At 72.1% G+C, this 56,941-nt stretch carries 54 protein-coding genes (2 of these 54 only partly in view); 24 read left to right on the top strand and 30 right to left on the bottom strand.

What is annotated here, in order from left to right:
* Window positions 1-418, bottom strand: partial view of a DUF1266 domain-containing protein gene (locus ACYQ77_RS04160; RefSeq protein ID WP_459707536.1) — the 5' portion only. It extends 326 nt beyond the left edge of the window; only the first 418 of its 744 coding nucleotides appear in the window; the start codon lies at window positions 416-418; its stop codon lies beyond the left edge, outside the window.
* A 56-nt stretch (window positions 419-474) separates the two neighbouring features.
* Between ACYQ77_RS04160 and ACYQ77_RS04155 the strand changes: the two genes are divergently transcribed.
* Complete coding sequence (locus ACYQ77_RS04155; protein WP_459707533.1) at window positions 475-1,248, top strand: META domain-containing protein; 774 nt, start codon at window positions 475-477, stop codon at window positions 1,246-1,248.
* On the top strand, window positions 1,238-1,807 hold the full coding sequence (locus ACYQ77_RS04150; protein ID WP_459707531.1) for a YdeI/OmpD-associated family protein: 570 nt from the start codon (window positions 1,238-1,240) through the stop codon (window positions 1,805-1,807). The genes ACYQ77_RS04155 and ACYQ77_RS04150 overlap by 11 nt, the downstream gene beginning before the upstream one ends.
* Window positions 1,808-2,234: 427 nt before the next feature.
* On the opposite strand, the gene ahcY is transcribed toward ACYQ77_RS04150, so the two are convergent.
* On the bottom strand, window positions 2,235-3,728 hold the full coding sequence (ahcY, locus tag ACYQ77_RS04145) for an adenosylhomocysteinase (RefSeq protein WP_459707529.1): 1,494 nt from the start codon (window positions 3,726-3,728) through the stop codon (window positions 2,235-2,237).
* A gap of 95 nt (window positions 3,729-3,823) precedes the next feature.
* Here ahcY and ACYQ77_RS04140 point away from each other — a divergent pair, with 95 nt between their 5' ends.
* Entirely contained in the window at window positions 3,824-6,130 is a 2,307-nt protein-coding gene (locus ACYQ77_RS04140; protein WP_459707528.1) for a hypothetical protein, read from the top strand.
* A 471-nt stretch (window positions 6,131-6,601) separates the two neighbouring features.
* Here the strand turns inward: ACYQ77_RS04140 and ACYQ77_RS04135 are convergent, their stop codons facing one another.
* The 8 genes from ACYQ77_RS04135 to ACYQ77_RS04100 form a co-directional block, all read right to left on the bottom strand.
* Window positions 6,602-7,855 carry a glutamate mutase L gene (locus ACYQ77_RS04135; RefSeq protein WP_459707526.1) on the bottom strand — a complete coding sequence of 418 codons (1,254 nt, stop codon included), beginning with the start codon at window positions 7,853-7,855 and terminating at the stop codon, window positions 6,602-6,604.
* Window positions 7,852-9,336 (bottom strand): amino acid permease, encoded by a 1,485-nt coding sequence (locus ACYQ77_RS04130; RefSeq protein WP_459707524.1) that lies wholly within the window; start codon window positions 9,334-9,336, stop codon window positions 7,852-7,854. Before ACYQ77_RS04130 ends, ACYQ77_RS04135 begins: the two co-directional genes overlap by 4 nt.
* A gap of 58 nt (window positions 9,337-9,394) precedes the next feature.
* Window positions 9,395-10,315 (bottom strand): cation diffusion facilitator family transporter, encoded by a 921-nt coding sequence (locus ACYQ77_RS04125; RefSeq protein ID WP_459707523.1) that lies wholly within the window; start codon window positions 10,313-10,315, stop codon window positions 9,395-9,397.
* Between the two features lie 382 nt (window positions 10,316-10,697).
* Window positions 10,698-11,900: a mannose-6-phosphate isomerase, class I gene (gene manA / locus ACYQ77_RS04120; RefSeq protein WP_459707521.1), complete on the bottom strand. Its 1,203-nt coding sequence runs from the start codon at window positions 11,898-11,900 to the stop codon at window positions 10,698-10,700.
* 2 nt (window positions 11,901-11,902) lie between these two features.
* Window positions 11,903-13,003: a hypothetical protein gene (locus tag ACYQ77_RS04115; protein WP_459707520.1), complete on the bottom strand. Its 1,101-nt coding sequence runs from the start codon at window positions 13,001-13,003 to the stop codon at window positions 11,903-11,905.
* Window positions 13,000-13,224 (bottom strand): Trm112 family protein, encoded by a 225-nt coding sequence (locus ACYQ77_RS04110; RefSeq protein ID WP_459707518.1) that lies wholly within the window; start codon window positions 13,222-13,224, stop codon window positions 13,000-13,002. Before ACYQ77_RS04110 ends, ACYQ77_RS04115 begins: the two co-directional genes overlap by 4 nt.
* A 19-nt stretch (window positions 13,225-13,243) precedes the next feature.
* Window positions 13,244-14,599: a phosphomannomutase/phosphoglucomutase gene (locus tag ACYQ77_RS04105; RefSeq protein ID WP_459707516.1), complete on the bottom strand. Its 1,356-nt coding sequence runs from the start codon at window positions 14,597-14,599 to the stop codon at window positions 13,244-13,246.
* A gap of 105 nt (window positions 14,600-14,704) precedes the next feature.
* The gene (locus tag ACYQ77_RS04100) at window positions 14,705-15,073 is read right to left on the bottom strand and encodes a DUF3499 domain-containing protein (protein WP_459707515.1); all 369 of its coding nucleotides are present in this window, start codon (window positions 15,071-15,073) and stop codon (window positions 14,705-14,707) included.
* Window positions 15,074-15,154: 81 nt separating this feature from the next.
* On the opposite strand from ACYQ77_RS04100, the gene ACYQ77_RS04095 reads away from it, so the two are divergent.
* Window positions 15,155-15,628 (top strand): metallopeptidase family protein, encoded by a 474-nt coding sequence (locus tag ACYQ77_RS04095; RefSeq protein WP_459707513.1) that lies wholly within the window; start codon window positions 15,155-15,157, stop codon window positions 15,626-15,628.
* A 105-nt stretch (window positions 15,629-15,733) separates the two neighbouring features.
* On the opposite strand, the gene ACYQ77_RS04090 is transcribed toward ACYQ77_RS04095, so the two are convergent.
* Window positions 15,734-19,066 carry a glycosyltransferase gene (locus tag ACYQ77_RS04090; RefSeq protein ID WP_459707511.1) on the bottom strand — a complete coding sequence of 1,111 codons (3,333 nt, stop codon included), beginning with the start codon at window positions 19,064-19,066 and terminating at the stop codon, window positions 15,734-15,736.
* 36 nt (window positions 19,067-19,102) lie between these two features.
* Window positions 19,103-19,435, bottom strand: coding sequence for a WhiB family transcriptional regulator (locus tag ACYQ77_RS04085; protein WP_459707510.1), 333 nt, complete (start codon window positions 19,433-19,435; stop codon window positions 19,103-19,105).
* A 240-nt stretch (window positions 19,436-19,675) separates the two neighbouring features.
* Here ACYQ77_RS04085 and ACYQ77_RS04080 point away from each other — a divergent pair, with 240 nt between their 5' ends.
* Genes ACYQ77_RS04080 through ACYQ77_RS04065 form a run of 4 tightly spaced genes read left to right on the top strand, consistent with a single transcriptional unit; the run spans window position 19,676 to window position 23,105 of the window.
* Complete coding sequence (locus ACYQ77_RS04080) at window positions 19,676-20,446, top strand: site-2 protease family protein (RefSeq protein WP_459707508.1); 771 nt, start codon at window positions 19,676-19,678, stop codon at window positions 20,444-20,446.
* Between the two features lie 15 nt (window positions 20,447-20,461).
* Entirely contained in the window at window positions 20,462-21,424 is a 963-nt protein-coding gene (gene cofD, locus ACYQ77_RS04075) for a 2-phospho-L-lactate transferase (protein ID WP_459707506.1), read from the top strand.
* Window positions 21,421-22,575 (top strand): coenzyme F420-0:L-glutamate ligase, encoded by a 1,155-nt coding sequence (locus ACYQ77_RS04070; protein ID WP_459707504.1) that lies wholly within the window; start codon window positions 21,421-21,423, stop codon window positions 22,573-22,575. Before cofD ends, ACYQ77_RS04070 begins: the two co-directional genes overlap by 4 nt.
* Window positions 22,572-23,105, top strand: a complete 534-nt coding sequence (locus tag ACYQ77_RS04065; protein WP_459707502.1) for an NUDIX hydrolase — start codon at window positions 22,572-22,574, stop codon at window positions 23,103-23,105. The genes ACYQ77_RS04070 and ACYQ77_RS04065 overlap by 4 nt, the downstream gene beginning before the upstream one ends.
* Here ACYQ77_RS04065 and ACYQ77_RS04060 read toward each other — a convergent pair.
* Window positions 23,049-23,522, bottom strand: coding sequence for a MarR family winged helix-turn-helix transcriptional regulator (locus tag ACYQ77_RS04060; protein ID WP_459707501.1), 474 nt, complete (start codon window positions 23,520-23,522; stop codon window positions 23,049-23,051). The genes ACYQ77_RS04065 and ACYQ77_RS04060 overlap by 57 nt on opposite strands.
* Window positions 23,519-23,899, bottom strand: a complete 381-nt coding sequence (locus ACYQ77_RS04055; RefSeq protein ID WP_459707499.1) for a hypothetical protein — start codon at window positions 23,897-23,899, stop codon at window positions 23,519-23,521. Before ACYQ77_RS04055 ends, ACYQ77_RS04060 begins: the two co-directional genes overlap by 4 nt.
* Before the next feature lie 100 nt (window positions 23,900-23,999).
* Here ACYQ77_RS04055 and ACYQ77_RS04050 point away from each other — a divergent pair, with 100 nt between their 5' ends.
* A complete protein-coding gene (locus ACYQ77_RS04050; RefSeq protein ID WP_459707497.1) occupies window positions 24,000-24,773 on the top strand; it encodes a DUF899 family protein in 774 nt (257 codons plus the stop codon).
* A gap of 3 nt (window positions 24,774-24,776) precedes the next feature.
* Here ACYQ77_RS04050 and ACYQ77_RS04045 read toward each other — a convergent pair whose 3' ends face one another.
* The gene (locus tag ACYQ77_RS04045; RefSeq protein ID WP_459708147.1) at window positions 24,777-25,640 is read right to left on the bottom strand and encodes a DNA-3-methyladenine glycosylase family protein; all 864 of its coding nucleotides are present in this window, start codon (window positions 25,638-25,640) and stop codon (window positions 24,777-24,779) included.
* Window positions 25,641-25,720: 80 nt separating this feature from the next.
* Between ACYQ77_RS04045 and ACYQ77_RS04040 the strand changes: the two genes are divergently transcribed.
* Together ACYQ77_RS04040 and ACYQ77_RS04035 are read left to right on the top strand one after the other, a co-directional pair.
* Window positions 25,721-26,824, top strand: coding sequence for a mannose-1-phosphate guanylyltransferase (locus ACYQ77_RS04040; RefSeq protein WP_459707496.1), 1,104 nt, complete (start codon window positions 25,721-25,723; stop codon window positions 26,822-26,824).
* Between the two features lie 97 nt (window positions 26,825-26,921).
* Entirely contained in the window at window positions 26,922-27,320 is a 399-nt protein-coding gene (locus ACYQ77_RS04035) for a hypothetical protein (protein WP_459707494.1), read from the top strand.
* Between the two features lie 87 nt (window positions 27,321-27,407).
* Here ACYQ77_RS04035 and ACYQ77_RS04030 read toward each other — a convergent pair whose 3' ends face one another.
* From ACYQ77_RS04030 to ACYQ77_RS04020, 3 genes are all read right to left on the bottom strand, one after another.
* Window positions 27,408-28,268 carry a glycosyltransferase family 2 protein gene (locus ACYQ77_RS04030; protein ID WP_459707492.1) on the bottom strand — a complete coding sequence of 287 codons (861 nt, stop codon included), beginning with the start codon at window positions 28,266-28,268 and terminating at the stop codon, window positions 27,408-27,410.
* A gap of 18 nt (window positions 28,269-28,286) precedes the next feature.
* Entirely contained in the window at window positions 28,287-29,420 is a 1,134-nt protein-coding gene (locus ACYQ77_RS04025) for a glycosyltransferase family 4 protein (protein ID WP_459708145.1), read from the bottom strand.
* An 84-nt stretch (window positions 29,421-29,504) separates the two neighbouring features.
* On the bottom strand, window positions 29,505-30,635 hold the full coding sequence (locus tag ACYQ77_RS04020) for a glycosyltransferase family 4 protein (RefSeq protein WP_459707490.1): 1,131 nt from the start codon (window positions 30,633-30,635) through the stop codon (window positions 29,505-29,507).
* 33 nt (window positions 30,636-30,668) lie between these two features.
* On the opposite strand from ACYQ77_RS04020, the gene ACYQ77_RS04015 reads away from it, so the two are divergent.
* The 4 genes from ACYQ77_RS04015 (at window position 30,669) to pdxR (ending at window position 36,766) form a co-directional block, all read left to right on the top strand.
* A complete protein-coding gene (locus tag ACYQ77_RS04015; RefSeq protein WP_459708143.1) occupies window positions 30,669-31,664 on the top strand; it encodes a glycosyltransferase family 2 protein in 996 nt (331 codons plus the stop codon).
* A 62-nt stretch (window positions 31,665-31,726) separates the two neighbouring features.
* Window positions 31,727-34,231, top strand: coding sequence for a glycosyltransferase (locus ACYQ77_RS04010; RefSeq protein WP_459707488.1), 2,505 nt, complete (start codon window positions 31,727-31,729; stop codon window positions 34,229-34,231).
* On the top strand, window positions 34,224-35,303 hold the full coding sequence (locus ACYQ77_RS04005; protein ID WP_459707486.1) for a glycosyltransferase family 4 protein: 1,080 nt from the start codon (window positions 34,224-34,226) through the stop codon (window positions 35,301-35,303). The genes ACYQ77_RS04010 and ACYQ77_RS04005 overlap by 8 nt, the downstream gene beginning before the upstream one ends.
* A 5-nt stretch (window positions 35,304-35,308) precedes the next feature.
* Window positions 35,309-36,766: a MocR-like pyridoxine biosynthesis transcription factor PdxR gene (gene pdxR / locus ACYQ77_RS04000; protein WP_459707484.1), complete on the top strand. Its 1,458-nt coding sequence runs from the start codon at window positions 35,309-35,311 to the stop codon at window positions 36,764-36,766.
* On the opposite strand, the gene ACYQ77_RS03995 is transcribed toward pdxR, so the two are convergent.
* The 3 genes from ACYQ77_RS03995 to ACYQ77_RS03985 all read right to left on the bottom strand — a co-directional run bounded on the left by ACYQ77_RS03995 (window position 36,709) and on the right by ACYQ77_RS03985 (window position 38,553).
* Window positions 36,709-37,530 carry an EamA family transporter gene (locus ACYQ77_RS03995; RefSeq protein ID WP_459707482.1) on the bottom strand — a complete coding sequence of 274 codons (822 nt, stop codon included), beginning with the start codon at window positions 37,528-37,530 and terminating at the stop codon, window positions 36,709-36,711. The two genes, pdxR and ACYQ77_RS03995, sit on opposite strands and share 58 nt — an antisense overlap.
* A 67-nt stretch (window positions 37,531-37,597) precedes the next feature.
* Window positions 37,598-37,912 (bottom strand): DMT family transporter, encoded by a 315-nt coding sequence (locus ACYQ77_RS03990; RefSeq protein WP_459707480.1) that lies wholly within the window; start codon window positions 37,910-37,912, stop codon window positions 37,598-37,600.
* Window positions 37,909-38,553: an FMN-dependent NADH-azoreductase gene (locus tag ACYQ77_RS03985; RefSeq protein ID WP_459707478.1), complete on the bottom strand. Its 645-nt coding sequence runs from the start codon at window positions 38,551-38,553 to the stop codon at window positions 37,909-37,911. The genes ACYQ77_RS03990 and ACYQ77_RS03985 overlap by 4 nt, the downstream gene beginning before the upstream one ends.
* Before the next feature lie 49 nt (window positions 38,554-38,602).
* On the opposite strand from ACYQ77_RS03985, the gene ACYQ77_RS03980 reads away from it, so the two are divergent.
* Together ACYQ77_RS03980 and ACYQ77_RS03975 are read left to right on the top strand one after the other, a co-directional pair.
* Window positions 38,603-39,160 (top strand): TetR/AcrR family transcriptional regulator, encoded by a 558-nt coding sequence (locus ACYQ77_RS03980; protein WP_459707476.1) that lies wholly within the window; start codon window positions 38,603-38,605, stop codon window positions 39,158-39,160.
* Complete coding sequence (locus ACYQ77_RS03975; RefSeq protein ID WP_459707474.1) at window positions 39,144-40,082, top strand: hypothetical protein; 939 nt, start codon at window positions 39,144-39,146, stop codon at window positions 40,080-40,082. The genes ACYQ77_RS03980 and ACYQ77_RS03975 overlap by 17 nt, the downstream gene beginning before the upstream one ends.
* 335 nt (window positions 40,083-40,417) lie before the next feature.
* Here the strand turns inward: ACYQ77_RS03975 and rfbD are convergent, their stop codons facing one another.
* Complete coding sequence (rfbD, locus tag ACYQ77_RS03970) at window positions 40,418-41,317, bottom strand: dTDP-4-dehydrorhamnose reductase (protein ID WP_459707472.1); 900 nt, start codon at window positions 41,315-41,317, stop codon at window positions 40,418-40,420.
* Window positions 41,317-42,309, bottom strand: coding sequence for a dTDP-glucose 4,6-dehydratase (gene rfbB / locus ACYQ77_RS03965; protein WP_459707470.1), 993 nt, complete (start codon window positions 42,307-42,309; stop codon window positions 41,317-41,319). Before rfbB ends, rfbD begins: the two co-directional genes overlap by 1 nt.
* A gap of 137 nt (window positions 42,310-42,446) precedes the next feature.
* Here rfbB and ACYQ77_RS03960 point away from each other — a divergent pair, with 137 nt between their 5' ends.
* The 4 genes from ACYQ77_RS03960 to ACYQ77_RS03945 all read left to right on the top strand — a co-directional run bounded on the left by ACYQ77_RS03960 (window position 42,447) and on the right by ACYQ77_RS03945 (window position 46,740).
* A complete protein-coding gene (locus ACYQ77_RS03960) occupies window positions 42,447-44,042 on the top strand; it encodes an LCP family protein (protein WP_459707469.1) in 1,596 nt (531 codons plus the stop codon).
* 96 nt (window positions 44,043-44,138) lie between these two features.
* Window positions 44,139-45,449: an LCP family protein gene (locus ACYQ77_RS03955; protein WP_459707467.1), complete on the top strand. Its 1,311-nt coding sequence runs from the start codon at window positions 44,139-44,141 to the stop codon at window positions 45,447-45,449.
* An 11-nt stretch (window positions 45,450-45,460) separates the two neighbouring features.
* Entirely contained in the window at window positions 45,461-46,144 is a 684-nt protein-coding gene (locus ACYQ77_RS03950) for a TIGR03089 family protein (RefSeq protein WP_459707465.1), read from the top strand.
* Window positions 46,141-46,740 (top strand): hypothetical protein, encoded by a 600-nt coding sequence (locus ACYQ77_RS03945; RefSeq protein ID WP_459707463.1) that lies wholly within the window; start codon window positions 46,141-46,143, stop codon window positions 46,738-46,740. Before ACYQ77_RS03950 ends, ACYQ77_RS03945 begins: the two co-directional genes overlap by 4 nt.
* 451 nt (window positions 46,741-47,191) lie before the next feature.
* Here the strand turns inward: ACYQ77_RS03945 and ACYQ77_RS03940 are convergent, their stop codons facing one another.
* The 5 genes from ACYQ77_RS03940 to ACYQ77_RS03920 all read right to left on the bottom strand — a co-directional run bounded on the left by ACYQ77_RS03940 (window position 47,192) and on the right by ACYQ77_RS03920 (window position 52,234).
* Complete coding sequence (locus ACYQ77_RS03940; protein WP_459707462.1) at window positions 47,192-48,337, bottom strand: acyl-CoA dehydrogenase family protein; 1,146 nt, start codon at window positions 48,335-48,337, stop codon at window positions 47,192-47,194.
* Window positions 48,338-48,375: 38 nt separating this feature from the next.
* The gene (gene purE / locus ACYQ77_RS03935; protein ID WP_459707460.1) at window positions 48,376-48,894 is read right to left on the bottom strand and encodes a 5-(carboxyamino)imidazole ribonucleotide mutase; all 519 of its coding nucleotides are present in this window, start codon (window positions 48,892-48,894) and stop codon (window positions 48,376-48,378) included.
* A 4-nt stretch (window positions 48,895-48,898) separates the two neighbouring features.
* Window positions 48,899-50,089 (bottom strand): 5-(carboxyamino)imidazole ribonucleotide synthase, encoded by a 1,191-nt coding sequence (locus ACYQ77_RS03930; protein WP_459707458.1) that lies wholly within the window; start codon window positions 50,087-50,089, stop codon window positions 48,899-48,901.
* Window positions 50,090-50,099: 10 nt separating this feature from the next.
* Window positions 50,100-51,269 carry a glycosyltransferase 87 family protein gene (locus ACYQ77_RS03925; RefSeq protein ID WP_459707457.1) on the bottom strand — a complete coding sequence of 390 codons (1,170 nt, stop codon included), beginning with the start codon at window positions 51,267-51,269 and terminating at the stop codon, window positions 50,100-50,102.
* Window positions 51,270-51,541: 272 nt separating this feature from the next.
* Window positions 51,542-52,234 carry a GGDEF domain-containing protein gene (locus ACYQ77_RS03920; RefSeq protein WP_459707455.1) on the bottom strand — a complete coding sequence of 231 codons (693 nt, stop codon included), beginning with the start codon at window positions 52,232-52,234 and terminating at the stop codon, window positions 51,542-51,544.
* Between the two features lie 376 nt (window positions 52,235-52,610).
* On the opposite strand from ACYQ77_RS03920, the gene ACYQ77_RS03915 reads away from it, so the two are divergent.
* Genes ACYQ77_RS03915 through ACYQ77_RS03905 form a run of 3 tightly spaced genes read left to right on the top strand, consistent with a single transcriptional unit; the run spans window position 52,611 to window position 56,023 of the window.
* Window positions 52,611-54,851 carry a sigma-70 family RNA polymerase sigma factor gene (locus ACYQ77_RS03915; protein ID WP_459707453.1) on the top strand — a complete coding sequence of 747 codons (2,241 nt, stop codon included), beginning with the start codon at window positions 52,611-52,613 and terminating at the stop codon, window positions 54,849-54,851.
* Window positions 54,852-54,890: 39 nt separating this feature from the next.
* Window positions 54,891-55,451 (top strand): GtrA family protein, encoded by a 561-nt coding sequence (locus ACYQ77_RS03910; protein WP_459707450.1) that lies wholly within the window; start codon window positions 54,891-54,893, stop codon window positions 55,449-55,451.
* Between the two features lie 26 nt (window positions 55,452-55,477).
* Complete coding sequence (locus ACYQ77_RS03905; protein ID WP_459707448.1) at window positions 55,478-56,023, top strand: GtrA family protein; 546 nt, start codon at window positions 55,478-55,480, stop codon at window positions 56,021-56,023.
* Window positions 56,024-56,027: 4 nt separating this feature from the next.
* Here the strand turns inward: ACYQ77_RS03905 and ACYQ77_RS03900 are convergent, their stop codons facing one another.
* Window positions 56,028-56,441, bottom strand: coding sequence for a hypothetical protein (locus tag ACYQ77_RS03900; RefSeq protein WP_459707447.1), 414 nt, complete (start codon window positions 56,439-56,441; stop codon window positions 56,028-56,030).
* Window position 56,442: 1 nt separating this feature from the next.
* A protein-coding gene (locus tag ACYQ77_RS03895; protein WP_459707445.1) for a sensor histidine kinase crosses the window boundary here: on the bottom strand, window positions 56,443-56,941 show its end. Its footprint extends 794 nt past the window's final position; only the last 499 of its 1,293 coding nucleotides appear in the window; its start codon lies off the right edge, out of view; the stop codon is at window positions 56,443-56,445.

The following is a 56,941-nucleotide window of genomic DNA, read 5'->3' as shown; positions in this document are numbered from 1 at the left end:
ACCGCGACTCGTACCGCGTGACCACGCCGGCGAGGCGGACCATCTCGTCGACGTCGCCGCCGTGCCGCCGCGCCCAGTTGGCGACGGCGTTCTCCCAGGTCAGCAGGTCGTAGTGGCCCTGGTGGCGGAGCAGCACGCGCCGCACGTTCAGCACGGCGTCGACCTCAGGGCCGATGTTCATGCCCCCGAGCAGGTACTCGACCTGCCGCGACCAGTCCGCCGCCGTCGTGACGCCCCAGCTGTCGGCGAGCGACTCGCGGTTCTCGGCGTAGTCGCGGACCGGGTCGTCGAGCGCGTTCCACGGGCTCGAGACGTGCACCGGGATGTGCGCGCCGCAGGCGAAGCCGTGGGCGAGCGGCCCCCAGAACGGCCCCTGTGGGGCGCTGACCACCCCCTCGACGTGATCGCAGACCACCACGCCGCCGGAGTGTAGCGACGTGCAACCCACCGGGCGGCCCGCTCCGTCCTTGGGGCATGAGAATCGTCGCGGTGCTGCTGTTGCTGGTCCTCGCCGGGTGCGGGGCACGGACGGAGGCCCAGGAGGCGCCCGCCCCCGACCCGTTGCGCGGCAAGACGTTCACCGCCACGGCGGTGACCGAGGACGGCAAGCCGAAGCAGCTCGCGCCCAAGACGGAGCTGACCGTCGAGTTCACCGACGACGGCAGGCTGATCGCGCGCGCGGGCTGCAACATCATGCAGGGGCAGGTCGACACGACCGGCGGCACGCTGACCGTCGACGGCGGCCTGTCGATGACCGAGATGGGCTGCGACCCTGCCCGCCACGACCAGGACGAGTTCGTGGCCGGTGTGCTGTCGGCGAACCCGGAGTGGGAGCTGACCGACGGCCGCCTCACGATCCGCTCCGGCACGACGGTGTTCGACATGGCCGCGGAGGACGAGATGCCACGTGATCTGCAGGGCACGACGTGGGTGCTGGACACGCTGATCGACGGCGACGTCGCGTCGAGCATGGCGGCGGGCGCCCCCGAGGTGACGCTCGTCTTCGACGGCAAGAAGGTCACCGCCGACACCCACTGCAACGGCTACACGGCCGAGTACGTGATCGACGGCGACACGATCACGTTCACCCCGGGCGCGTCGACGCTGATGGCGTGCGCGCCTGAGATCATGGCGGGTGAGGCGGCGGTGGCGGACGCGCTGCGGGACGAGGTGACGTTCGAGGTCACCGCCGACCGGTTGACGTTCACGCACCCGTCCGGCAAGGGGATCGGACTGCATGCCGAATGAGCTGCCCGAGATGACGTTCGCCGACCAGGCCGAGTTCGCGGCCTGGTTGGCGGACAACGCCGAGACGAAGGGCGTGTGGCTGCGGATCGCCAAGAAGGGCACGGGGATCACGTCGGTCGACCACGACCAGGCGCTGGAGGAGTCGCTGCGACACGGCTGGATCGACGGCACCGCGCGCCGGGTCGACGACCAGTGGTTCGTGCAGAAGTTCACGCCACGCACCAAGCGCTCGCGCTGGTCGAAGATCAACCGCGCGACGGCGGAACGCCTGATCGCCGAGGGCCGGATGTTCCCGCGCGGCCTGCGCGAGGTGGAGGCGGCGAAGGCGGACGGGCGGTGGGAAGCGGCCTACGCGGGCCCGGCGGGTGCGACCGTGCCGGACGACCTGGCGGCGGCGCTGGCCGCGTCCCCGCAGGCGGAGGCGTTCTTCCGGACGCTGACGAGCCAGAACCGGTACGCGATCCTCTACCGGGTGGAGGAGGCGAAGCGCCCGGAGACGCGCGCGCGGCGGATCGAGAAGTTCGTCGGCATGCTGGAACGCGGCGAAACGCTGCACTGAGGGCGGCCTCCGGCCCCCGGTTTCCAGCGTAGCGGCCACCACCGACAAAACCGGGTCGGCGATCCACAGGTGCGCGGACCCCCGGAGGCTGCCGCGACATGCCGGTGCGACACCAACGCCAGCCAACCGCCGGATGCGGGCGACCAGCTCCTGAATAACCCTGGTCCACTCGCACGCTTCCCGGGGGCCCCCGAATTCAACCTTAGCCGGGAGCACCGACAATTCCGGGCGCGAGCGGTCGAGCTGTCCGCCGTCGCCGTTTTCTTGCGGCAGTGGGTGAATCGGCCACAGGGCGGCCTCCGGCCCCCGGAATCCAGCCTAGCGGGCCGCACCGACAGGAAACGTCCGCGCGGCGTGGGCAATGGACCGTTCGTACGCACAAGGCCGGCTCCCCGTCAGGGAAGCCGGCCTTGTCGCTCAGAAAAGATCAGTACCGGTAGTGGTCCGACTTGTACGGGCCCTCGACGTCGACGTCGATGTACTCGGCCTGCTCCTTCGTCAGCTTGGTGAGCTGGCCGCCGAGCGCCTCGAGGTGGATCCGCGCCACCTTCTCGTCGAGCTTCTTCGGCAGCCGGTACACCTCCTTGTCGTACTCCTCGTTCTTGGTGTACAGCTCGATCTGCGCGATCACCTGGTTCGAGAACGAGTTCGACATGACGAAGCTCGGGTGACCGGTCGCGTTGCCGAGGTTCATCAGGCGGCCCTCGGACAGCACGATGATCGAGTGCCCGTCGGGGAAGACCCACTCGTCGACCTGCGGCTTGATGTTGATCCGGCGGATGCCCGGGTAGCGCTGCAGGCCGGCCATGTCGATCTCGTTGTCGAAGTGGCCGACGTTGCCGACGATCGTCTGGTGCTTCATCTTCGCCATGTGCTCGGCCATGACGATGTCCTTGTTGCCGGTCGTCGTGATGACGATGTCGGCCTTGTCGAGCACGTCCTCGAGGCGCTGCACGTCGTACCCGTCCATCGCCGCCTGCAGGCCGCAGATCGGGTCGATCTCGGTGACGATCACGCGCGCGCCCTGGCCGCGCAGCGACTCCGCGGCGCCCTTGCCGACGTCGCCGTAGCCGCAGACGACCGCGACCTTGCCGCCGATCAGCACGTCGGTGCCGCGGTTGATGCCGTCGACCAGCGAGTGGCGGATGCCGTAGCGGTTGTCGAACTTCGACTTGGTGACCGAGTCGTTGACGTTGATCGCCGGGAAGAGCAGCTCACCCGCGGCGGCCAGCTGGTACAGCCGCAGCACGCCGGTGGTGGTCTCCTCGGTCACGCCCATGATCGACTGGCCGGCCTTGGTCCACTTCTGGCCGTCGGCGGCCAGCGAACGGCGCAGCGTGTCGAGGATGATCTTCCATTCCTCGGGGTCGTTCTCGTCCGCCTCCGGCACGACGCCCGCGGCCTCGTACTGGGTGCCCTTGTGCACGAGGAGGGTCGCGTCGCCGCCGTCGTCCAGCAGCATGTTCGGCGCCGCGTTCTCCCCCGGCCAGGTGAGCATCTTCTCGGTGCACCACCAGTACTCCTCGAGCGTCTCGCCCTTCCACGCGAACACCGGGACGCCCTTGGGCTCCTCCGGTGTGCCGTGCGGGCCGACGACGACCGCGGCGGCCGCGTGGTCCTGCGTCGAGAAGATGTTGCAGGACGCCCACCGCACCTCGGCGCCCAGCTCGACCAGGGTCTCGATGAGAACAGCGGTCTGCACGGTCATGTGCAGTGAGCCGGAGATCCGCGCGCCACGAAGCGGGTAGACCTCGGCGTACTCGCGCCGGAAGGCCATCAGACCCGGCATCTCGTGCTCCGCGAGGCGGATCTCCTTGCGCCCGAACTCGGCCAGCGACAGATCTGCCACCGCGAAGTCCAGGTCGCCAACCGTCCGCAGGTATCGGCCAACGGTCTCGTCCTGGGTGTTTACTGCGGTCATCCCGTGCATCCTCCAAACTCAATTGCCCCCAGAACACTACCGTTACCGACAGTTGATCGACTGGAGTGGTCATCGAGCGCGAAAGGAGGGGCCGGTTGTTCCCGCCTGGGCCGGACACCCGCGTCGTCGAACTGCGCGTCCACGGCGTGATGGGCACCAGGCCGGAGTCACTGGTCTCGGCGGTCGCCGCCGTCGACGTGGCGGGCGACGGCCTCGGCCGGATCGTGCGGCCCGCCGACCGCCTCCTGCGTCCCGCGCCGGGCCCGATGCTGCGTGCCGAGGGGCAGTCGATACCGAGAGTGGTCGAGGGTTACTCGTGGGGCGGCATGACCTCGGGCGGCTGGGCGAAGGCGGCGTGGGCGGTGCTGTTCCCGTTCGCCCTCGCCAACGTCGCGCACTGGATGCTGCCGCCCATCCCCAGCGGGCACCGCACGGCACGTGCTCTGGGCGTCGCGTGCCGGACGCTGCTGCGGCTCGCCGCCGTGCTGCTCACCGTCCTGCTCGTCACGCAGGCCGCGGTCGTGAGCCTCGACCTGGTCGCCGCGCAGTGCCTCGCGCCCGGTTCCCCGTGCCTGGCGGGCACCGTGCCGGACTGGCTGCGGGAGACGTACCTGGTGCGGCACGCGATCGGGCTGCTCCCGGTGCTGCTGACGATCTACGTGCTGCACCGCATCTCCTGCGTCGCGTGGGAGGTGGACGCGGGCGCCAACCCCGGCAACCCGCCGCCGACACCGCCGAACGCGCGGGTCCAGCTGCCCGGCACGAACCTCGTCGCCGACCCCGACACGCCGACCTTGCGGGCGCTCCACCTGGTCGCGGCACTGGCGACGGTCGCGCTGCTCCCCCTCGGCGGGGTGTTCACGGTGCCCCGCGAACCGCTGCCCGCGGCGCTGTGGACGCTCGCGCTGATCTTGTTGGTGATGGCGTTCGCGGGCGTGCTGCTGCTGGACGACCCGCGTGGCGCGGTGCCAGGCCGGGCGGGCACGTGGCTCCGCAGAGCGCTCGGCAGGCGCAGCCGCCGCGTGCTGTACGTGGTCGGCGCGCTGCTCGTGGCGGCGGCCGCGGTGAGCCGGGACCCGCTGCGGTTGCCCGCCACCGAGCAGACCGTGGAGTCGATCGCCGCCGCGCTGATCGTCGTGGTCGTGGTGTTCGCGGTGCTGCTGGTGCCCGCGGCCCGCATCGCGCGGCGCGAGTGGCGGGCGCGGCCGAGGGAGCTGCGGCCGTGGGCAGGCGGGTGGATGGCGGCGCCGGTGCTGGCGGTGGCGGCGCTGCTGGGCGGCGGTTTCGGCGCGGGCCTGGGCATCGCGGTGCGGCGGCTGCTCGGCACCGAGGGCATGGAGGTGCCCGCCGGGTACGGCCCGGTGACGATGCTGTGGGGCGCCGGCGCGGTGCTCGGCGTGGTCGTCGCGGTCGTGACGGTGCCGTTCGCGCTGCTCAAGCTGCGGTCGATCGACTCGGCCGAGGCGCGGCTGCTCGGCTCGCCGGTGCGGGAGTGGCGAACGGCGGGCTGGTTCCGGCAGCACCTGCACCACGTGGTGCTCGCGTGCTCCGGCGCACTGTCGGCGGGCGCCGCCGTGGCGATCTACCTGCGGTTCGCCACGACGCCGGACTGGCTGCGCCCGCTGTCGGCCGTCGGCGTGCTGGCACTGGGCGCGCTCGCGGGCGGCCTGCTGCGGGCGGTGTACAACGCGGCGCGGGCGGCGGAGTCGGGCCGGCAGCTGGGCGTGCTGGCGGACCTGGCGTGTTTCTGGCCGAGGGAGGCGCACCCGATCGTGCCGCCGTGCTACGCGGTGAAGGTGGCGCCGGAGGTGGCCGCGCGGGCCGTGGCGCACCTGGCGGAGCCGGGGACGCGGGTCGTGCTGATCGGGGAGAGCCACGGGAGCCTGCTGGTCGCGGTGGCGGCGGCGCGGTTGCTGAACTCGTTGAACGAGCCGGAGCGCAGGCGGATCGGGGTCGTGACGGTCGGGTCGCAGCTGCAGTGGGCGTACACGCGGGCGTTCCCGGCGGTGCTGCCGCTGTCGGCGCTGGGGACGCTGGCCGCCGAGCTGGGAACGCGGTGGCGGTCGTTGTGCCGGGGCACGGATCCGCTGGGCGGCGCGGTGACGACGTGGCGGCGGCAGGTTTACGAGGATTCGTTGCTGGGGCTGGGTTTTCGCGCGGACGGGACGCCGGGCCCGCTGGCCGCGGCGGAGCGCGGGCCGCACGGGGCGTTGGTGCTGGGGCTTGATCATTGGCTGCCGGATCCGCGGACGGCGCCGGTCTCGGGGCGGCGGTGGACGCCCGGGTTGCAGCGGCACGGGAACTACGCCGCGGATCCGGAGTGGGATCGGGCGGTGGCCATGGCGGCTGGGCTTGATCCCTCGGAGCCGCCGACGTTGTTCTCTCTCGGTGGGGATCGGTAGTTGTCCACAGGGGCTTCGGTTATCCACAGGCTGCGGCTTTCGGCCGTCTTTGTCGGTGGGTGCCGGTAGACTGGACAGCGGGGTGCCCCCGGGAGTGGTGGGGGCTGCCGTATGTACTGGGGGGACGGGTTTTCGCTGGTCAGTGCCGTTGTGGCGGTTTGTGTGGTCCGGGCTTGGTGGTGTGCCTTGCCTGGGTTTTCCCTCCCGGGGGTCCTCGCCGGACGGGCTGGTCTCCGGGATGGCAGCGGGTCGGCACGGGGCTGGGTTGGCAAGGACTGCTGTCGGGTGGTCTGCCTGCCATCCCGTCGACCTCCCACGGGCTATCACACCGCGTCAAGGGGGCCCGGCAGCTTTGGGCAGGTGGGCGCGTCGTGCTTCGGGCCCCCTTGACCCGGTGTGATCGGGCTTCGCCAGGTCGACGGGATGGCAGGCAGCGGTCCCTTGGTGGTGGGCTGCGCCGCTTTGCTGGGGTCAGAGGGTCAGCAGTCTTGTTGCTGTTTCGTGGTGGCCTGCTTGTGCCAGTAGGCCTGCCGGGCCCAGGCGGCCCTCTCGGTCGACCACCACTCGGGCGTCTTTGAGGATCGGGCCCAGGTTTTGCCTCAACGCCTCTTCCGTGGGGGCGAGGGAGTGTGCGTGGCGGAAGACGCCGCCCGACAGGACGAGTGTCGCCGCGCCCTTGGGGCCCAGGCGGCCGTCGATCATGCGCAGGTGGCGGCGGATCGCGATCGTGGCCGCCAGTTCCGCTATGCGCAGGTCTGTGGTTCGTTCCTCGTCCGTTGACGGGACGAAGTCGACGTTTTCGTTGCGGGTGCGGGCTTTTTCCTTCAGGTCGGTGTCCGGTGGGAGCAGGCGTTCCGCTATCGCTTCCGCCACCACCCCCGGTGCGCTCACGCGCATGCCGATGTCGCCCTCGACCGTTCTTCGGTCCGCCGGCAGGGCTACCGTTCTCGTCGGGGCGTCGTCCATTGTGGATACCGCTGAGTAGACGTCCGTTGTCGCGCCGCCCACGTCCACCACGAGGACCGCGCCTTCTTCCTCCTGTGCCGCCAGGACCGCCACGCCGGACAGGACCGCGTCCGGGGTGACCGTGCGCACCAGGTTGCGGAAGCGTGGGCCTCGCGACAGGCCCTTTCCTCCGATCACATGGGACAGGAAGACCTCACGGATCGCCGCGCGTGCTGGTCCTGGGGCCAGTTCCCCGACATCCGGCAGCACGTTGTCCGTCGGGACCACGGTTCTTCCATCCAGTATGGACAGTGCCGCCGGTTGTGCGTTCTTGTTGCCTGCCAGCACGATCGGGACCGTCACGCGGGCACGTGCCAGGCGGGTCGCGTTGTGCAGCAACACCTTCTCGTCGCCGCCGTCCGTTCCGCCTACCAGGAGCAGGACGTCCGGGCGGGCCGCTCGCAGCGCGTGAACGTTCGGCAGTTCACCCGCCGACACGTGCACCACCTTCGCGCCCGCCGACAGGGCTACCCGGTGGCCTGCTTCCGTGCTGACCAGGCGTTCCTGGCCCACCACCGCCAAGCGCAGGCCGCCGCCCGCTGACGAGCACGCCAGTACCGTCGCGTCGCCCGCGGACAGGGCCTCCGTCACCGCCGCCACGCCGTTCATCACCTCGGGTGGGGTGGTCTCGTGCTGTGCGGTGCCCAGCAGGGTGCCATCCTCGGCGACCAGTGCCGCCTTCGTCCAGGTGGACCCGACGTCCAGGCAGAGGTACGTCACTTTTCCTTGCCCACCAACGAGTGCCGCCTGCCGTACGCGAAGTACACGACCACGCCCAGCGCCATCCACACGAAGAACCGGACCCACGTCAGGATCGTCAGGTTCAGCATCAGCCACAGGCACGCCAGGATCGCCAGCACACCGATCACCGGCAGCGCGGGCACCTTGAACGAGCGCGACAGGTCCGGCCGCGTCCTGCGCAGCACCATCACGCCCGCCGACACCAGGATGAACGCGAACAGCGTGCCCACGTTCACCATCTCCTCCAGCTTGCCCGCCGGGAAGAACGTGGCCGCCGCGGCCACCAGGCCGCCGACGATGATCGTCGCGCGGACCGGGGTGCCGCGCTCCCCGGTGCGGGACAGCGCGCGGGGCAGGAGGCCGTCGCGCGACATGGCGAACAGGACGCGGACCTGGCCCAGCATCAGGACCATCACCACCGTCGTCAGGCCCGCGAGCGCACCGACGGAGATCACGTTCGCCGCCCAGTCCACGTCGTTCAGCGCGAACGCCGTCGCCAGCGTCTTGTGCTCACCGTCCTCGCCCGTCGCCAGGTCCGAGTACTTGACCATGCCCGTCACCACCAGCGACACCAGCACGTACAGCACGGTCACGATCGCCAGCGAGCCCAGGATGCCGCGCGGCACCGCGTGCTTCGGGTTCTTCGTCTCCTCCGCGGTCGTCGCCACCACGTCGAACCCGATGAACGCGAAGAACACCAGCGACGCGCCCGCCAGCAGGCCGAACACGCCGAACGCCGAGCTGCTCCCGCCCGCCAGCCACGAGAACACCGTCTGGTCGACGCCCGTCGACGCGCTGCCGCCCGTCTCGGCGGGCGGCACGTACGGGCTGTAGTTCGCGGCCTTGATGAAGAAGAACCCGAAGATGATCACGAACAGCACGATCGCGACCTTGATGCCGGTGATCACCATGCTGACCCGCGACGACAGCTTCGTGCCCGCCGCGAGCAGGACCGTCAGCACGACCACCAGCAGCAGCGCGCCCCAGTTGACCGTGACACCACCGACGTCGAACGACGTCGTCACACCGTCGCCGAACATGTAGGCCAGCACCGTGCGCAGGTACTCCGACCAGCCCGTGGCCACCGCGGCCGAGCCGACCGCGAACTCCAGCACCAGGTCCCAGCCGATGATCCACGCGACGAACTCGCCGAACGTCGCGTACGAGAAGGTGTACGCGCTGCCCGCGACCGGCACCGTCGACGCGAACTCGGCGTAGCACAGCGCCGCGAGCCCGCACGCGACGGCCGCCAGCACGAACGCCAGCGACACCGACGGACCCGTCAGGTCACCCGCCGTGCGCGCGGTCAGCGTGAAGATGCCCGCGCCGATCACGACCGCGACGCCGAAGACCGTGAGGTCCCACGCGCTGAGGTTCTTCCTCAGCCGGGAACCCGGCTCGTCGGTGTCCTTGATGGACTGTTCAACGGATTTCGTCCGCGCCAACCCCGACCCCGGCACGCCACACCCCTCCCGGTCACCGTCAACTCCGACAGCTGACGATAACGCCGGAACGGGCTCAGGTGTTGGCGGGCGTGCGGTCCAGGTCAGGCTCGAGGTAGATCAGGCGTGCCGAGGGCACGGTCTCGCGGATGCGCTTCTCCGCCGCGTCGATCTCACTCGCCACGTCCGCGAGCGGCAGGCCCGGCTCGAGCGCGATCTTGGCCGCGACCAGCAGCTCGTCGGGGCCGAGGTACTGCGTGCGGATGTGGATCAGGCGCTGCACGCGGCCGCCGACGATGGCGTCCTCGATCTTGTCCAGCTCGGGGTTCGTGGCGCCCTCGCCGATCAGGAGGCTCTTCATCTCGATGATCAGGATGATGGCGATCACACCGAGCAGGGCGCCGATCATGAGCGTGCCGATGCCGTCCCACATCGGGTCGTCGGTGATGACCGACAGGCCGACGCCGAACAGCGCGAACACGAGGCCGAACAGCGCCCCCGCGTCCTCCAGCAGCACGACCGGCAGCTCGGGCGTGCGGGACTGGCGGATGAAGCCCCACCAGCCGACGTCACCCTTGATCTTGCGGGACTCGACGATCGCGGTGCGGAAGCTGAAGCCCTCCAGCCCGATCGCGACGACCAGGATGACCACGGCGACGATCGGCGACGTCAGCGGCTCGGGGTGCTGCAGCTTGTGGATGCCCTCGTAGATCGCGAACGCGGAACCGAGGGTGAACAGCATCAGCGCGACGATGAACGAGTAGAAGTACCGGTCGCGGCCGAAACCGAACGGGTGCTCCCTGGTGGCCTTGCGCCGGGACGTCTTCTGGCCGAGCAGCAGCAGGCCCTGGTTGGAGGTGTCCGCGACCGAGTGCACGGCCTCGGCGAGCATCGACGACGCGCCGGTGATCGCGAACCCGACGAACTTGGCCGCCGCGATGCCGGCGTTCGCCCCCAACGCCGCGAGAATCGCCTTGGTACCGCCCCCTGCGCTCACCGTTCGCTCCTCATTGCCATGTCTGTATTGCCGGAAACCGACAGCAGCCTAGAGACCTGCCGGCCGAGTTGTCTCACCACCCGCCCCATTTACCCGCGAGTCACGCCCTCGAACACCGCGAGTCGCGCTCTCGGACATACCGAGTTGGCGTTTTCGTGCAGACCCACATTCCGGAAAAACGGACATAATGCAATTCAGTGGACAATTCGCCAGAGGTCCGAGGAGCATCACGAGCCCCGGGAGTCGCCCGTCCACGACCCGCGAGTCGCGCTCTCCCGCACACCGAGTTGCCGGTTTCGTGCACATCAGGGACTGCACGAAACGTACAACTCGATGTGCGTGAGGGCGGGACTCGCGGTGTTTGAGGGCGGGACTCGCCGGGTCAGGGGTGGCCTGGGGTGGCTGCGAAGGCTCGGGTGTGGGTGGCGGTGGGGGTCAGGGTTACTTCCGGGTCCGCGGCGGGGATCCACAGGGCCTGGCCCCTTGGCAGGGGGACCTTCTGGGTGGGGGTTTCCGCGGTCAGTTCGCCGTCGATGGTCGCCACGATGCGGGGGGTGCCTGCCGGGAGGGTGACCGGAGCGGTGTCGCCCTCCTGCCACTCCAGGCGCGACAGCTCGAACTCCGCCGCCGCCGTCCGGTAGACGTGGCGGGCGCCGGACCGCTCGCCCGTCGTCACGGTCATGTCGCCGTAGCCGAAGTCCAGCACGCGCAGCAGTTCCGGCACGTCCACGTGCTTGGGCGTGAGCCCGCCGCGCAGCACGTTGTCCGAGTTCGCGAGGATCTCCAGCGCGGTGCCACGCAGGTACGCGTGCAGGTTCCCCGCGGGCAGGAAGATCGCCTCGCCCGGGCCGAGCACCAGCCGGTTCAGCAGCAGCGCCGCCAGCACGCCCGCGTCCCCCGGGTAGCTCTCGCCCAGCTCCAGCACCGTCCGGCACTCCAGCTCGAACTGCCCGTGCTCCTTGACGTGCCGCACGCACTCGTCGAGCAGCTCCGGCATCAGCGCGTCGATCGCGGGCTGCGGCAGCGTGATCCACGTCGTGAACAACGCGCGCAGGCCCTCGCGGTTCGGGTCCGCCGCCAGCAGCTCCACGTACGGCGACAGGCCGGGCGTCTCGACCGCGCGCAGCAGCTCGACCGTGCGGTGCGGGTCGCGGAACCCGGCCAGCGCGTGGAACTCGGTCAGCGCGCACACCAGCTCGGGCTTCGGCGTCGGGTCCGGGTAGTTGCGGGTCGCCGCGTCGCGCGGGATGCCCTGCTTCTCCTCCCGCGCGTAGCCCTCGGCGGCCTGCGCCGCCGACGGGTGCGCCTGCAGGCTCAGCGGCTCCTCCGCGGCCAGCACCTTCATCAGGAACGGCAGCCGCCCGTCCCAGCGGGCCGCCACCTCGGCGCCCAGCTGCCCGGCCGGGTCCTTCGCCAGCACGTCGACCAGCGTCTCGTCGCCGATCCGCGACGGGTCGCCCGGGTGCGCGCCCATCCACAGCTCGGCCTCCGGGTGCGGCGCGGGCACCGGCCTGCCGAGCAGGTCGGCGATGGTGGTCCGCGAGCCCCACGCGTAGGGCCGGACGGGGTTCTCCAGCAGCTCCACGCTCACTCCCTCGGCCGTGCGGGCGCGTAGCGGGTGTTGCCCCCGGTGGTGCCCGCCGCGAACCCCAGGTACAGGGCGGCCAGCTGGAACCGCAGCGCGAGCACCGCGGCGCACGCGGTCATGTCGGCCGTGATCTCCTCGGCGGGCGCGATCACGTCCGCGTCCGGCAGCATGTCGGTCGCCAGCCTGCGCATCGGGTCGGCCGGCAGCGCGCTGACGGCCAGCAGGAACGTCCGCAGCGGCGACGCCGCGGAGGGGGCGAGGTCGTCCGGGTCGGCGAAGATGTCCGTGCCCGACGCGGCCTGCGCGGCGGCCCGGTGCAACGCCGTGCGGCTCGCCGCCTGCTGGTAGGCGGCGACGTCGCACACCAGGTCGGTGTGCGTGGCGAGGACCTGCGCGGCGTACCAGGCGACCCCGGTCGCGACGTCGTCCAGGCCCCACAGCAGCGGTGTCCGCTCGGCCAGCCGCAGCGCGAGCGCCTTCGCCGGGTTCACGAACGACTCGTGCTGCATGTGGTCGCGCTCGGCCTCGCGGTCCAGCTCGTCAGCGACCATGTCGAGGTCGGTGCGCAGCAGCTCGAGCGTGGTCGCGGTCAGCAGCCCGGCGGCCAGGGCACGCGGGAAGCCGAACCCCGGCGGCACCGGCACGCGCGGCGTGATCAGCACGGCCTTGCCCGCGGCCGCGGCGGCGACCGGGCCGTCCTCCGGCGCGGTCAGCACGACACCCGCGCCGTACCGGCCCGCCCGGTCGATCGACTCGGCCAGCTCGGTGTCACCCGCGTCGTCGGTGTGCGCGACCACCACGTCCAGCGGCCCCAGCCACGGCGGCGCCGTGTCGGTCAGCACCACCGGCACCGGGCACGCGCGGCCGAGCAGCATCATCAGCAGCTTCGCCGCGTGCGGGCCCAGGCCAGGCCGGGTGAGCAGCACGAGCGCGCGCGGCCGGTGCCCGGCCAGCCGCTCGATGCCCGCCTCCCTGCCCGACTCCAGCGTCGCGCGGACCAGCGCACCCGCCCGCGCCGCGGCGGGCAGCAGCCCGTCGACGTCGACGTCGGACAGCCTGCGGGTGTCGTCGAGCAGCGTGTCGTCGACCGCGGCGCTCACCCCGCAGCGCCCTCTTCCTCGTCGGGCTTCGGGCCCGGCTCGATGGCCTCGTCGAGCAGCAGCACGGGGATGCCGTCCTCGACCCGGTACTGCCTGCCGCACTCGGTGCAGGTCAGCATGTCGGCGTCGGGGTTCTTCGGTGTGCCGGGCCGCAGCGGCGCGTGGTCGTCGGACGGGCACGCGAGGATCTCGAGGAGCCTCGGGTCAAGCTGCACAGCCAAGGTCGTGTCCCTCCCTGTCTCAGGCGCGGACGATCGCGAGGACCTCGTCGCGGATGGCCGCGACGGCCGCCTCGTCCGCGGCCTCGATGTTGAGGCGCAGCAGCGGCTCGGTGTTGGACGGCCGCAGGTTGAACCAGCCACCGCTCGGCAGTTCGACGGTGAGGCCGTCCAGCTCGTCCACGGTCACGCCGGAGCGCTGCGAGAACGTCTCCTTCACCGCGTTCATGCGGCCCGCCTGGTCCTCGACCGTCGAGTTGATCTCGCCGGACGCGGCGTAGCGGCTGTACTCGGCGGTCAGCTCCGACAGCGGCCGCTCCTGCTCGCCGAGCGCGGCGAGCACGTGCAGCGCGGCCAGCATGCCGGTGTCGGCGCGCCAGAAGTCGCGGAAGTAGTAGTGGGCGGAGTGCTCGCCGCCGAAGATCGCGTCCGTCTTCGCCATCTCGGCCTTGATGAACGAGTGGCCGACGCGGGTGCGGACCGGCTTGCCGCCGTGCTCGGCGACGATCTCCGGCACCGCCTTCGACGTGATCAGGTTGTGGATCACCGTGCCGCCCGGGTCCTTCTTCAGCTCGCGCACCGCGACCAGCGCGGTCACCGCGCTCGGCGGCACCGGCTCGCCCCGCTCGTCGACGACGAAGCAGCGGTCGGCGTCGCCGTCGAACGCCAGGCCCGCGTCGGCGCCGACCTCGCGGACCTTCGCCTGCAGGTCGACGATGTTCTTCGGGTCGAGCGGGTTCGCCTCGTGGTTCGGGAAGCTGCCGTCCAGCTCGAAGTACATCGGCACGACGTCGATCGGCAGGCCGTCGAACATGGCGGGCACGGTGTGGCCGCCCATGCCGTTGCCCGCGTCGACGACGACCTTCAGCGGCCGGCTCGACGAGAGGTCGACGAGCTCGCGCAGGTAGGCGACGTACTCGGTCAGCATGTCGCGGGTCTCGAGCCGGCCCGCGGTCCTGCCCTCCGACGGCGGCTGCTCCGCCTCGACCTCGCGCTGGATCTCGGTCAGCCCGGTCTCCTGGCCGACCGGCGCGGCGCCGGCGCGGCACAGCTTGATGCCGTTGTACTTGGCCGGGTTGTGGCTCGCGGTGAACATGGCGCCCGGCAGGTTCAGGTGGCCGGACGCGAAGTAGAGCATGTCGGTGGACGCGAGGCCGATCATCACGACGTTCACGCCCTCCCGCGTCACGCCCTCGGCGAACGCGCTCGCGAGGCCGGGCGACGAGGCACGCATGTCGTGCCCGATCACGATGCCCTCGGCGTCCCCGACCTGGCGGGCGAACGCCGCGCCGATGTCGCGGACCAGGTCCGCGTCGAGCTGTTCGCCGACGACGCCGCGGATGTCGTAGGCCTTGAAGACGCCGGACAGGTCACGCACCAGTGCTCCCCGAGGGTCAGCGGATTTGCCTCAGGCGAGCCTACCGGCGCGGCATCGCGGCGACGTGAGGTGTTACCGGGTGTTCGCCGGGGGTCCCCGGCGCTCTCAGTCCGTGACCGGGTTCGGCAGGACGCGCAGGTGGCCGCGGCGGCCGCCGGTGTTCTGGCGTTCCGGTTCCGGCGACGGCTCGACCGGCCGGTCCGGGCGGCCGGCCTCGCGGACGGCCTCGGCGAGCGCGGTCAGGTCGTCGACCGTCGGCTCGGGGGCGGCGAACTCGCCGTCGTGGCGGACGACCTCCCAGCCGCGGGGCACTGTGAGGCGCAGCGCGTGCTCCTCGCACAGGTCGTAGCTGTGCGGTTCGGAGTAGGTGGCGAGGGGGCCGACGACGGCCGTCGAGTCGGCGTACGCGTAGGTCAGCGTCGCGACCGCCGGGTGGCCGCACCCGGTCCGCGAACACTTCCGCACGCTCCGCACGAACGTGGACGATAGCGCGTCCGGGGCGAAAAGGCCCCTCGCCACACCGTGTCGCGTCGGACGGCCGATACGCTCGACGCCGTGACCCCTACGCGCGGCCGGCAAAAGCGCAGGCGGCGGCCCAACCGGGACCGCCATGGCCGTGGGCTGCGCGGCGCGCTGTACCCGTCGACGCTGCCCGCCGCGTCCACGCGTGCCGAGCGGTTCGACGCGCTGGTGCTCGCCGCGCTGGAGCCGATCGAGGCGCGCTGGCGGACCGAGCTGACGAAGCTCGACATCGCCGTCGACGACGTCCCGGACGTCCGGGGCGACGACCCGGCCATCGCCACCGAGGGCACGCTCACCGACGCCGGCGTGCCGCTGGCGCGGCTGGTCCCGGCGGGCATGGACCGGCGCGGCCTGCCGACGAAGGCCCGCATCGTCCTGTTCCGCCGCCCGCTGGAAGCCCGCGCCCGCGACGGCGCCGACCTGGCGGACCTCGTCCACCACGTGCTGGTCGACCAGGTGGCCAACTACCTGGGCGTGGACCCCACCATCATCGAAGGCGAGCCCTGAAACCCGCGAGTCGCGCTCGCACGCATACCGAGTTGTACGTTTCGTGCACCCGGCACCTGCACGAAACGTACAACTCGATGTGTTCGAGAGCGTGACTCGCGAGGTCTAGGGGCGTGACTCGCGGGGGTGGCGGCTGGGGATGGCGGTCAGCAGGGTGAACAGGACCATGGCGGCCTGGGTGAGCAGGAGGACGCTGCGCAGGGCTGTCGGTTGTGCCGCCTGTACTTCTGCCGAGCGGGTCGGGAGGGAGACCGCCACCAGGTGGTTCCACGCGCGGACGATCGGGACCGGCCGGCCGTCGATCGTCGCCTTCCAGCCCGGTTCCTCCTCCGCCGCGATGACCAGCAGGCGGCCCGCCGGGCCGTCGGACACGCGGACCGCCACGGCCGGCGGGGCCGCCTCCACCGGCACGATGCCCGCCGCGCCCAGGTCCGTCGGCGCCTCGGCGCCCATGACCGCGCGGCGCGCCATCTCCGGGGACAGCAGCGTCACCTGACCGGCCGCGGGCTGCAGCCGCAGCACCGGCCTGCCGTCGGACGTCGGCGGGGCCTCCGCCACCAGGTCGCCCGCGGACTCCCGCAGCGCGGTCGCCTCCTCCTCGGTGGGCACCACCAGGAACAGCACGCCGGACGCGGCCGCCTGCGCGACCCCCACCTTCGGGTCCGCGCGCAGCACCTCCGCGAGGCCGCGCATGCCCGCCGCCTCGTCGACCGGCGCCAGGTCGTCGTCGCCGAACGCGGGCATGCGGCCCGCGGCCATGCTGGGTTCGCCGTCGGACAGCACCAGCACCCAGCGGCCCGTGTCGGCGAGCTCCCGCTGCAACGTGTTCGCCAGGTGCGGCGCGCCCGTCGCCAGCGGCCCGGCCGGCCCGGCCACCACCGCGCCGACCGCGAGCCCCAGCACCCCGAGCACCCCCAGCACCGCCGCGGGCCGCACCCACGAGATCGACGGCCCGCCGGTCCGGCACACGCCGAGCAGCGCGTACAGCAGCCCCCACCCGGCGACCACCAGCCCGGCGCCCGCCCACCCGTACATGGCGGTCCCGCCGGTGATCGGGGTCGCGCCCATGAAGTGCACCAGCGCCACCGCGCAGCCGCCGAGCACCGCGAGCGCCAGCCCCGGGAACGCCGTCCGCCGCGGCCGCACGACGATGCCGACCAGCGCGAACGCGGCCACGACCAGCCCCACCACCGGCCACGCGCCGGGCCCGCCCGGGTTGAGCGACACGAGGTCCAGCAGCGACGTGACCGGCGTCGGCACGACCGCGCCGAGCCCGTGCACCACGACGCCCGGGTGCTGGATCACGACCGCGGGCCACGGCAGCAGCAGCGCGAGCGGCATGAGCACCACCACGAACAACGCGGCCACGCGCCGCCGCCCGGTGCCCCGGTAGCCGGGCACGACCACGAACCCGGCGAGCGCGTACGCGAGCAGCAGCAGGTGCACGAGCGGCGCGAAGGCCCCGATGATCGCCAGCCCGAACGCCGACGACGCGGCCGTCGACAGCCACGCCGACGAGTTGGTCCGCGACCGGCCGAGCAACGCGATGATGCCCGCGGTCACGGGTGGCACGAGCAGGTGCGCCACGACGACGTCGAGCCTGCCCTGCGCGACGGCGGCGGTCGCGGGCGGCAGCATCGCGTAGGCGGCGGCGACCAGGGCACGCACCCAGCGGTGCACCGGCAGCCGCCGCGTCGCCACGTAGGCGAACAGCCCGGACAGCGGCATGCTGCCCAGCAGGACCACGGCGACGGCCGCCTGTGTGCCGCCGAAGGGCGCCAGCACCGCGCCCAGCCCGCCGATGATCGCGAGCGCGGCGGGTGCGGGCGCGGCGGTGCCGCCCGCCACCGGGTGCCACGTCGCGAGGTAGGACGACCAGGTCGTCGCGAGGTCGGGCACGGGCAGCAGCCGCCCGCCCGCGAGGTCGATCCCGAGCCGGTCGCGGTGCACCCACAGCGCGAGCGCCAGCAAGCCGGCGAACAGCAGCACGGGCGGGGACAGCAGCACCTGCCGCGCGAACCGCGCCCGGTCCACCTCCACGAACACGAGGTCGGGCTTCGGCGGCGCGGACCCGTCACGCGGCACCGGCGACGGCCGCCGGTGCGGGCTGGGCCGCATGCCGTACGGCGTCTCCGCGTCCGGCACGGTCAGCGACACGGCGACCGCGGTGGCGGGCTGGCGCAGCCCGGCGGGCCGCCGCGGCCTGCCCGCGGCACCCGCGGGCAACGCGGCGGGACCGACCGGCAACCGGATCGACTCGACCGACGGCGCGGGCGCCTCGGCGGGCACGAGCATCCCCTCGGGCAGCCGCCCGAGCGCGGCGTCCGCCTGCAGCCGCCGCCGCACGAGGTGCGCGACCGACGCCCGCACCCCGTTGCGCAGCCTGGTCAACCGGGAGGTGAACAGTCCGCGAACACCGCGCACCCGCACGGTGGCGCGCCGCAGCGTCCTGCCTTCGAGCAGCCCGGCGCGCCCGCTGAGCACGTATCCGGCCGCGCCCAGTTCCGCGCGCGCCTCGACGAGCCGCCGCTGCATGCCGAACCCGAGCGCGCGCAGCAGCGACAGCAGCACCAGCCGCGGCACGCCGATCAGGAACGACGGCAGCGTGCAGTTCACGAGGAACGTCCGCACGGCCTGTGCCCGCTCGACGGCGGCGGTCGACGCACGGGGCGCGTCGACGCGCCGCAGTCCGTTGGTCACCGCGCGCGCGTGCCGCATGCGTGCCGCGGGCACGCACAGCACGACGCTGTCGGCGCGGTTGGCACGCCAGCCGAAGTCGATGTCCTCGCGCAGCAACGTGATCGCCGCGTCGAAGCCGCCGAGCCGCTCCCACAGGTCGCGCCGCACCAGCATGCCCGCGGACGGCACCGCGAGCACCTCGGTGCTCTGCCGGATCTCGTGCCCGAGCCGCGACCAATCCACTTCGGACGGTCCGAGCCCGGTCTGCCGGTGCCCGGACGCGTCCGTGGACAGACCGGCCTCGACCACGAGCCGGGGGTCGTCCCAGTCGAGCGCGAGCGGGCCGAGCACCCCGGCCGACGGTGCCGCCTCGGCCGCCGCGAGCAGCGTCGCGAGACATCTCGGGTCGGGTGCGCAGTCGTCGTGCAGCACCCAGATCCAGCCGCCGGGGTCGCCCCACCGTTCGATGGCGGCGGACACCGCGTCCTGGACGGCCGCCGCGAAACCGGTTTCCCGGTCCCGCGTGAGCACGCCGTCGAGCACGCGGTCCTCACCGCGCGCGGCCTCGCTCAGCAGACGTGGCGTCTCGTCGAGCGAGCCGGTGTCGACCGCGAGCACGTGCCGCGGCCGGGGCGTCGACGCGCGCAACGCCGCCAACGCCTCCGGCAGCCACTCCTCGCCGTCATGGCAGACCAGTACCGCGAGCACCGGCGCGGTGCGCAGTACCGGGGTGGTCCCCCTGGGGCCGAGACGTGGCATTCGCACAAGATGCCATGAACCCGGCCCGCTTTGCTGCTACACCGCGCGTTTCTTCAGCTTGCGCCGCTCCCGCTCGGACAGCCCGCCCCAGATGCCGAACCGCTCGTCGTGCCCGAGTGCGTACTCGAGGCACTCCGCGCGGACCTCACAGCCCTGGCAGATGCGCTTGGCTTCCCGGGTGGACCCACCCTTCTCCGGGAAGAACGCCTCCGGGTCCGTCTGCGCGCACAGGGCGCGCTCCTGCCACTCCTGTTCCTCGGTGTCGTCGAACAGCTCGGCGAGCACGCCCAACTCCTCGTACGGGCGCTCCCCCCACTCCACGACGCCACCACTCCCACTGGTCGGATCGTTCAGTTCGATTCCCTGCATGCCCGTCCGCCTCCTCGCCTTTCGCGCTCCCCGGGTTGGCGGACACCACCCACCACTACTCCACTCGTGGCGAATGACATCGATGTGATTACACCCGTGTAGTCGCGGCGCGTCAAGCGAAGCACCCGGGCGGGTGATGCCCTATAGGGCAAACGGAAACGACTCGACGAGATGTCGCAATATCAGGAAAACGCAACACCCGCACGGCGAGCGACAGCACAACATTGGCAGACTCGTGGTGTGCAGCGATCAGCGGTCCGGCCCTCGCCCGTGTTCCTGGCCATCCTCGCCATCAGCATCGGCGGCGGCGTGCTCGTCGCGTTCAGCGACGCGATCCCCTACAGCTACCCGGACGTGATGGCGAACGCGGGCACGTTCCTGATGGTGCTCGCGGGCTGGGGTGTCTCCCTGTGCCTGCACGAGTTCGGGCACGCGTTCGTCGCCTACCGCGGTGGTGACCGCGAGGTCTACTTCAAGGGCTATCTCACGCTCGACCCGCGCAAGTACACGGACCCGGTCTTCAGCCTCGTGCTGCCGTTGCTGATCCTGGCGATCGGCGGCATCCCGCTGCCGGGTGGCGCGGTGTTCATCAACCACTACTCGTTGCGCAACAAGCGCGTCGAGTCGATGGTGTCGCTCGCCGGGCCGTTCTTCAACCTGCTGCTCGGCGTCCTGCTGATGATCTCGGTGGCCGTGTTCCAGCCCACGTTCTGGCTGGCGGCGGCGCTGTCCTACCTCGCCATGCTGCAGATCATCGCGTTCGTGCTGAACATCCTGCCGATCCCGGGCCTGGACGGCTGGGGCGCGATCGAGCCGTGGCTGTCGCCGGAGCTGCAGCGGTTCGGCGCGAAGGCGCGGCCGTGGGCGCCGTTGATCCTCTTCGCCTGCCTGATCGGCCTTCCCGCATTCCGGGACGCGTTCTTCACGGTCGCCGACAACGTCTACGAACTCGTGGGTGGCGATTCTCTCCTCGCCCAGTTCGGTGGGCTCGCGTTCCAGTTCTGGCGGTGAGGCACGATTGGCACCGTGAATGTCGTAGTACTGGTCGGCGGTGTCGGTGGGGCGCGGTTCCTGCAGGGGGTGAAGCACGCGCTCGGCCCGGGGCACGAGATCACGGCGATCGTGAACACCGGGGACGACGTGTGGCTGCACGGGCTGCGGATCTGCCCGGACCTGGACACGTGCATGTACACGCTCGGCGGCGGGATCGACACCGAGCGCGGGTGGGGGCGCACCGGCGAGACGTGGACCGTCAAGGACGAGCTGGCGGCCTACGACGCGGGCTCCGAGTGGTTCGGGCTGGGTGACAAGGACATCGCCACGCACCTCGTCCGGACCAGGATGCTGCGCGCAGGCTACCCGTTGTCGCAGGTCACCGAGGCCCTGTGCGCCCGGTGGCAGCCCGGCGTGCGGCTGCTGCCGATGACCGACGACCGGGTCGAGACCCACGTGGTGATCGACGACCCGGACAGCGGCGAGCGGGCGGCCGTGCACTTCCAGGAGTGGTGGATCCGGCACCGGGCCGCGCTGCCCGCGCACTCGATCCTGCCGATCGGCGCGGACGAGGCGACGCCCGCGCCGGGTGTGCTCGACGCCATCGCCGCCGCGGACGTGATCTTGCTCGCGCCGTCGAACCCGGTGGTGAGCGTCGGCACGATCCTCGCCGTGCCGGGCGTGCGGACGGCGCTGGTGAAGGCCGACGCGAAGATCGTCGGGATCTCCCCGATCGTCAACGACAAACCGGTGCGGGGCATGGCGGACGCGTGCCTGACCGCGATCGGCGTCGAGACCACGGCGGAGGCCGTCGGGCGGCACTACGGGGCCCGGTCGAGCGCGGACGGGCTCCTCGACGGCTGGCTCGTGCACACCGGCGACCCGGCGACCGTGCCGGACGTCGAGGTGCGCGCGATCCCGCTGCTGATGTCCGATGTGGACGCCACGGCCGCGATGGTGCGCGCCGCCTTCGACCTCGCGGGAGTCTCCTCGTGAGCGATCACGCCGCGGCCGGGAAGGTCGAGATCCTGCCGGTCGCGGGGCTGCCCGAGTTCCGGCCGGGCGACGACCTCTCCGGTGCGATCGCGAACGCGGCGCGCTGGCTGCGGTCGGGCGACATCGTCGTGGTGACGAGCAAGATCGTGTCCAAAGTGGAGGGACGGCTGGTGCGCGTGCCCGCCGACCCCGACGAGCGGGACCGGATCCGCCGCCGCCTGGTGTTCGAGGAGTCGGTGCGGATCATCGCCCGCAAGGCGCGGACGCTCATCACCGAGAACCACCTCGGCATCGTGCAGGCGGCGTCCGGCATCGACGCCTCCAACGTGGCCGCCGACGAGCTGGCGCTGCTGCCCGCCGACCCGGACGCGTCGGCGTTCGCGCTGCGGCGCGGGCTGCGCGAACGGCTCGGCGTCGAGGTCGCGGTGGTCATCACCGACACGATGGGCCGCGCGTGGCGGGTCGGGCAGACCGACGCCGCGATCGGGTCGTCCGGCCTGCGGGTGCTGCACGGCTACCGCGGCCAGGTCGACCGGCAGGGCAACGAGCTGGCGGTCACCGAGATCGCGGTGGCCGACGAGGTCGCGGCGGCCGCCGACCTGGTGAAGGGCAAGCTCGGCGCGATGCCGGTCGCGGTCGTGCGCGGCCTGGAGATCGGCTCGGAGACCTCGACCGCCCGCGACCTGGTGCGGCCGGTCGACGAGGACCTGTTCCGGCTGGGCACTGAGGAGGCCATCGCGCAGGGCAGGCGCGAGGCGGCCCTGCTGGGCCCGGTCCGGTCGTTCACCGGCGAGCCCGTCGCCGAGGAGGTGCTGCGGGACGCCGTCGCCGCCGCGCTGACCGGGGCCGACGTCCGGCTCGCGCACGTGGCCGAGGGGCGCAAGCGGCTGCTGGACGAGCTGGCGATCGACGCGCCGGAGGTCGTGCTGCTGGCCGGTGACGCGTTCGAGGTGGGTGCCGCCGTGCGGAACCTGGTGGCGGCGCTCGCGGCCGAGGGTCTCGGCGCGCACTGGCTGCCCGTCCCGCCCGCTGTGCGGGTCATGCTGGACCTGCCGTGGACACCGCTGTGCGCGGTCGCACTGGGGCACCCGGCTGCGCCGCTCACCCCGCACACCCCCGCTGACCTCGACGAACGGTTCCTGCAACGATGAGCCTGCACGACGACGCGTACGCCACCCTCGCCGACTGGCGCCCGGCGGACCCCGGCCAGCGGTCGCTGCGGGAGGCGTTCCTCGGGTTCATGGCCGCCCGCCCGGACGCGTGCAAGCGGTCCTGCGCACCCGGGCACATCACGGCGTCCGCGCTGGTCCTCGACGCGACCGGCGCCGAGGTGCTGCTGACGCTGCACCCGCGCGTCGGCGCGTGGCTGCAGCTCGGCGGGCACTGCGAGGAGACCGACGAGACGCTGGTGGGCGCCGCGCTACGGGAGGCGGCCGAGGAGTCGGGCATCGACGGCCTGACGATCGCGCCGACGCCGCTGCACGTGGACGTGCACCCGATCACGTGCTCGCTCGGCGTGCCGACCAGGCACTTCGACGTGCGGTTCCTCGTCACCGCGCCCGCGGGCGCGCAGCCGGTGCGCAGTGACGAGTCACTCGACCTGCGCTGGTGGCCGGTGAACGGGCTACCGCCGGACCCGACGGGCACGACCGGTCTCGACGCCATGCTGGCCGCCGTCTGAGCCCATCGCGTGGGACCGGTCGACCAGATCGGTCATGGCCTGCTGGAACTCGCGGCGCCGTGCCTCGCTCCAGCCCTCGGCCAGCCGGTCGAAGACCTGTTCCTGCCACGCGCGGGCGTGCGCGAGCATGGCCTGCCCGGCCGGGGTGACCGCCGCCTCCCGCCTGCGGCCGTCGGTGTCCGACGTCCGCATGGTCAGGTACCCGGCCTCGGCCGCGCTCGTGACCAGCCGCGACGCCCCGCTCTGGTCGATGCCGATCTCGTGGGCCACGGCGCCGACGGTCGGCGCGGTGCCCCGCTCGGTCAGCGCGTGGACGGCCTCGGTGACCAGCACGAGCCTGCCCTGCTCGGCCTCGCCCGCCGACCGGCGCGACCAGTGCCGGACGAACGCGAACAGCACCTGCCCGGGGCCGGTCATTCGGTGGCCGCCATCTCGCGGCAGATGAAGGCCAGCTCCAGCGCCGAGCGCAGGTCGGGCAGCCGCAGCGCGGCGGTCACCTTGCCGCCCGTCACCCGGAACACCGTCGCCACCCTTGTCGGCGCCGTGCTCGCCGGCCAGGTGGCGTCCTGCTCGACGACCATCAGGCGGTCGCTGACCGGGTGCCACGACCGCGGGACCAGCCGGATCCCCGACCGCTCGACCCACTCCGCGAACCGGGCGGGCGTGATCGGCCCGGCCCCCTTCGGCCCGAGGACGACGACCGGGTCGCCGACCGCCCGTGCCGATCGCGCCAGGTCACCGTCGTTGACGCTCGCGTGCCACTCGCCGATGGCCGCTTCCACTGCCGGCTCCACCACCGAAGTGTATGCGAAACGCATACAAATGCGGTGTCGAAACCGGGTGCCCGGGTTCGTCGCGAAGGTGAGAGGACACACCCACCCGACGGAGGACACCGTGACGAACACGCAGGACAACCCCGCAGCCGGCCGCCCGCCCGTGGCCGACATGGCCACGTGGCAGGCCGCGCGCGACGAGCTGCTGGTCCGCGAGAAGGCCCACACCCGTGAGGGCGACGCCATCGCCGCGGCCCGCAGGCGGCTGCCGATGGTGGAGTTCGACGGGACCGTCGAGGTCGTCGGACCGGACGGTCCGGTCCCGTTCCTGGACCTGTTCCAGGGCCGCGACGAGCTCGTCGTCTACAAGCACATGTGGTACGACGGCGCACCGCACCAGGGTCAGTGCGAGGGCTGCACCACCACCGCCTGGCACCTCCAGGACGCCAGTTATCTCCACGCGCGCGGTGTCTCGTTCGCCGTCCTGACCACCGGCGTGTGGGACGAGGTGGCCCCCTACCTGGACTTCATGGGCTACACGCAGCCCTGGTACTCGGTACGCGGTGTGGACGGGCCCGCCGGCGGTCACATGGGCTACCTCACCAGCTACCTGCGCGACGGCGACCGCGTGTTCCTCACCTACTCGACCACGGGCCGCGGCAACGAGCGGGTCAACGCGGCCATGGGCCTGCTCGACATGACGCCCTACGGCCGCGGCGAGGCGTGGGAGGACAACCCCGGCGGCCGGCCCGAGGGGCGTCACGCCTGCTGGTACTGGCGCACGGACGCGGACGGGAACGCCACGTGGGGCGGCACCGGCAGGCCGGTACCGCAGTGGACCCGCCCCGGCGCGACCCCGGTGACGACCCTCGGCCGGGGCGCCGGCCCGCACTGACGGTCACATCTCGCGGTAGTCCTTCGGGGCGAAGCGCGGGCCGAAGCGGGGTTTGCCGGGGCCGCCCGCCTCGATGTAGCGGACCACGCGGTGGCGGTGCGGCGCGTACGGGCGCAGGACCTCGAGCATCCCCTGGTCGTCGACCTTGCGGCCGAGCAGCGCGTAACCGACCAGCCCGGGGATGTGGAAGTCGCCGACGCTGACCGCGTCCGCGTCGCCCCACGCGCGCTGCGCGATCTCCGCCGCGGTCCAGTACCCGATGCCCGGCACCTTCCGCAGCAGGTCACGGCCCGCGCGGCCGCGCAGCTCGACGGCCTTCTCCAGCTGGTGCGCGACGCGGGCCGCGGCCACGATCGCCTTGCGGCGGGCCAGGTCGACACCCGCCCTGTGCCACGCCCAGTCGGGGATGGCCTCGACCGCCCGCGGGGTCGGCGGCGCGAACATGCCCTCGGGCGCCGGGCCGGGCGCGGGGGTGCCGTAGCGGCGGCACAGGTCGCGCCACGAGCGGCGGGCCTCGTAGCCGGTGACCTTCTGTTCCAGCACGGACGGCACCAGCAGGTCCCACACCCGGCCGGTCGCGCCGAGCCGCAGCGCGGGCATCCGCTTGCGCAGCTCGGCGATGAGCGGGTGGTGGGCCCGGAAGTCGGAGTCGTCGTCCTCGGCGCCGAGCAGCGCGGGCACGCCGTCGAGGAGCACCTGCGCGCCGTCGCCCCACGCCATGGCGTGCACCTCGCCGTCGCGGCGGCCGAGCGCGAGCGTGCCGACACCCGCCGGGGTGTTGGCGGCCAGCCACGTCACGCCGGCCGGGGTGACGCGGAACGCCGGGTCGGCGTGCCCCCTGCGCAGCGGCCGGAGCACGGCGGCCATGTCCAGCGGGAAGTCCGGCCGCCAGGTGCGCTCACGAGATGCCTGCACGAGCGGCCAGGCTACCCCGTTATGTTGGGTGGATGAGCGACCTGCACATGGTGGTGCCCGCGGGCGGCAGCGGCACCCGGCTGTGGCCGCTGTCCCGTGCCGCGAACCCGAAGTTCCTGCACGCGCTGACGGGCACCGACCGCTCGCTGCTGCAGGCGACGTTCGACCGGCTCGCCCCGCTGTGCACGGCGCAGAACCTGCTGGTGGTGACCGGTGTCGCGCACGCGACGTCGGTGGCGCGGCAGCTGCCGGAACTGCCGGAGCGCAACATCCTCGTCGAGCCGTTCGCGCGTGACTCCTGCGCCGCGATCGCGCTGGCCGCCGCCGTCATCGAGGAGCGGTCGCCGGGCGGGGTGATGGCGTCGTTCGCCGCCGACCACCTGATCGCCGACACCGCCGCGTTCTCCGACGTGGTGCGGGACGCGATCGCGGGCGCCCGCGACGGCAAGCTCATGACCATCGGCATCACCCCGACCCGGCCCGAGACCGGCTACGGCTACCTGCAGCTGTCCGCGCCGGCGGTGGCCGGGCAGCGCCAGCAGGTGCTGGAGTTCAAGGAGAAGCCGACCCTGTCCGTGGCCTCGGAGTACGTCGCGTCGGGCGAGTACCTGTGGAACGCGAGCATGTTCCTGTGGCGCACCGAGGTGTTCCTGGCCGAGCTGGCGGCCCGCCGCCCGGACGTGCACGACCCGGTCCGCGAGATCGCCCGCGCCTGGGACACCCCCGCCCAGGAGGCGGTGCTCGGCGAACTGTGGCCGACGATCCCGAAGGTGGCGGTCGAATACGCGGTGATGGAACCCGCGGCGGCGGAAGGCAAGGTCGCCACCGTTCCGGGTGACTTCGGCTGGAACGACATCGGCGACTTCGAAACGCTCGGTGAACTGCTGGGCGTCGACATCGACGGCGGCGGCCGCGTCGTGGACATGAGCGGCGCGCGCCCGCCGGTGGTCGTGGTCGACGGCGACGGCGTGATCGCCGTGCCCTGCTCGTCCCGGGTGATCGCGACGCTCGGCGTGCGCGACCTGATCGTCGTCGACACGGCCGACGCGGTGCTCGTGTGCCGCCGCGACCGCGCGCAGGACATCAAGAAGCTGACGGAGTTGCTAAGGGAAAAGGGTCACGCCGCGCACGTGTGATTTCCCGGATCTTCGCTGACGCGGAGCCGAATTAGGAATACCCTGGGCTCCGACATCGACACCGACACGCACAACGGCGACAGGGAGAGGTCGACGCATGGACCCCCGTGAGCGGGCCGACGCCATCCTGGCGCGGGCCCGAGCGCGAGGCGCCTTCGTGGTGACTCCGGAGAGCGCCGTATCGCCGATGGACGCCGCCAACACGCTGCAGATCCCGCGTGCCGTGGTGCGTGCCGCCGACGAGCAGGACCCCGAGCAGACGATGGTGGTGCCCGCCGCCGAGCTGCCTGCCATCGCGCAGGAGGCGCTGACGGACGTGGTGGCCGTGCCGCACCCCGGGCCGCGGTCCCGGCAGCGGCGCCTCGAGCAGCACCAGAACATGCTCGCCGCGCGCGAGGCCGCTCAGGCCCGCGAGCCGGAAGAGGTGGACGGCCTCGTGCCGACGGTCAAGGAACCGCCGTCGAGCGGAAGCCTCTCGCAGCGCCTCGAGGGCTGAGCCCCAGCTCTGGTCCCGGTTCTTCGGCCCTCCAGCGCGGCCACACGTCCTGAAAGGCGCGTTCAGGACGCGCGCCGAGCCGGGGCGTCAGCCCTTCTTCCTGGTCTCCGCCTTCAGGCGCAGTGCCAGACCCGCCTTCACGCCTGCCCGCACCGGGGCCCACCGCGGCCCCTTGTGCCGGTCGGCGATGAAGCGGTACGCGCTCTCGTGGTGCACGGCCAGCATGCGATCCGAGACCCGGGCGGTCGAGTGGCCCTGGATGTGGACCACCTCGGCGGACGGCACGTACACGTTCTGCCAGCCCGCCTTGCCCAGCCGGTCACCGAGGTCGACGTCCTCGAAGTACATGAAGTACCTGGTGTCGAAGCCGTCCACGGAGTCGAACGCCTCGCGGCGCATGAGGAGACAGGACCCGGACAGCCAGCCCGCCTCGCGTTCGACGACCGTGTCGACCTGCTTGTACGCCTTCGTCCACGGGTTCGACGGCCAGAACCGGCCGGCGACCGCGTGGCCGATGCCCTTCCCGATCGACGGGACCATGCGCGCGGACGGGTAGATCTCGCCCGTCGGCTGGCGGATCAGCGGGCCGAACGAGCCGCCGCGCGGCCAGCGGGCGGTGGCGTCCAGCAGGACGTCCAGTGCGCCGTCGCCGAACTCCAGGTCCGGGTTGGCCACCACGATCCAGCCGTACTCGGCGCCCAGGGTGGCCACGCCGCGGTTGGCGGCCGTGCCGTAGCCGAGGTTGCCGCCGGTGTGCAGGAGGGTCACGTTCGACCTGGCCGCCGCGGCGCGCTCCGGGGCGCCGTCGTCCGAGCCGTTGTCGGCCAGCACCACCGTGTACGGCCTGGTGGTCGCCTTCTCCAGCGTGTCGAGGCACCGGTCGAGCGTCTCGCCCGGCGAGTAGGTCACGATGACGACTGCCAGCTCCTGGCCATAATCCTCAGACACGCCGGAACATTCTGCCGGTCACCGCGAACGGCGGTGCGCCCGGTACGCCTTCTCGTACGCGACGCGATGTCCCTCCGCGCTCGTCAGCCACGAGAACTCCTTCGCCCTGCGCTGTGCCGCCGCCGCCAGCGTCGACCGCAGCGCCGGCTCGTCCAGCAGCTCCGTCAACGCCGCCGCGATGTCGCCCGCGCCGACGCCGCAGTACGCGACGGCGTCCCCGCCGACCTCCGGCAGCGCCAGCCTGCGGGTGGTGAGCACGCACGCGCCGCACGCCATGGCCTCCAGCACCGGCAGGCCGAAACCCTCGCCCAGCGACGGGTACGCCACGAGCGTCGCGCCGCCCAGGAAACCCGCCAGGTTCTGGAACGGGAGGTAGCCCGCGCGGATCACGCGCAGCCGGTGCGGCACGTCGTCCAGTGCGCGTTCCACCTGGCGGTCCCAGCCCGGCTGCCCGGCCAGCACCAGCGCGGGTGGTTCCGCGCGGCCCCGGCACGCCGCCGCGAAGCCCCTGATCAGCGCCGGGACGTTCTTGCGTGGTTCCAGCGCGCCGAGGAACGCCACGTACGGGGTGTCCGGGCCCAGCCCCACCAGCTGCCGCGCCGCCGACACCTCCTCCAGCGTCGGCACGTGGAAGCGGTCGTTGTCCACGCCGTGCTGGATGATCTCCAGGCGGTCCTGCCTGGCCCCCGCCACCCGCGCCAGCTCGGCGGCCGTCGCCGCCGACGGGACCACGCACAGGGACGCCCTGACCAGCGCGGTGCGGGTCCACGCGCGGAAGAAGCGGGCCTTGATCGAGTGGTGCAGCACCGCGTCGGTGAAGAACGTGGCGTCGTGCAGGGTCACCACGGAGGCCTTCGTGTTGGCCAGCGCCGTCGTGTAGTGCGGGGAGTGCAGCACGTCCACGCCGAGGCGGCGGATGAGCCTCGGCAGCGTCGTCTGCTCCCAGGTCAGCCGCGCGGTGCGGGTGGCGTTCGACTCCGACGTCGGCACGATCCGCGAGCGCGGCGCCAGCCTGCCGTACAGCTCCACGTCCCTCGGCTGGCAGACCACCGAGATCGGCGCGCCGTCCGAGTCGAGCGCGTACACGAGCGAGTCCACGTACCTGCCGACGCCGCCGCGATCCGCCGGGACGGCGGTCGCGTCGATCAGCACGCGGGGTTCGGCCACGGGTAGCAGACTACGACTGCCGATACCGCCCCTTGTCCCGACTGGGTGAAAAAGACACCTGCCTCGTGTTCAACGGGTGTTCGCCATGTCGAAAAATCGCACATGCAACCGCCACAGCTCGGCCGCGGCGTGTTCCCACGTGAACGCGGCGGCCCGCAGCAGGCCCTGCGCGACCCGTTCCGACGTCGCCACCGACGAGTCGACGACCTCCCGCAGCGCGCTCGCGAGCGCGTCCGCGTCCCCACGCGGCACGACCAGGCCGGTGCCCCCGGCCACCTCGACGAGCGCGGGCACATCCGTGTGCACCACCGGCGTCCCGACGGCCATCGCCTCCAGCACCGGCAGGCCGAAGCCCTCGGCCCGGCTCGGCACCGCCAGCACGCTCGCGCGGCGCAGGATCGCCGACAGGTCCTCGTCGTCGACGCGGCCCAGCACGTGCAGGCGCTTGCCGGGGAAGCCGTGCTCGGCGGCCAGCTCGACCAGGTTCACCTCGCCCCAGCCGCGCGGGCCGACCACCACGAGCGGCAGGTCCGGGGCGTGCGGCTTGGCCATCGCCCGCACGAGCACGTCGAGACCCTTGCGCGGCTCGACCGTGCCGACCGCCAGCACGTACGTCTCCGGCAGCCGGAGCCTGCCGGTCTTCAACGCGGCCACATCCGGGTCCATGTGCTGCCGGAACACCTCCGGCACGCCGTGGCCGACGACCGCGACCGTCGCCGGGCCCGGCGCGTGGCGCCGCAGCTCCTCGGCGACCGCGGCGGTCGGCACGACGATCGCGTTCGCGCGCTCGGCGGCGCGGCGGATGGCGGCCTGGTGCCAGGACGCGCCGCGGCGGGTCAGCGTCTCCGGGTGCGTGAACGGCACCGTGTCGTGCACGGTGACGATCAGGCTGCGGCCGCGTTTGCGGGCGGGCGGGGCGAGCGGGGTCGGGGCGTGGACGGCGTCGCCGCCGGGCCACAGGTGCACGCCGCGTTCCCACAGCGCGGTCAGGCCGCGGCGCGGCAACGGCAGCGCCCGGGGGCCCGCCACGTTCGGCACCACCGCGGGCGCGAGGTCGCGGTGCGTCGCGGTGACCGTCGCGACGGTCCAGTCGGGGGGCGCCGAGCCGGCCATCGCGGTGAGCAGTTCGCGCGTGTAGCGCCCGGTCCCACCGGGGACGGGCGCGAGGAGCTGCTCGGTGAGCACGACGAGCTCGGGCACCGGCTCAGGGTACGGTTTCGCGCTGTGACCGGCCTGTTGACACGCAGCACGATCGTGGTGGTCACCTGGCGGGGAAAGGGCCACGTCAGCGCCTGTCTGGACGCCGTCGCGGCACAGACCCGGCCGCACCGGCTCCTGGTCGTCGACAACGCGTCCGACGACGGCACCGCGGCGGTGCTCGCGACGCACCCGGCCAAGCCCGAGGTGCTGCGGCTGCCGGTCAACGCCGGGTACGCGGGCGCGCTCGCCGCGGTGGCCGGGAACGACGTGGTCGACACCGAGTTCACGGCGTGGCTCAACGACGACGCCGAACCCGCGCCGGACTGGCTCGCACGCCTCGAGGACGCCCTCGACCAGGACGAAGCGGCCGCGGCGGCGGGCTCGCGGATGGTCGGGCTGGACGGCGCGGTGATCTCGCTCGGTGTCGGGCTGACCGCCGACGGGCACGGTGTCGACCTGACCGACGAGACGGCGCCGGTGTTCGGTTTCTGCGGCGGCGCGGCACTGCTGCGGACCGCGGCGCTGCGGCGCGCGGGTGGCGTGCCCGCCCGGTTCTTCTGCTATTACGAGGACACCGACACCGCGTGGCGACTGCGCCTCGCAAATCACACGATCGTGTCGGTCCCGGACGCGCTGGTGGTCCACCGGCACGGCGCGAGCACCCGGCCGGGGTCGCGCCGGTTCCACCTGTGGAACGAACGCAACCGCCTCGCCATGCTGCTCCGCTGCGCCCCGGCCGGGGTCGCGGTGCGCGAGGTGGCCCGGTTCGCGGCCATCACGGCCCTGCTCCCGCTGCGACAGCTCCGGCGGCTGACCGGCCGACGTGACGAAGGACCCCGCCACCACGCCCGGCCCGCCGAGCCGTGGCCGCCGTGGAACTTCCGGGTCGGGTTGCGGCTGCGGGTGCTCGGCGAGCTGGTCGCTTCGCTCCCGCGAATTCTTCGTGAGCGCCACGCCGTCACCGACCTCGCCGAAATCCCCCGTTCGGCGGTGTGGCGGGCGGCAAGATCACCGAACCCGTCCGGTTGACCGCTCGTCACATGGTGTGATGGGGCAGGCTGGACCCCACTGCACAACCCCGAGGAGCGCGAGTGCCCGATCCGGCGCTACTGCCCGTCGTCTCGGTCATCGTCGTGAACTACCGCGGCGCCGAGGACACCGTCACCTGCCTGCGCGCGCTGCGCGAGGAGCTGGACTACCCCGCCGAGCGGCTGCAGCTGGTCTGCGTCGACAACGCGTCGGGCGACGGCAGCGCCGAGCGGATCAGACAGTTACCGGGTGTCCAGGTGGTCGAGTCGGACACCAACCTCGGCTTCGCGGGCGGCTGCAACCTCGGTGCACGGCACGCGACCGGCACCGTCCTCGCCTTCCTGAACAACGACGCCCGCCCGCACCGCGACTGGGTGCGCGCGGCCGTGCGGGTGCTGAAGACCGACCCGACCGTCGCCGCCGTCGCCTCGAAGGTCCTCGACTGGGACGGCAGGAACGTCGACTTCGTGGACGCCGGCCTGACCTGGTTCGGCATGGGCTACAAGCGGCACGCGGGCGAACCGGACGACGGCCGCCATGACACCGCCAAGGACGTCCTGTTCGCGACCGGCTCCGCCATGTTCGTCCGCGCCGAGGTGTACCGGCAGCTCGGCGGCTTCGACGAGCGGTTCTTCATGTTCTACGAGGACGTCGACCTTGGCTGGCGGCTGAACCTGCGTGGCTGGCGGGTGCGCTACGAGCCCCGCTCGCTCGCCTTCCACCGCCACCACGCCGCGATGTCCAAAGTGGACGGCCAAGACAACGCTCGTGAGCTGTACCTGCTCGAACGCAACGCGCTCGCGGCCCTCTACAAGAACGTCTCCGACACCACGCTCGGCAAGGCGCTGCCCGCGGCGCTCGCGCTCGCGGTCCGCCGCGCGACCGCCCGCGGCGACGTGGACCCGACCCAGCTGGAGATCGGCAAGCCGGACACCGGGCCGGCCGTCGAGATCCCCCGCACCACGCTCGCCGGGCTCCTCGCCATCGACCAGTTCGTCGAGCTGCTGCCGTCGCTGGCGGCGTCGCGCCAGGCCGAGCAGGCCGCCAGGGTGCGCTCGGACGCGGACCTGATCCCGCTCATGCGCCGCGCCATGGAGCCCGCCTACCCGCTGCCGCGCTATCTCGCCGCCCACGACGTGCTGGTCGACGTGTTCGGCCTCGAGGAGGCGTTCGGCGCGCGCAGGCGGGTCCTCGTGATCACCGGCGACGCGCTGACCGAGCGCATGGCGGGCCCGGCGATCCGCGCGTGGAACATGGCCGACGTGCTCGCCGCCGAGCACGAGGTCCGGCTGGTCACGGTCAACCCGCTGTGCGCACCGCCGGAAGCGCCATTCGCGGTCGCCCATGCGCGGCAGCGCGACCTGACCCCGCACGTCGTTTGGGCGGACGTGGTGGTCCTGCAGGGCCACGCCCTGGAGATGGTGCCGGAGCTGAAGAAGGCCTCCTCCAGGAAGATCGTGGTCTGCGACATGTACGACCCGATGCACCTGGAGCTGCTCGAACAGGGCAAGGACGACACCGACGAGCAGCGCGAGCTGGACCTGATCGGCGTCACGAAGGTGCTGAACGCGCAGCTCGACCGCGGCGACTTCTTCCTGTGCGCCTCCGAGCGGCAGCGGCACTTCTGGCTCGGGCACCTGACCGCGCTCGGCAGGCTCACCCCGTCGCTCTACGACAGCGACCCGACGGTCCGCTCGCTGCTCGCGGTGGCGCCGTTCGGGCTGCCCGGCAAACCGCCGCAGCGCACCGCGTCCCCGATCCGCGGGCCGATCGCGGGCGAGTCCGACAAGGTGGTCATCTGGGCGGGCGGCGTCTACAGCTGGTTCGACCCGCTGACACTGCTGCACGCCATGGACCGCCTGTCGCAGCGGCACGACGACGTGCGGCTGCTGTTCCTGGGCATGAAGCACCCGAACCCCGAGGTGCCGGAGATGGACATCGGCGCGCGGACCCGCGCGCTGTCCGAGCGGCTGGACCTCACCGGCAAGCACGTGTTCTTCAACGAGACGTGGGTGCCGTACGGGGAACGGCAGAACTGGCTGCTGGACGCGGACTGCGGGGTCACCACCCACTACGAGCACGTGGAGACGACGTTCGCGTTCCGCACCCGCGTGCTCGACTACCTGTGGACCGGCCTGCCGATCGTGACCACCGACGGCGACTCGTTCGCCGACCTGGTCCGCGCGGAGGGCCTCGGCGTGGTGGTGCCCGCGGAGGACGCCGACGCGCTGGCCGACGCGCTCGAGAAGGTGTTGTACGACACCGAGTTCGCGGCCGCGGCCCGCGAGCGCATCGCCGTGGTGCGGGAACGGTTCACGTGGGAGACCGCGCTGGCGCCGCTGGTGTCGTTCTGCCGCAACCCGTACCCGGCGGCGGACCGGCTGCCCGGTGCCGCCCCGCTGGTGCGCAACAAGCCGCTCGGCGTCGGCGGCACGCTGCGCCGCGACCTCGACCTGGTGCGGTCCTACCTGGACAAGGGCGGGCCCGCCGAGCTGACCAAGCGGGCCGCGGGCCGGGTGCGACGACTCGCCGCCGAACGCCTGCGGAAGGGCCGCGACGATGCCTAGGCCCACCAAGGTGCTGCTGGACGGCACGCCACTGCTCGGCCACCGGACCGGCATCGGCCGCTACACCGCGGCGCTGGCCGAGGAGCTGGCCTCGATGTCCGATGTGGACATGCGGGCGGTGGCGTTCACGTTGCGGGGCTGGCGGAAGCTCCGCAAGGTCCTCCCGCACGGCACCCGGTCGCGGGGCATGCCGGTGTCGGCGCGGTTCCTGCGCCGGTCCTGGCTGCGGGCCCCGTTCCCGCCGATCGAGCTGTTCGCCGGGCTCACCGACGTGGTGCACGGCACCAACTTCGTGCTCCCGCCCGCGCTGCGGGCCGCCGGGGTGCTGACCATCCACGACCTCGCGTTCCTGGACTCCCCGAGCGACCTGCCGCCGTCGGACGAGCAGCTGCCGCAGCTGGTCGCGAAGTCGGCGCAGCGCGCGGACGTGGTGTGCACGCCGACGAGGGCGGTCGCGGACGTGGTCGTCGAGCGGTTCGGCCTGCCGGCGGAGAAGGTGGTGGTGACCCCGCTGGGCATCGACCTGGCGTGGTTCACGGCCCGCCCGCCGAGCGAGGCGCTGCGGCGGCGGATCGGGCTGCCGAAGGAGTACCTGCTGTTCGTCGGCGCCGCCGGGCCGCGCAAGGCGCTGGACTGGCTGCTGAAGGCGCACGAGAACACCCCCGGCCTGCCGCCGCTGGTGCTCGCGGGCCCCGGCCACCACCGCGACGACGAGACCGCGAAGTCCATCGGCTATCTGTCCGATGTGGACCTGCGGAGCGTGGTGGCCGGCGCGTCCGCGCTCGTGCTGCCGTCCCGCGACGAGGGTTTCGGGCTGCCCGTGCTGGAGGCGCTGGCGTGCGACGTGCCGGTGGTGTGCTCGGACGTGCCCGCACTGCGCGAGGTGGCGGGCGGGCACGCGTCGCTGGTCCCGTTCGGTGACGTGGAGGCGATGGGCGCGGCCCTCACCGACGCGCTCGCCGAACCGCTGACGCCCGCGACGCTGGCCGCGCACCGCGCCCACGCCGCGGGCTTCACGTGGCGCCGCACCGCGGAACTCACCGTGGCCGCGTACCGCCAGGCCATCGGCTGACCGTCGTGAGCGGTGCCGGTTCCCCCGTCCCGGACCTGCTCATCGACCTCGACCGCGCCTCGCGCGTGCCGCTGCACCGCCAGATCGAGACCGCGATCCGCGACCGGATCCGCACGGGACACCTGCGCAGGGGCGCGGTGCTGCCCCCGACGAGGACCGTCGCGGCGGCTCTCGGCGTGTCCCGTGGCGTGGTGGTGGAGGCCTACCAGCAGCTCGCGGCCGAGGGGTACGTCACCAGCCGTCCCGGCGGGTACACGCACGTCGCGGTCGACGGCACCGCCCCGGCGGGCGCCGAGGCCGCGGCGCCCGTGCCGGGACCGCGCATCGACTTCGGTCACGGCCGCACGAGCGGCGCGCACTTCCCGCGCTCGACGTGGTCCCGGTCGCTGCGGCGGGTGCTGGCGGAAACCCCTGGTGACCGGCTGAACTACCTGTCCGGGCACGGCATGCCGGAGCTGCGGGACGCGCTGTGCGCCTACCTCGACCGGGTCCGCGGCACCGCGGCCCGCCCGGAGCACACGGTGATCTGCAACGGCTACGCCCAGGGCATCGCGTTGCTCATCCGCGTGCTGGCGGACGCGGGCGCGACCACGCTCGCCGTCGAGGACCCCAGTTCGATGGACGACGCGGTGCCGCTCGCGCAGTCGACGGGGATGTCGGTGGTCGGTGTGCCGGTGGACGAGGACGGCATCGACGTGGCGGCGCTGGCGCGGTCCGGCGCCGACGCGGTCGTGCTCACCCCGTCGCACCAGTGGCCGCTCGGCGGGGTCCTGCCGCCGTCGTCACGGGCGGCGGTGCTGGCGTGGGCCGCGGACACGGGCGCGCTGGTCGTGGAGGACGACTACGACGCCGAGTTCCGCTACGACCGCGCCCCGGTCGGCGCCATGCAGGGTCTCGCGCCGGAGCACGTGGTGTACGCGGGCTCGGTCAGCAAGACGCTCGCGCCGGGGCTGCGGATCGGGTGGCTGCTGGTGCCCGCCCGGTTGTCGGCCGCGGTCGCCGACGCGAAGCTCGTCGCCGACCGCGGTTCGCCCGCGATCGACCAGCTCGCCTTCGCCGACTTCCTCACCCGCGGCGAGTTCGACCGCCACCTGCGCCGCATGCGGCCGGTGTACCGGCGGCGCCGCGACGCGCTGCTCGCCGCGCTGTCCGCCCGGCTGCCGGACTTCGTCCCGGCCGGCGCGGCCGCGGGCCTGCACCTGGTGGCCTGGCTGCCGCCGGACCTCGACGAGCCGTCGGTCGTGGCGGCCGCGCTCGACCGCGGTGTCGGCGTGCACGGCATCGGGGAGCACCGGCTCGCCGGGCCCGGACGGCAGGGCCTGATCTTCGGGTACGCCTCGCTGTCCGAACGCGCGATCGCCGAGGGCGTCGGCCTGCTCGCCGACGCCGTGGCGGACCTGCGCGCTCACCCGGCGACGAACACGCCGACCGACACCGCGCACAGGACCAGCCCGGCGCCGTGAACGAGGGTGGTCCGTTCGCGGACCACGATCGCGGTGAGCGCGACCGTGAACGCCGGGTACAGCGAGGTGATCACGGCGGCCACCGCGGCACCGCCCCGGTGCGCGGCGTGGAAGTACAGGATCGTGGCGGCGGCGCCCAGCAAGCCGGCCCACACCGCGGCCAGTGGCGGCCTGCCGGACGCCTGCCGGCCCTTCGCGACGACCGCCGCCAGCACCACGACCGAGGTGATCTGCGAGACCGCCACCGGCCACAGCCCCGTGCCGTCGCCCGCCTGGTCGAGGCAGAGGAACAGCACCCCGAACCCGGCCCCGGACACCAGTCCCTCGCCGACGCCACCGCGGCCGCGCGGCCCGGACTCCGACGCCACCAGCCAGATGCCCGGCACCGCGAGGCAGATCCCGATCACCGCGGCGGTCGACAACGCCTGCCCGGCCACCAGCGCGACCAGCACGGGGATGCTCGCGGCGCCGACCGCGGACAGCGGCCCGGCCACGTTCATCCCGCCGCGCGCCATGCCGCGGTACAGCGCGAGCGTGCCGACCGCGCTGCCCACCCCGGCGGCGGCGCCGTACAGGAGGGTCCTCGCGTCGGGTCCCGCCGGCCCCAGCAGCACGGCCGCGCACACCGCTCCCGCCGCGGACGCGACCTGCCCGGTCAGCCCGACCACCGGGTAGTGGACGCGGCGGGACAGCATCCCGGCGACGAAGTCGGACACGCCGTAGCAGGCGGCGGCCCCCAGCGCGAGCATCAGCACGATTTCCACACCCGTATCGTGCGGCCGGATCGGTCCTGCGGACAGTGCCGATACCGGCCTCGGATTCAGGACCAATTCATGCCGTCACCCTGGCCAGCACGACCCCGCCCACGATCAGCGCGAGCGCGGCCGACCGGCCCCACGTCAGCGGGTCCCGGTACAGCACCACGCCGAGCACGATCGCGCCGACCGCGCCGATGCCGGTGAACACCGCGTACGCCGTGCCGACCGGCAACGTCCGCATCGCCAGCGACAGCAGGTAGACGGCGACCGCGGCCAGCACGAAGCACAGCACGGTCGGCCACAGCCGGGTGAAGTTCTCCGTCGGCTTGATGCTCTGCGCCCACGCCACCTCCACCAGCCCGGCGGCGACGAGCACGAGCCAGTTCACTTCGCCACCTCCTCGACGCGCGCCAGGGCCGCGGCCAGCGACGCGGCGTGCGCGTCCTGGCGGTCGGCCAGACGCGGGTCGACGAGCGCGTTGGTCAGCTCGGCGTGGACGAACACGACGTCCTCGACGTCGAAGTGGCCTGCGAAGAAGTCGCGCAGGTAGCGCTCCTCGTGGTCGTACGGGGCGCGCGGCGTGCCCGGCAGGTACGTGCCGCCGCGGGCGCCGACGACCACGAACCGCCTGCCCCGCAGGGACATCCTCGGGAACGTCACCTGGTCGAGCCACGCCTTGAGCGCGGCGGGGACGCCGAAGTTGTACATGGGCGTGCCGATCAGGACCGTGTCGGCGGCGACCAGTTCGCCGAGGAGCGGCTCGACCACCGCCCACGCCGCGCGCTGGGCCGGGGTCGTGACCACCTCCCGGTACCGGCCGATGTCGGTGATCCCCTGCCCGAGCACGGCGTCGCAGATCTCGGTCCACGCCTCGGTGATGTGCGGGACGGGGTCCCGCGCCAGGTCGCGGTAGCGGTAGCGGCCGTCCGGGTGGGCGGCCCGCCACTGCTCGGCGAACCGGGCGGACAGGCGGCGGGAGAAGGAACGGGTGCGTGCGCTGGCATCGAGGTGCAGCAAAGTGGACGTCATGTCCACTTCCAACCGGCCGTCGTGTCCGGTTATTCCGTAGGGTGTCCGCATGCGAGCCGATGCCGCCAGGAACCAGGCGAAGGTGCTGGCCGCGGCCGAGGAGCTGTTCGCCACGCGCGGGGCCGCGGCCGTGACCATGGACGACATCGCGAAGGCCGCCGGCGTCGGCCGGGGCACCCTGTACCGCCGCTTCCCCGACCGCGCGTCGATCGCCGTGGCGTTGCTCGACCAGCACGAGAAGGACCTGCAGACCCGCCTCATGCAGGGACCGCCGCCACTCGGCCCCGGCGCCCCGCCCGCCGAGCGCCTCACCGCGTTCTACGCCGCGATGCTGGACCTGCTCGACCGGCACGTGCACCTGGTGCTGGGCACCGAGGTCGGCGCGTCCCGCTTCGCGACCGGCGCGTACGGCTTCTGGCGCGCACACGTGCGGTCCCTCATCGCGGACCTGCCCGACCCGGACGCGCTCACCGACGTGCTGCTGGCGCCGCTCGCCCCGGACGTGTTCGCCCACCAGCGCGCGCTCGGCATCGACGTGGAGCGGCAGCGTTCCGCCCTGGCGCGGCTGGCCACCGGAGTACTCTCCGGGCGTGGTCGACACCCATGAGGCGAAGCGGATCCAGCAGACCAACTACGAGCGGCAGGCGCTCGCGTCCGCGCAGGGCTGGGGATTCGCACAGGACGCGCCGGAGCTGCTGGACAAGTGGCCGCTGAAGCCGTTCACCGAGATCGGCGACAAGCGGATGGCGTTCGGTGTGGTGTCCGGGATGGTCGGCGGCGTGGCGTTCACCGCGTTCGACTACCACCGCCGGCCGAGGGTGACGAACTACAAGTCACTCGGCGTCACCACGATGTCGATCGACACGATTTTGATTGACACCGTGTGGGTGCTGACGTTGCCTGCCACATTGCCGAAGTTCCAGGTGTTCGACAGTGCTGAGCCCAACTTCGACAAGGAGGGGGCCGTTCCGCCGCAGACCGCGGACGCCAAGGTGAACCGGTCCTATCTGCTCGTCGACACCGATCCTGGTGTCGCTGTGCAGTTGTTGACGCCCGCTGTCGCCGCGTTGATGAAGCAGTACAAGTTGCACAACTGGGCTACCTGGGGGGATCAGCTGTTGTGCGTGAAGCATCCTATTTTCGGGCGGGTCAAGCCTGAGGAGTTGTCGGCCAAGGTTGCCGAGCTGGGGCAGTTGATCGGTGTGCTTCCGCCGCACATGTGGGGGACCGGGGGTGCCGCTCCGCAGCCCGCTCCGCCGCAGCCTGCGCAGCCGCAGCCTGCGCAGTCGTATCCGCAGCAGCCGGTGGCTCAGCCCTATCCGCAGCAGGGGTATCCGCCTCAGCCGTACCCGCAGCAGCCCCAGTACCAGCAGCCTCAGTACCAGCAGCCTTATCCGCACCAGGGTTATCCCCCGCAGCCGTACTACCCGCAGCAGCCTTATCCCCCGCAGCCTTATCCGCCCCAGCCTTATCCGCCGCAGCCGTACTACCCGGCTCAGCCGGGGTATCCGCCTCAGGGATGGCGCTGAGGTCTGGGGTCACCCAGGGGGCTTCTCTTGTTGTGGGTTTTCCCTCCGGGGGGTCCTCGCCGGACGGGCTGGTCTCCGGGATGGCAGGGGGTCGTGCACGGGGCTGGGTTGGCAAGGACTGGTGTCCGTTGTCTGCCTGCCATCCCGTCGACCTCCCGGAGGGCTATCACACCGTGTCAAGGGGGCCCGGGCGGTTTGAGCACGGGGTTGCGTCGTGCTTCCGGGCCCCCTTGACACGGCGTGATCGGGCTTCGCCAGGTCGACGGGATGGCAGGCAGGCAGTCCTTGTGTGGTGTGGTGACTGCCGCTCGGCTTCGCCTTTTCGGGCCGCGGCTTCAGGGCTGGGCGCGGAAGTGGTCGCCGTCTTCGGTGAAGGCTGTGCTCAGGGCCTCGCGCCACGGGCGCATCGGGGGTAGTCCCGCCTCGCGCCATGCACGGTCGGACAGCACCGAGTACGCGGGTCTCGGTGCTGGGCGTGGGAAGTCCGCCGTCGTGCAGGGTTGTACGCGTGCCGGGTCCAGGCCCAGTTCCTCGAACACCGCCCTCGCGAAGCCGAACCACGTCGTCTCGCCCGCGCCCGTGCAGTGCAGTACCCGTTCGGCCGGGGCCTCGTCGTTCGCCACCCGCGATGCCAGTGCCAGCAGGCCTTCCGCGAGGTCGCCCGTCCACGTCGGACAGCCGCGTTGATCGTCCACAACGGACACCGTGTCGCGGGTCGCCGCCAGTTTCGCCATTGTCTTCACGAAGTTGGCGCCGTGTGCGCCGTACACCCACGCCGTGCGCACCACCCAGGCCCGCGCGCCCGAGCCGAGCACCGCGGTTTCGCCCGCGGCCTTCGTCGTGCCGTAGACCGATCTCGGGCGGACCGGATCCGTTGTGTCGTACGGGCGATCGCCGTCGCCGGGGAAGACGTAGTCGGTCGAGACGTGGATGAGGGGGACGTTCGCCGCGGCGCACGCCGCCGCCAGCAGTCGCGGGCCGTCGCCGTTCACCGCGAACGCTCTCGTCCCGTCGGTCTCCGCCGCGTCGACCGCGTTGTAGGCCGCGGCGTTCACGACCACCGGGCGGTGGCCGTTCTCCTCGGCCGCCGACGCCAGCGTCTTCACCGCCTCGACCACCGCGCCCGCGTTCGTGACGTCCAGTTCCGCCGAACCCGGTGCGCGCACGACCTCCGCGCGGGCCGCGAGTTCCCTGCCCAGCTGACCGTGCCCACCCGGCACCAGTAGTGACAACATCAGTTACCGGGCAACCTCGCGCGGTCCTTCAACGGCTCCCACCACGACCGGTTCTCCCGGTACCACTCGATCGTGCTCGCCAGCCCCTCCTCGAACGACATCAGCGGCCGGTAGCCCAGCTCCTCCGAGATCTTCGTGATGTCCACGGAGTAGCGGCGGTCGTGGGCCTTGCGGTCCTCGACCCGCGCCACCATCTCCTCGCCGACGCCGAACGCGGCGAGCAGCCGCTGGGTCAGCTCGAGGTTCGTCAGCTCGGTGCCGCCGCCGATGTTGTAGATCTCGCCGGGCCTGCCGCCGTCGGCGACGAGCTGGATGCCGTGGCAGTGGTCGTCGACGTGGAGCCAGTCGCGGACGTTCTGCCCGTCTCCGTACAGCGGGACCTTCTTGCCGTCCATGAGGTTCGTGACGAACAGCGGGATGACCTTCTCGGGGAACTGGTACGGCCCGTAGTTGTTCGAGCAGCGCGTGACGCACACCGGCAGCCCGTGCGTGCGGTAGAACGACCGCGCCAGCAGGTCCGACGACGCCTTCGACGCCGAGTACGGCGAGTTCGGCTCCAGCGGGTGCGTCTCCGGCCACGAACCGGAGTCGATCGACCCGTACACCTCGTCGGTGGAGACGTGCACGAACTTCCGCACGCCCGCGTCGACCGCCGCCTGCAGGAGGGTCTGCGTGCCGACCACGTTCGTCATCACGAAGTCGGCGGCGCCGAGGATCGAACGGTCCACATGCGACTCGGCGGCGAAGTGCACCACCAGGTCGACGCCGGCCATCACCTGCGTGACCGCGGCCGCGTCGCAGATGTCGCCGCGCACGAAGCGCAGCCGGGGGTCGTCCTTGACCGGTGCCAGGTTCTGCTCGTTGCCCGCGTAGGTGAGCTTGTCGAACACGACGATCTCGGCGTCGGAGAGTGACGCGTACGCACCACCGAGTGCCTTGCGGACGTAATGCGATCCTATGAACCCGGCACCGCCGGTGACGAGCACCCGCATCTGGCTCCCATTCCTCACGGGGACGTGAACCCCGGACGGACACTATTGCGTCCCAATCGATGACAAAGACCCCGTATGACGAGGTCACGACTGGGTATCCTAACGGTCAGGTTCGCGGGGGTTGGGGAGGAGCGTGCGTGAGCAGGCGTGCGCAAGGGCGTTCCGGCTGGCAGAAGGCCGGTCTGGCGACCGGGCGGTCCTTGGTCGCGCTCGTTTCGGCCGCTGTCGTCGCCACTATGGGTTACGGCTGGTGGGCCGTCGGTGACGTCGACGACGACACCGTCACCACCGACGTCATCGCGCAGGAAGTCCAGGACCAACGCGTTCCGCTGGACGGAGCAGTGGACATGCTGCTGGTCGGCATGGACAGCCGCACCGACGCGTACGGCAACCCGCTGCCGCGCGAGGTGCTCGACCTCCTGAACGCCGGCGAGAGCGACGGCGAGCGCAACACCGACACGATGATCCTCGTCCACATCCCGGTGGACGGCACTCGCGCGGTGGCGATCTCCTTCCCGCGCGACTCGTGGGTGGAGCTCGCCGGCGGCTTCGGCGAGCACCGGCTCAACTCCGCGTTCGCCTACGCCTACAACAACGCGCGCGAGGAGCTGGCGGACAAGGTCTCCGGCGAGAAGGAACTCGACGAGCAGGCGAAGGTCATCGGCCGCAAGAACCTGATCGCCACCATCCAGAAGCTGATCGGCGGCTCGGTCACCATCGACCGCTACGCCGAGGTGAACCTGCTGTCGTTCTTCGAGGTCACCAAGGCCATCGGCGGCGTCACCGTGTGCCTGAAGGAGGCCACGCGCGACCCGATGTCCGGCGCGGACTTCATCAAGGGCCAGCAGACCATCGCCGGCCGCAAGGCGCTCGCGTTCGTGCGGCAGCGCCACGGGCTCGAGCACGGCGACCTCGACCGGATCGTGCGGCAGCAGGCGTTCCTCGGCTCGCTCGCCAACAAGGTCCTGTCCGCGGACATGCTGACGAGCCCGTCGAAGGTGCGTGAGCTCGTCGCCGCGGTGCAGCGGTCGGTGATCCTGTCCGACGGCTGGCAGCTGTCCACGTTCGCGTCGCAGATGTCCGGGCTGACCGCCGACGGCATCGACTTCTACACGATCCCCACGCTCGGCGACGCGAACATCGGCGGCGCCGACGTGCTGAAGGTCGACCCCGGCCAGGTGGCCTCGTTCGTGTCGTCGCTGGTGTCCGACGAGGCCGGGCAGGACACGCCGGCCGGCTCCCCCGTGCCCGGCGACACCACCACCACGACGACCGCCACCACGACCCCGCCCGCCGACTACGGCGCCCGGCCGACGCTCGGCCTGGTCACCGTGGACGTGCGCAACGGCTCGAACACCAGGGGCCTCGCCGCGACGGTGCTGCGGGCGCTGACGGAGAAGGGGTTCCAGGGCGGCGACGTCGGGGACGCGCCCGTGCAGTCGTCGTCGACGATCTGGTACGCGCCCGGTGAACGCAACCTCGCGGAGTTCGCGGCGAACGAGCTGGGCGGGCGGTTCACGTACCTGGAGGACGGGTCGCTCACCGCGAACGAGCTGACGGTGGTGCTCGGCACCGACTACGAGGGGGTCGAGGTGACCAACGGCGTGCGGGCACAGCCGCCATCGACGTCGTCCTCGTCGTCCTCGTCGCCGGCCTCGTCGGCGGCGCCGTCGTCGTCATCGGACCGGCCCGCGCCCCAGCTCACCGCGGCCGACCTGGCGTGTGTGAACTGACCGACATCCTCCATGCGGGTTGATCAGGGCCGCGACGGCGCGGTTCTGTCGGTGCGAGCCGTTAGCCTGGTCGGGGTCGGGCAGGGGAGGTGACCGATGGCGGGGAGACACGCGTCCGAGGGGGACGCGGAAGAGCCGACGACGTACGCGACTGCGGTAGGGAAGGTGCCGGTGCCATCGGAACCGCCACCCGAGGAGACGGATGACGAGGCGACCGCCGGTGACGACGACACCGGCACGACGCCGAAGGGGCGGCGCATGGCCGGGCTGCTGATCGCGGGCCGGGTCCTGGTGGGCCTGATCTCGGCGGTGACGCTCGCGGCGCTGTCCCTCGTGTGGCTGCGGGTCGACCAGCTCGACCAGAGCAAGAACACCACCGACGCGGTCTCCGCCGCGCAGGAGGGCGAGGCCGCGACCACCGACGACGACGGGGCCAACGACATCCTCATCGTCGGCAACGACAGCCGCACCGACATGCAGGGCAGACCGCTGTCGGCGGAGCTGTTGCGCGAGCTGCGCACCGAGGCGACGGAGACGCTGAACACCGACACGCTGATCCTGCTGCGGATCCCGCGGGACGGCAGCCGGGGCTCGGCCATCTCCATCCCGCGTGACACGTCGGTGCTGGTGCCGAACCTGGGCCGCGAGGAGAAGATCAACGGCGCCTTCGGCATCACCAAGGCCGGGGTGATGGAGGAGCTGGTCGCGAAGGGCGAGAAGGACCGCGCCAAGATCAACCGCGAGTCCGACGACGCCGGCCGGGCGTCGCTGATCCAGGCGGTGCAGGTGCTGACCGGCGCGCGCGTCGACCACTACACCGAGGTGAGCCTGTACGGGTTCTACCTGCTGACCGAGGTCATCGACGGGGTCGACGTGTGCCTGAACCAGGCGACGAGCGACCCCGACTCGGGCGCGAACTTCGCGCAGGGCCCGCAGACCGTGCGGGGCGGGGACGCGGTGGCGTTCGTGCGGCAGCGCAAGAACCTGCCGCGCGGCGACCTGGACCGCATCGTGCGGCAGCAGACGTTCCTGTCGTCGGCGATGCGGAAGGTGCTGTCCGGCGGGCTGCTGACCGACAACGCGAAGCTGAACGCGCTCGAGGACGCGGTGTCGAAGACGGTCGTGATGGACGGCGGGCTGCACTTCCTGGAACTGGTGAACCAGGCGCAGGCGCTCGCCACGGGCAACGTCCAGTTCGTGACGATCCCCGTCGAGGCCGTCGGCGCCCGCAACGACCGGGGGCAGAGCATCATCGTGGTGGACCTGCCGAAGGTGCACCGGTTCGTCGAGGGCCTGCTGACGCCGAAGCCGCCGAAGCCCGCGGGCAGGCCGGCACCCGCGGAGTACGGCGGGACCGGCCCGGCGGCGGCGAAAGCCGCGCAACCGTCGGTGCCGTGCGTGGACTAGCGTTGCCACCCGTGAGCCTCACCGAACACCTGCTGCGCGGCGCACCTGCCCAGCCGTTGATCACGCACTACGACGACGCGGAGGACACCCGCGTCGAGCTGTCGGTCGCCACGATGCGCAACTGGGCGGCGAAGACGGCGAACTGGCTGGTGGACGAGCTGGACGTGGAGCCGGGTGACCGGGTGGCGGTGCTGCTGCCCGCCCACTGGCAGACGGCGGCCGTGTTCCTCGGCGCGTGGTGGTGCGGCGCGGAGGTGGTGACCGCGGGCGAGGCGAAGGTCGCGTTCGTGCCGCCGGACGCGACCGCACCCGGCGCGGGCGTCACCGCGATCGCGTCGCTGGACCCGATGGGCCGCGACCTGCGCGGCGAGGTCCCGGCGGGCGCCCTGGACTACATCGGCGACGCCCGCCTCTTCGGCGACGACTACTTCGGCGGCCCCGTCCCCGGCGACACCCCGTGCTTCCTCGGCGCCACGGTGGACGAGGTGCTCGAGAAAGCGTTGTCCCACGCGGAAAACCTCGGCATCACCAGCGGCGCCCGCGTGCTGTCCACACTGGACTGGCCGGCGTACGCCATGAAGGGCCTGGTGACCGTGCTGGCCGCGGGCGCCAGCCTGGTGCAGGTCACGAACGCCGACTCGGAGAAGCTGCGCAAGCACACGGAAACAGAACGCACCACCGTCACACTGTCGTGAGTTTTGCGCTGGACGCACGGAAAGCACGTGACGCCACCCTGCCGTACGGCCGCAGGGTGGCGGGCCTGCATTCCTGTGTCCGGCGCTACCACCCGATAGGTTTCCGCGCGACGCTCAGTTTCCTGGAACACCAGGCGGGCCCCTACCGCACGGACGGCGCCGCACTCTTGCGCGCACTGGAGTGCCTGACGGCCAGCCGTGAACTGTGGAAAGCCGCGGTGGCCGACTACGCGGCGGTTCGCCGGGCGGCCAAGTCGCGGGGCGAGCGCACGCCACGTCCGCAGGACCCGAACCCCAGCCACGCCCCGGACCAGTGGTACGGCGCCGCCCGCGACGCCGCGCTGCACGCGCTGGCGTTCCGCCGAACCCACGACCCCATCCCGCCGACGGGCGACGACGTGGCCACCGACGTGCAGGCGCTCCTGGAAGCCACACTGAGCGGGTCCCACCTGACCGCCGACCAGCGCGCACTGCTGGCCGACCTGACCGCGGAACTACGCAGGAGAATCCGCACCACGCGCGGCGCACCGCTCATGCACGCGAGAGAACTCCAGCGGCTGACACAACTGATCACCCTGGCCGCGCACCCGCACTGAACACCGCGACACGTCGCGGAACCTCCTCCGCGCGACCGCCGTCGCTCGTGGCCACCGGAGTGATCGTCGTGCCGGCGCCCCGGGTTCAACCGGCCACGACGTCGACCGGCGCTCCTGACCGACACGTTGCGCTCGGCCCGCTGCTCAAGTCCGTCATCGTCCACAACCGCGAGGCTTGGCTCCGCCCCGCCTCGTTCGGCGGCACACCGGTCCCGGTTCTACGTCTATCCCGGCGTCTCCGAGCTGCGGGGCGACGAGTCCCCGCAGCTCGAAGCCGGAACGAAGCTGCTCGCGATGTTCGCCGGGAACCCTTACACGCAGCGGATCGACCTGGAACATCAGGCGAGCGCCACGTTGACGTCGTTCGTCGCCGGTTCACCGTCGACGGCCAGATCGACATCACCGCGGACGACGACCTGACCGCGACCTTCTTCTGACCGGGACCGCCGAGCTAGCCCCGCAGCAGGGCCCGTGCCATCACCATGCGCTGGATCTGGTTCGTGCCCTCGTAGATCTGGGTGATCTTGGCGTCGCGCATCATGCGTTCCACCGGGAAGTCCTTGGTGTAGCCGGCGCCGCCGAACAGCTGCACCGCGTCGGTCGTGACCTCCATCGCGATGTCCGACGCGTAGGCCTTCGCGGCCGAGGCCATGAAGCCCGCGCGCTTGTCGCCGCGTTCGGTGGCCGCCGCCGAGGCGTACACCAGGTGGCGGGCCGCCTCGATCTTCATGCCCATGTCGGCCAGCATGAACTGCACGCCCTGGAACTCGGCGATGCTCTGGCCGAACTGCTTGCGGTCCTTGACGTACGCGATCGACGCGTCCAGCGCACCCTGCGCGATCCCCAGCGCCTGCGCGCCGATCGTCGGCCTCGTGTGGTCGAGCGTCCGCAGCGCCGTCTTCAGCCCGGTGCCGGGCTCGCCGATGATGCGGTCCTCGGGGATCTCGCAGTTCTCGAAGTAGATCTCGCGCGTCGGGCTGCCCTTGATGCCGAGCTTGCGCTCCTTCGGGCCCACCGAGAAACCGGGGTCGTCCTTGTGCACGGCGAACGCCGAGATCCCGTTGGCCTTCTTCGGCGCGTTGGGGTCGGTCACCGCCATGACGGTGTACCACGACGACTCGCCCGCGTTGGTGATCCAGCACTTCGTGCCGTTCAGCACCCACTTGCCGCCGTCGAGCACGGCGCGGCAGCGCATCGACGCGGTGTCCGAGCCCGCCTCGCGCTCCGACAGCGCGTAGGACGCGGACGCCTCACCCGACGCGATGGCAGGCAGCACCAGCTTCTTCACGGCCTCGCCGCCGGCCAGGATGATCGGCTGCGTGCCGAGCTTGTTGACCGCCGGGATCAGCGACGCCGACGCGTCGACCCGGGCCACCTCCTCGATCACGATGCAGGCCGCGACCGCGTCGGCGCCCTGGCCGTCGTACTCCTCCGGCACGTGCACCGCGTGGAAGCCGGCCTTCACCAGCGCGTCCCTGGCCTCCGACGGATACCGCTCCTGCTCGTCGACCTCCGCGGCGTACGGCGCGATCTCCTTCTCCGCGAGCGCGCGCACAGCCTCCCGCAGCGCCTCGTGCTCCTCGCTCAGCTCGTACACCGCACACCTCCCTGACGTGGGACCAACCGTCCCCGATGTTAGCGCTCGTTAGCTTCGCCGGAAGTATCGAGCCCGTCACGCAAGCGAGCGTCCTTGTCCAGCACGAGCTGTTCTAGATCGGCCGCGAACCGCGCGAGCCGGTCCCGCAGCTTCTCGTCGGCCACCGACAGCATGCGCACGGCCAGCAGGCCGGCGTTGCGGGCACCGCCGACGGACACCGTCGCCACCGGGATCCCGGCGGGCATCTGCACGATCGACAGCAGCGAGTCCATGCCGTCGAGGTACTTGAGCGGCACCGGCACCCCCACCACCGGCAGCGTGGTCGCCGATGCCACCATGCCCGGCAGGTGCGCGGCCCCGCCCGCGCCCGCGATGATCACCTTCAGGCCGCGGTCGGCGGCCGTGCGCGCGTAGTCGAGCATGCGCTGCGGCGTGCGGTGCGCGGACACCACGCTGACCTCGTACGGCACCTCGAACTCGGACAGCGCCTCGGCCGCGGCCTTCATGACCGGCCAGTCCGAGTCGCTCCCCATGATCACGCCAACGACCGGCGCCATTGCGTCAACTCCCATGAATGTCGTATCCGTCCAGCCATTCGGCGTGCGACAGCCAGTGCGCGGCCAGCTTCGCCCGTTCGCGCACGTCGGCCATCGACGTGCCCAGCATCGTCACGTGCCCGATCTTGCGGCCGGGACGTTCCTGCTTGCCGTAGTAGTGCACGTGCGCGTCGCGGAACCGGGCGAGCAGGTGGTGCAGCCGCTCGTCGGGGCTCATCGCGGGCGCGTCCGGGGCGCCGAGCACGTTCGCCATGACCACGGCGGGGGCCAGGTTGTCGGTCGCGCCGAGCGGGTAGTCGAGCACCGCGCGCAGGTGCTGCTCGAACTGCGAGGTCCGGGCGCCCTCGATGGTCCAGTGCCCCGAGTTGTGCGGGCGCATGGCCAGCTCGTTGATCACCAGGCCGTCGGCGGTGTCGAACAGCTCGACCGCCAGCACGCCGACCACGCCCAGCTCGGACGCGATCCGCAGCGCCAGGTCCTGCGCGACCTCAGCGTCCGCCTCGCTCAGGTCCGGCGCCGGCGCGAGGACCTCGACGCAGATGCCGTTGGACTGCACGGTCTCGACGACCGGCCACGCCCCGCCCTGCCCGAACGGCGACCGCGCGACCAGCGCGGCCAGCTCGCGGCGCATCGCGACCCGCTGCTCGACGAGCAGCGGCGTGCCCGCCTCGAGCAGCTTCGGCACCAGGTCACCGGCGCTGTGCGGACCGTTCAGCATCCACACGCCGCGGCCGTCGTAGCCACCGCGGGCGGCCTTCAGCACACACGGCCAGCCGTGCTCGCCCGCGAACCGCTCGACGTCGCCGACGCTCGTGACCTCGGCGAACGGCGGGATCGGCAGGCCGAGGTCGCCGAGGCGGCGGCGCATGACGAGCTTGTCCTGCGCGTGCAGCAGCGCGTCCGGGCCGGGGCGGACGTGCACGCCCTGGTCGACGAGCGCCTTGAGGTGCTCGCCGGGCACGTGCTCGTGGTCGAACGTGAGCACGTCGCAGCTCTTCGCGAAGGCCGCGAGCGCGTCGAGGTCGGTGTGCGAACCGAGGGTGATGTCCGGCGACACCAGCGCCGCGGGGTCGTGGGGTGAGACGGCGAGCACGTGCAGGGATTGGCCGAGCGCGATCGCCGCCTGGTGGGTCATGCGCGCGAGCTGCCCACCACCCACCATGCCGACGATCGGCAAGCCGGTACGAGTGTCCACGCAGGTGAACCTACCTGCGCCGGGTTCTCGCCAGCACCAGGACGCCCGCCACAAGCGGGACCAGCAGGTACGCGCTGCCCAGGACCACCTCGGGCGGGGTCCACTCCAGCTCGGGTTTCTCGCCGGCGGGGCGGTTCGGGTCGGACGTGCGCATGATGAGCAACACACAGCTCGCGAACACGAGCACGATCGAGCCGACCCCGGAGAGCGCCCTCACCCGGGCCCAGCCGTGCGGGAGGGGTTCGGGCAGCCGGGACAGCAGGTAGACGAGCAGCGGCACCACCCACACCCAGTGGTGCGACCAGCTGACCGGGCTGAACAGGAGCCCGAAGAACGCGGTGACCAGCAGCGCGGGCAGTGCCTGGCCCGCGCGGTGGAAGCGGCGGGCGATGACGAACGCGGGGATCGCGAGCACCGCGCCGATGGCGATCGAGATCTCGTTCGACCACGGCGACAGGTCGGAGAGCCGCTGGACGAGACCGTTGAGGCCCTGGTTGCCCGCCCAGAACGTCGGCCCGGTGCGTTCCGGGTCGGTGACGGTGAGGAACTTGAGCACGTCGTGCGGGATGATCGCGAAGATCAGCAGCTGGAGCAGCGCGAACGTGACGACCGCGCGGACGGCGTCGGCGCGCCTGCCGGTGAACCACAGGTGCGGCACGAAGACGAGCGGCGTGAGCTTCACCGCGGCCGCGACGCCGACGAGCACGCCGCCGAAGCGGCGGGAGCTGCCGAGGACGAGCACGTCGACGACCACGAGCGCCATCAGGATCAGGTTGATCTGCCCGAGGAAGAGCGTGCGCCAGACGGGTTCGAGCCCGAGCGCGAGCACCGTGACGGCGATGGTGGTCTGCGCGGGCCGCATCCAGGCAGGGCGGACAGGCACGTTCTGGATGGCGACGCGGACGACGGTCGCGAGCGCGAGGACGGACAGCGCACCGAGCAGCCCCCACGACACCTGCGTGGGGAAGAGCGCGAGCGGCACGAACAGCAGCGTGCTGGTGGGCGGGTAGGTGAAGGGCAGCCGGGCCCAGGGCGGCTCGGCGGAGAGGAACATGTTGTCGTAGAGGGGTTCCCCGGTCAGCAGGGCGACGGCCCCGGACCGGTAGACCGCGCTGTCGACGCCGAGCCGCCAGTCGATGACCCAGCTGACAACACCCGCGGCGAGCACCACAGCAGGCACGGCAAAGAGCGCGACCACCAACCGAGGCCGCGCGAACAACCGCCGCACCGCCTCGAAACCCCAACCCCGACGCACAACATCCACCGGCACCGCAAGAGCAAACCACGCCCCCACCCCCCGCGAGCCACGCCCCCACACCCCGCGAGTCGCGCTCTCAGGCATACCGAGTTGTCAGTTTCGTGCATGTTCCCGAGCCGGGCGTGTGCACGAAACCGACAACTCGGTGTGCGCGAGAGCGCGACTCGCGGTGTTTGAGAGCGGGACTCGCGGGGTTAGGCGCGGCTTATGGTGTGGAGGAGGTCGCGGGCTTCCTGGTGGGTGTCCGGGAGGCGTTCCAGGCGGACCACCGGTCTGTTGGTGGACTTCAGCTGTGGGTCCACCGCCAGGCGTTCGGTGATCAGCCAGCCCGCGCTCAGCGCGCGGTCGCCGAAGCCCGGGTCGCGTTCCGCGAGTACCGCGGCGACCGACGGGCCGAGCAGCGCGATGCTCTCGCCGCCGTCGAAGATCTCCCGCAGCGCGTCCGCGACCAGGACCATCGCCATCAGGCGCGCCCAGCCCGTGACCGTCGACAGGTCGATGGTCACCACGAGCAGCGCGTGGGTCTCCGCCGCGGGCACGCCGAGCCGCGTGGCCTGCCGGTAGACCTCGCCCAGCCGTGTCCGCAGGTACGCGAGCGTCGCCAGGTTGGTCAGGTTCTCCGTCGTCTCCGCGTTGCGCAGCTCCCCGAACGACGCCTCCGCCCACGCGAGCGCCGCCGCTCGCACGAGCCTGGTCGGCGCCGCGTTGGGGTCGGTGGCGATGAGGCCGTCGCGGACGTCCGCGTTCGTCAGCACCGCGTGCAGCGCGGCGAGGTCGGTCAGCGTCTCGTCCAGTCCGGCGCCCGCTTCGGCACGTGCCCGGCCCAGCCCGGACAGCGCCTCTGCCAGGTCACCCCTGCGCACCGCGGACAGGCAGACCTCGTCCACCTCGGGTACGCCCCAGTCACTGGGGAACCGCCACCCCGCCGCGATGCTCGCCGTGCGCCACCGGGCACGGAGGGTACGGAGTTCGTGACCGGTACCCTCCGCATCGCCACGGTGTGAGCGCGGGTCCGCCTCACGTACTGTCACTGTCGTTCTTCCCTCCGCCGTGCCCGTCGGATGAGAAACGTCGATGGGTGACGCGCGTGACGCCGTTCGGGCGAAAACGCTGACGGGATCGTCTCGCGTACGGCCATTCCGGTGACCGGGTGATGCTGTTCGTGGCATTTGGCGTCACACTATGCGCGGGAGCGCGTCCAGTGAGGGGCGGGACCGTGAAAACGCAGGTCCCGGCTGTACGCGAGCGAGTTCGAGGAGGATCGTGGCCACCGTTCCAGCCGACGTTGAGGGGCCTGGCGACGCCGAGCTGATCGAGGCCGTGCGCAAGGGGACCGTGTCCGCGTACGGGGCGTTGTACGAACGCCATGTCGCCTCCGCTTACAACCTCGCGCGCCAGCTGTCCCGGTCTCCCGCCGAGGCCGACGACCTGGTTTCCGAGGCGTTCACCAAGGTGCTCGACACGCTCCGTGGCGGTCGCGGCCCGGATTCAGCCTTCCGGGCATATCTGCTGACCGCGCTTCGACACACCGCGTACGACAAGACGCGGCGCGAGAAGAAGCTGGAGCTGTCGGACGACGTGTCCACGGTCTCCGGTGTCTCGGTCGAGGCGGTCAGTCAAGAGTTCGACGACACCGCCGTCAAGGGCCTGGAGCGGTCACTCGCCGCGCAAGCGTTTGCGCGCCTGCCGGAACGGTGGCAGGCGGTGCTCTGGCACACCGAGATCGAAGGCCAGTCCCCCGCGGAGGTCGCGCCGATCCTCGGCCTGACCGCGAACGGCGTCTCCGCGCTCGCCTACCGCGCCCGCGAGGGCCTGCGGCAGGCCTACCTGCAGGTCCACCTCGCCGAGACCACCGACCGGCACTGCCGCGCGGCCGCCGAACGGCTCGGCGCGTGGACCCGGGGCGGCCTCGCCAAGCGGGAGAAGGCGCAGGTCGAGGCCCACCTGGACACGTGCGAGCGCTGCCGTGCGCTCGCGGCCGAGCTGGCCGACGTCAACGGCGCGATGCGCGGGTACGTGGCACCGCTGGTGCTGGGCGTCGCCGCGGCCGGCTACATCGCGGCGACCGGCGTCATCAAGGTCGCGACGGTCACCACGGCCGCCACCGCGACCGGGGCGGCGGGCGCCGCAGGCGCCGCGGCGGCCGGACCACGCCAGTTCCTCGGCGTCGCCGCGTCGACCGTGGCGCTCGCCGCGGCCATGGTCGTCGGCCTGACGGCGGGCGGCGAGAGCCCGGAGATCCCCGCGGCCGCGCCCGCCCCCACGCAGGAGGCGCCCCCGCCGGGCGAGCCGCCGCGGCCCCAGCCACCGCAGCCCCAGCAGCCACCCGCGCAGCCGCCGCAGAACCCGCCCGCCCAGGAGGACCCGCCCGCCGAGGAGGAGCCACCCGCGGCGAACCCGCCGCAGGAGGAGCCGCCCGCACCCCCGCAGCTGGACGCGAGCGGACCGAGCACCCCCATCTCGCTGATCGCGGGTGGCGGTCCGGTCGACCTGCCACTCACCGTGCGCAACACGGGCGGCACGGTGTCGGAGCCGGTCACGGCCGTGCTGAACCTCCCGGCCGGCGTCAGCGCCGTGCCGGTCGACGGGTTCGCCGCGCCGAGGCTGCTGAACCTGAACGGCGCACGCCAGGCGAGCACGGTCAACTGCCCCGGCGGCGAGGGCACGGTGACGTGCTCGAGCGGCACGGGCCTGCGGCCGGGCCAGGCCGTGACGTTGTTGTTCCGCCTGCAGGCCGCGGAGGACAGCCAGGGCGGGCAGATCACCGGTTCGGTGTCGGCCGGGACGAACGTGCGCGTCGACGTGGCGGTCCGCGTGGACGTCAAGCCCGAGGACAAGACGGACATGATCAGGCTGTCGGCCGTGATCAAGACCGACCTGCTCGGCCTGTTCCGCCTGTGGATCCACCCGATCGTGGAAATCACCGCCACCAACACGGGCACCAGCTCACTGCCCGTGACGGTGAACCTGGACCAGCCCGCCACGCTGCGCTGGTCGTCGCAGGAGGTGACGTGCTCGTCCGGTGGCGGCACCACCTGCACGACCACCGCCGAGCTGGCCCCGGGCGAGACGCTGCGGATCGTGCTGAAGGTCCGCGCGGACCCGTGGCCGGAGCACCAGCCGGGCCGCGGCCAGCTGAGCGTGTGGGCGACGCTCGGCCAGGCGAAGGACAGCGTGATCGTCACGCTGTGGGAGTGGTGCCCGCCGGGCCAGGTCCCGCCGACGACCGCGCCACCGTCGTCGACCACGACGTCGCCGACCGGCAAGCCGACCACGAACAGCCCGCCGACCTCGGAGAACGACCCCACGACGACGACCGCACCGCCGACGACGACCACCACGACGACACCGCCCGCCACGTCCACGACGGAGCCCACGAAGCCTGGAAAACCGTCGAAATCGACGAAGCCGACGAAGCCGTCGGACCGGTCCGAGCCGGTCCCGGAGTCCGGTGAGAGCGACGGCGGGCTGAGCGGCCTGCTCAGGTGGCTGCTGGGCGGCTGATCACGGCACGGTCACGGCGCGTGGTTAGACTTCGCCGCCATGAGCTTGCTCTACCGGGTGCTCTCGCGCCTGCCCAAGCCGGTGCGGGCCGTGCTCGTGAAGCACAAGGAGCTGCTGAAGTTCGCGGTCGTCGGTGGTGTCTGCTTCGTGGTCACCGTCGTCGTGAACTACTCGCTGAAGCTCACCGTGCTCAACGACAACCCGGTCACGGCGCAGGCGATCGCGGTGATCATCGCGACGATCGTGTCGTACGTGCTGAACCGCGAGTGGTCGTTCCGCACCCGCGGCGGTCGCGAGCGCCAGCACGAGGCGGCGCTGTTCTTCCTGATCAGCGGCATCGGCGTGGGCCTGAACTCGGCGCCGCTGTTCGTGTCGCGGTACTGGTTCAACCTCGAGGTGCCACACGTCACGCTGCTGGTGCAGGAGGTGGCGGACTTCGCGAGCGGCATCATCCTGGGCACGCTGATCGCGATGGTGTTCCGCTGGTGGGCGTTCCGGAAGTGGGTGTTCCCGCAGTCCGGCGCCCGTCCCCGAATTGTCCGGGTCAGCCGCCGCGGCCACCGGCTCGCGGTCGTCGAGGACGACGAAGAAGCCGCCTGATCCGTCGCGCTCCGTAGACTGCGCTGGTGACCGTCGTCGACACCGTGCTGGCGCGCGTGCCCGAACCACTGCGCAAACTGCTGATCAAGCACCGCGAACTGCTGAAGTTCGCCATCGTCGGCGGCACGACGTTCGTGATCGACAACGGCATCTGGTACCTGCTGAAACTCACGGTGCTGGAGGAGAAACCGGTCACCGCCAAGATCATCGCCATCATCGTGGCGACGATCGTCTCCTACGTGCTGAACCGCGAGTGGTCCTTCCGCACCCGCGGCGGCCGCGAACGCCACCACGAGGCGGCCCTGTTCTTCCTGATCAGCGGGGTCGGCGTGGCGCTGAACTCGGCGCCGCTGTGGATCTCCCGCTACGTGCTGATGTTCGAGGTCCCGCACGTGTCGCGGCTGGTGCAGGAGATCGCCGACTTCGCGAGCGGCTCGATCATCGGCATGCTGCTCGCGATGTTCTTCCGCTTCTGGGCGTTCCGCCGCTGGGTCTTCCCGGACGAGCTCGGCCACAAGCGCCGCCACGCCCCACCCCCGGACGACCCGGTGGAAGAGCTGGGCCACTCGTAGCGCGTCAGCCCAGCGTGATCGCGGCCTGCCCGTTCCGCGCCTCGTCGTACGACACCGCGATCTTGCCGTGGCGGCCGATCTCGACCTGGTAGAAGTCGTGACCGCCGGGCACCCCGGCCACGGTGATCCGGAACTCGCAGACCGGCTCCGCCCAGACCGGCGAGCCGAGCGCACCCGTGGCGAGGACGTCGCCGCCCATGCTGTGGACCGTGACCGGCGTGCCGGCACGGACATCGTCGTAGTCGCCGGACCCTTCGCAGGCGCCCCGCCCGGTGTCCGAGGACACGCCACCGGTCAGCGTGAAGACGCCGGTGAGCCGGAAGGACGGGCCACTTCCGTCGGGATCGTCGCCCGCGACCAGCAGGACCACGAGCACGACGACAGCGGACACCGCGGCGCGCACGCGAGACCCGGCCACGTCAGCGCGGGGAGCGTTCCGCGGGCCAGCGGACGCCTTGCACGTCACCCGCTCGTGGCACCGGCAGGAACACCGTGAACGTGGCCGGCCGCTTCGCGGACAGCTCCAGCCGCCCCCCGTCCGAGTCGATCAGCGCACGGGCCAGCGCCAGCCCCAGCCCGGTCGACCCGCCACCGGAGAACCCCCGCTCGAAGATGTGCTCGGCGAGCTCGTCCGGCACGCCGGGCCCCATGTCGGTCACCTCGATGACCACCGTGTCGCCGCTCGCGCCCGCGCCTTCGCGGGCGGTCAGCGTGACGGTGCCGCTGCCGTGACGCAGCGCGTTGTCCAGCAGCACGCCGATCACCTCGCGCAACCGTGCGGGTGACACCTTCGCGAAGAGGTTGTCCTGCAGCTTCACCTTCAGTGACCGGCCCACGGCACGCATCGGGGCGCGCCACTCCTCCGCGATCCCCACCAGTTCGCCGCTCAGGTCCACCGGTTCGGCGCCGGTCGCGCGG

Source organism: Actinophytocola sp. KF-1 (assembly GCF_054661535.1).
Note: the sequence above shows the minus strand (reverse complement) of the source record. Positions and strands in the feature narration are given on the sequence as shown.

What these genes read in the sequence shown, in the direction of transcription:
- ACYQ77_RS04155 (WP_459707533.1), top strand. Translation starts at nt 475, where the DNA reads ATGAGAATCGTCGCGGTGCTGCTGTTGCTGGTCCTCGCCGGGTGCGGG.
- ACYQ77_RS04150 (WP_459707531.1), top strand. Translation starts at nt 1,238, where the DNA reads ATGCCGAATGAGCTGCCCGAGATGACGTTCGCCGACCAGGCCGAGTTC.
- ahcY (WP_459707529.1), bottom strand. Translation starts at nt 3,728, where the DNA reads ATGACCGCAGTAAACACCCAGGACGAGACCGTTGGCCGATACCTGCGG.
- ACYQ77_RS04090 (WP_459707511.1), bottom strand. Translation starts at nt 19,066, where the DNA reads ATGCCACGTCTCGGCCCCAGGGGGACCACCCCGGTACTGCGCACCGCG.
- ACYQ77_RS04085 (WP_459707510.1), bottom strand. Translation starts at nt 19,435, where the DNA reads ATGCAGGGAATCGAACTGAACGATCCGACCAGTGGGAGTGGTGGCGTC.
- ACYQ77_RS04065 (WP_459707502.1), top strand. Translation starts at nt 22,572, where the DNA reads ATGAGCCTGCACGACGACGCGTACGCCACCCTCGCCGACTGGCGCCCG.
- ACYQ77_RS04060 (WP_459707501.1), bottom strand. Translation starts at nt 23,522, where the DNA reads ATGACCGGCCCCGGGCAGGTGCTGTTCGCGTTCGTCCGGCACTGGTCG.
- ACYQ77_RS04045 (WP_459708147.1), bottom strand. Translation starts at nt 25,640, where the DNA reads ATGGCCGCCGTGCTCCGGCCGCTGCGCAGGGGGCACGCCGACCCGGCG.
- ACYQ77_RS04040 (WP_459707496.1), top strand. Translation starts at nt 25,721, where the DNA reads ATGAGCGACCTGCACATGGTGGTGCCCGCGGGCGGCAGCGGCACCCGG.
- ACYQ77_RS04035 (WP_459707494.1), top strand. Translation starts at nt 26,922, where the DNA reads ATGGACCCCCGTGAGCGGGCCGACGCCATCCTGGCGCGGGCCCGAGCG.
- ACYQ77_RS04005 (WP_459707486.1), top strand. Translation starts at nt 34,224, where the DNA reads ATGCCTAGGCCCACCAAGGTGCTGCTGGACGGCACGCCACTGCTCGGC.
- ACYQ77_RS03985 (WP_459707478.1), bottom strand. Translation starts at nt 38,553, where the DNA reads ATGACGTCCACTTTGCTGCACCTCGATGCCAGCGCACGCACCCGTTCC.
- ACYQ77_RS03980 (WP_459707476.1), top strand. Translation starts at nt 38,603, where the DNA reads ATGCGAGCCGATGCCGCCAGGAACCAGGCGAAGGTGCTGGCCGCGGCC.
- rfbD (WP_459707472.1), bottom strand. Translation starts at nt 41,317, where the DNA reads ATGTTGTCACTACTGGTGCCGGGTGGGCACGGTCAGCTGGGCAGGGAA.
- rfbB (WP_459707470.1), bottom strand. Translation starts at nt 42,309, where the DNA reads ATGCGGGTGCTCGTCACCGGCGGTGCCGGGTTCATAGGATCGCATTAC.
- ACYQ77_RS03955 (WP_459707467.1), top strand. Translation starts at nt 44,139, where the DNA reads ATGGCGGGGAGACACGCGTCCGAGGGGGACGCGGAAGAGCCGACGACG.
- purE (WP_459707460.1), bottom strand. Translation starts at nt 48,894, where the DNA reads ATGGCGCCGGTCGTTGGCGTGATCATGGGGAGCGACTCGGACTGGCCG.
- ACYQ77_RS03910 (WP_459707450.1), top strand. Translation starts at nt 54,891, where the DNA reads ATGAGCTTGCTCTACCGGGTGCTCTCGCGCCTGCCCAAGCCGGTGCGG.